The sequence below is a fragment of the Thermaurantiacus sp. genome (assembly GCF_053487655.1).
The window spans coordinates 1-46,136 of sequence record NZ_JBRCLD010000016.1; the positions used below are offsets into that span (position 1 = coordinate 1).

Below are 46,136 nucleotides of genomic sequence, written 5' to 3' on the forward strand. Positions count from 1 at the left end.
GAGGGGAAAGAGGATTTCTGCGTTTGACGCAGAAAGGAAAAGAGGATGAGAGGCGAAGATAGGAACAAGAGAGAGGTTTGGAACCCCGTGTTCCCCGCCCACGCGGGGATGAACCGGCAGGGCTGTGAAGCGCGCTTCCAAGCCGGACGTGTTCCCCGCCCACGCGGGGATGACGAACAGCGTCCACGGCCAGGCGTCTCTCGGTTCGGGTGTTCCCTGCGCCTCCGCGGGGATGACCGTGCAGCTTGGCCCTCCAGGCCACGCCTCAGAGCACGGGGATCGAGATCTCCCAGCGATCCTGGTGCCCGCTTTCATCGTGCATGGTGCGCCATCTGTACTGTCGGCTGCGCAGCCTTGGCGCCAGGGCGAGGCATGGCCGGGGCAGGGTATGGCCGGTGTAAGGTGCAAGCCAGCACGCAGCCCTGGCTTTGACCGGGTCTTGCGCACGCTCGACGTGGTCAGGGCGGCCGCGATTGGCACGGTATCTCACTTTCCAACGCGCGGCGTTCGCACTGATCTCCATCGTTGCTGCGCAGCGATCCGGTACGCGCTCTGCAACCATCTGGTCGCGCACGCAACTCGTGAGCCGTCAGGTCCGGCGGATGCTTTCCCACCGTTCGGCAGTCAGGGGGTAGCCTATACCCTCTGGGATGGTGAGCCAGGCGCCTTCGATCCGCGGCTGGATGAAGGGGGCGGGCGTCGGGTCCGCGAGGAGGTCGGCAATCGTCTCGAACCTGGCCACACGAGCAAGGTTGCAACGTGTTGGAAAGAGGAGTGAAATGGCCCCAGCTTCGGCTTCGGCGAGGAGGGCCGCCGGCGGCGCCCAGCGCGCATGGACCGCCTCGGTGCCATCGGCCGCGTGCGCTTCGCCCTCGGGCATGGCAGCGAGGAAGAAGCGAGTGTCGAACCGCTTGGCAAGCCCCTCCGGCGGCACCCAACGCGCAAAGGGCTTGAGCACGGCGGCATCGAGAACATGGCCGATCCGCTCGAGAAGCTGGGCAAAGGCAAGCGCATGGCTGTTGGACAAGGGGCGAAGCTGCGCCCGTTCAGCAGGCTCGACCATGCGGCCGTGCGAAAGCAGCACGCCGGCCTCCTCGAAGGTTTCCCGCGCAGCAGTCACGCGGGCGGCAGCGTCTGCAGCGGAAAGTCCCTCAAAGCCGCGAAACGCAGCGCCTGCAGGCGCATCAGTCGAGTCGACCTTGCCGCCAGGAAAGGCGATCGCGCCACCTGCAAACCCCATGCCGCGCGCCCGCTCGATCACAAGCACCTCCAGCCCGTCTGGCCCATCCCGCCCGACGATCAGCGTTGCAGCCGGAATGGCGCCCAAGGTGTCGATGTGCTCCATTGGCCTCCCATGCCTTGCCGCGCCCGCACTGTGAAGCTAGCGCGCTACCCATGCCCGCCATTGCCCAGTGGGACGGCCGCTCAGTTCCCGAACTTCTTGCGCTCGAGCCCCTGGATTTGAACCTTTTCACCAATCGTCTCAACCAGCGCAATGCCAATGGCGCTCTCTTCGGCGGCCAGGTGTTGGCCCAGGCCCTGGCTGCCGCCACGCTGACCGCGCCGGAAGACCGCGCCGTCCATTCACTCCATGGCTATTTCCTGCGCGCTGGCCAGAGCGACCGGGCAGTCATCTACAGCGTCGAGCGCACCCGCGACGGTGGCCGTTTTTCAACCCGCCGGGTGACTGCCATTCAGGCCGGCGAGCCCATCTTCCATATGGAACTTGGCTTCCACGCCTGCGAGAATGGGTATGACCACCAACGGGATATGCCAGAGGGTGTGCCAGGGCCGGATGCGCTGCTCGACCTCCCGGGCCTTGCCGCAACGATGGGCGAGCGGCTGCCGGACTATGTCCGGCAGCGCTGGGCTGACCCGACCCGGCCAGTCGAAGTGCGGCCACTTGATCCCGAGGCGTTCCTTGACGGCCGCGGCCGCGAGCCTCGCCGCCGCTTCTGGCTCCGGATGCCAAGCGGCAGCAGTGCGCCCGCTACCGCACAGGCCGCACTTCTTACCTATGTGTCCGATTACTGGCTCGCCGGCACGGCTGTGTTGCCTCATGCGGTGCCGATGCCAGGTCCCTCTGTCTTTCTCGCCAGCCTCGATCATGCCATGTGGTTCCATCGGCCAGCGCGGGTCGATGACTGGCTCTTTGTCGAGACCGTAAGCCCTTCGGCGCAGAACGGTCGCGGCCTCTCGCTCGGCTTCGTCTACGATCGCGGCGGCCAGCTCGTTGCCACCATGGTGCAGGAAGCCCTGATGCGGCCGCGTCGGCCGAGCTAAGATCCGCCCTTGGGGTGCGCGTTCAGGCTGCCCTTGCCTTGCGCCCGCCGCTTGGCTAAGGGCGCGCACTCCGAAGCGGGCCCCGGGCGTGACGAAAGGGGACGTAGCTCAGATGGGAGAGCGCAGCAATCGCACTGCTGAGGTCAGGGGTTCGATCCCCCTCGTCTCCACCACCCACCCGCTGTCGCCATGTTGTTGCGAGAATCTTGAGATTTGGTGACAGTCTGCTAGGCTGCGCGGCAGGTGCCCGAGTGTTCGGGCGTTGCTGGAATGTTGCGACTTGTGGCCGACGTTGATCCCGGGCGGTCGCCGCCTACCATCCTCAATTGCCCTGCTTCCGATCCGGCCTTATCCGTTGTCCCGCCGTGTCGCCGCGAGCGGGTTCGCACTTATGGCGCCATCGACCTTGGGACGAACAACTGCCGCCTCTTGATTGCTCGCCCTGCGCCTGGTGGCTTCCAGGTTATCGATGCCTTCTCGCGCGTGGTCCGTCTCGGCGAGGGGCTGGCCGAATCCGGGCGCCTGGGCGCTGCTGCCATGGATCGGGCAGTCGCAGCGCTTGCCATATGCGCCGAGAAGCTGGCGCGCCGCCATGTCTGTGAGGTGCGCTCGGTTGCAACCGAAGCATGCCGAAGCGCGGCCAACGCTCCCGAGTTCGTCGCCCGAGTCTACCGCGAGACCGGGATCGCGCTGGACGTGATCTCGCCTGGTGAAGAGGCGCGGCTGGCCGTTCTTGGCTGTCAGACCCTTATTGATCACGAGGTTCCGCGCACGCTCGTCTTCGATATCGGCGGCGGCTCGACCGAAGTCGCCTTGCTCGAGCGCTGCAACGCCGCAGAGGCGTGGCGGAGTCTGCAAGAGACGGGTCTTTCCGATACGCTGCAGATGCGCGGATGGGCCAGCGTGCCTTGGGGTGTGGTCAGCCTGGCCGAGACCGAAGCCGAGGAAGCCCAAAGCCCGACCGGGCGGCTGGAAGCCTTCTTCCGCATGAAGGCGCGCGTGAGCCGTCACCTCACGGATCTCCGGCGAGTTGCCGGCCGCGATCTTGCCCTCCTCGGCGCCTCGGGCACGGTGACAACGCTTGCCAGTCTTCTCATGGGCCAGACCAGCTACGATCGCGCCCGGGTGGATGGCAGCTGGGCGCAAGTCGATGGCCTGCGCGCACTTGGGCGGAAGCTTGCGGCACTCCCGGCCGCCGAGCGAAGCGCCATCCCGGGCATTGGCCGCGATCGCGCCGAGCTGGTTGTCGCGGGTGCTGCCATTCTTGAAGCCCTGCTCGACCTTTCCGCCCATGCGCGGATCCGTGTCGCTGACCGGGGCCTGCGTGAAGGCATCCTCCGCTCTATGATTGCAGCCGACGCCCGGCAGGCGCAGGCCTGATGCCGGCCACGCACCGCGGCGGGCGCGATGGCCGCCGGCTGGCGTCCGGACGCGGTCGCAGCGCATCTTCCACCCGCTGGCTTGAGCGGCAGCTCACCGACCCCTATGTCCGCCGCGCCAAGGCTGAAGGCTATCGGGCCCGGGCTGCCTACAAGCTGATCGAGCTCGACCGGCGGTTCGGACTTTTGGACCACGCCACCCGCATCGTCGACTTGGGTGCAGCGCCTGGCAGCTGGTGCCAGGTGGTCCGGGAGCGGCAGCCGGCAGCGCGGCTGGTTGGGATCGATCGCCTCGCCATGGACCCGATCCCAGGTGCGATCCTGCTGCAGGGAGATTTTCTTGATCCCAATGCAACTGGGGCAATCAAGCAGGCGCTTGGCGGACCAGCCTGTCTCGTCCTTTCTGACATGGCGGCCAACAGCGTGGGGCATGCGCCAACCGACCATTTGCGCACGCTCGCGCTGGTCGAGGCGGCAGCCGCCTTCGCATCCGAAATCCTGCGCCCCGGGGGAGCTTTCGTTGCGAAGGTGCTGGCCGGCGGAACCGAGGCCACGCTCCTTTCCGACCTGAAGCGCCAGTTCGCCAGCGTCAAGCATGCCAAGCCGCCAGCGAGCCGGAAGGAGTCGCGCGAGACCTATCTTGTGGCCCAGGGGTTTCGCGGCTCGCGTACCGGTTGAAGTGGATTCGCCCGCAGAGCCCGACTAGAGGAGGCCGCCATGCCGCTTCCTGCCGAATGGGCGCCGCAAAAGGCGATCTGGACCGCCTTTCCATCAGATCCCGCGCTGTGGGAAGCCGACCTCGCCCCCGCACGCGCCGAAGTGGCGGCCCTCGTTACGACCCTGGCTAAGACCGTTCCCGTGCATCTCCTCGCCAGCGGCGCCGAGGCGGCCGCTGCGGCCCGCGCGGCAACCGGGGCTGCAGCCCAGGTCCATGACATGGCGTTCGGCGATATCTGGCTGCGTGACACCGGGCCCATCTTCATGGCCGAGCGGGAAGCGTGTGCATTCCGCTTCAACGGCTGGGGCGGCAAATATGACCTTGCAGGCGATTGCGATCTCGCTGACCGGATTGCAGCCGAAGCGGGGGCGGGGCTGACCCGCTTCGACCTCGTCCTCGAAGGAGGTGCGATCGATACCGACGGCCACGGCCTTCTCCTCACCACCGAGCAGTGCCTCCTCAACCCCAACCGCAATCCCGGGCTCGACCGCCGCGACATCGAGGCGGTCTTGCGTGCAGCGCTTGGCGTGCGGCGCGTGGTCTGGCTTGGCGAGGGGCTCGCGAACGACCATACCGATGGCCATGTTGACAATCTCGCCCGTTTCGTTGCCCCCGGCACGGTCGCCATTCCTCTCGCCGCCGGGCCCGACGACCCGAACGCGGCCGTCTTCGCCGATGCCCGCGCCCGCGCCGCCGACGCCGGGCTCCTCGTCCTCGACATGCCGTCGGTTGGCCGTTTCGAGCTTGCCGCTGACCTCGCGCCAGCAAGCCACATGAACTTCATCATTGCCAACGGCCAGGTCGTCGTGCCGCTCTATGGTGGCCCCTCGGACTACGCGGCGGTCAGGGCCTTGGCGCGCGCCTTTCCGCGCCACAAGGTGACTGGGCTTCCCTCCGTTCACCTGCTCTCGGGCGGTGGCAGTTTCCACTGCATTACCCAGCAGCAGCCGGCCTCAGGTGCGCGCCCATGAGCCGGGAACTGCGAGTCGCTGCCATCCAGATGGCCTTCACTGGTGACCGGGCGACCGATATCGCCCGCACGGCTGAGAAGGTGCGCGAGGCCGCAGCTATGGGCGCTAAGCTCGTCCTCCCTTCCGAGCTGTTTGAGGGCCATTATTTCTGTGTGACTCAGGACGAAGCTCGATTCGCAGCTGCAGCCCCGGTTGAAAGCCACCCCGCCGTCACCACCATGCAGGCGCTGGCAAAAGAGCTCGGTGTCTTCGTTCCCGCGAGCTTCTTCGAGCGCGACGGCCACCATTATTACAACTCCATCGCCTTCATCGGGGCAGGCGGTGAAGTCGAGGGACTCTATCGCAAGTCGCACATCCCCGACGGCCCCGGCTACATGGAGAAATTCTATTTCCGGCCCGGCAATACGGGGTTCCGCGCTTGGAAGACACGGCTTGGCACGATCGGCGTTGGCATCTGCTGGGACCAATGGTATCCGGAGACAGCGCGCGCCCTCACGCTCGAGGGTGCGGAAATCCTGCTGTTCCCGACCGCCATCGGCGCCGAGCCGCATGACCCGTCGCTCGACACAAGGCGCCTGTGGATCCGCGCCATGGTCGGCCACGCCGTCTCCAATGTCGTGCCCGTCGTCGCTGCCAACCGAGTCGGCACCGAAAATGGCCAGAACTTCTATGGCAACAGCTTCATCACCGACGAGCGCGGCGACATGCTTGCCGAAATGGGCACGGTGGAGGAAGGCGTGATCGTCGCGAGCGTCGATCTCGACCGCGCTGCTCGCCACCGTGCTGCCTTCGGCTTCTTTAGGGACCGCCGGCCCGAGCTCTACCGGCGGCTTGCGGAAGACCGGTGAAGCGGCGCACGCTCCTTGCCAGCAGCGCGGCACTGCTTGCCGCACCTGCGCTTGCGCAATGGACGCCGCCAGCCAAGGAGCGGGTTGCCCGCCCGCCTGCGGCTCCGCCCCGGTTCCGCAGCCAGCCCGCACTCCCCAAGCCGGTCCAGGAGATCTACCCGGCCTTGTTCGACGCCCGGATCATCGTCGGTGGCGGCTTCGAAGCCCGCGGACCTGCAGTCAAGAGCTTGGCCGACCTAGCACCCACGGCCGCCGTTCACGCCTTTCGTCCTGGCGCGCGTGCGTGGGAGCGTCTGCCCGATCTGCCGATTGCGCTCCACCACCCTCTCCTTGTCAGTCATGCCGGGCGGCTGTGGTGCATCGGTGGCTTCACTGCGCGGTCCGGTGCGCTCTGGATCATGGAGCGCCGGGTCTGGACACTTGCGCGCGGCGCGGCCCGTTGGGAGGAAGGTCCACCGCTGCCCCGCCCGCAGGCCGAAGCCGTCGGTGGCGTGGTCGGCGGCCGCCTCATCGTTGCCGCCGGCCGGACGCCGATGGAAGCGGCCAACGCCGGCTTTGCCGACCATGGCGATACCCAGGACTGTTGGATGCTTACCTCCGACGGCCAGAAGTGGGAACCGGGGCCCCGGGTGCCGCGCGGGGTCAACAGCGCTGCCTTTGCGGTGCTCGACGGCCGGCTCCACATGGTCGGCGGGCGCTATGTAACTGGCGGGCAGATCCTCAATATTTCCGAGCACCAGGTCTTTGACCCTGCAAGCGGCAGCTGGAGCCAGCGGGCCGCGATGCCGGCACCGCGCGGCGGCCACGCTGCTGCAGTCGCCCTTGGTCGGCTCTATGTGTTTGGCGGGGAGAGCTTCGGCAAGTCTCCCGCAGTCCACGCCGAAGTCTTCGCCTATGACCCCAAGGCCGATCGCTGGCAGGAGGTCGCGCGCATGGGCGAAGGCCGCCACGGGCTTGGCGCTGTGGGCGTGGCCGGCCGGATCCACCTTCTTGGCGGCGCGGCCGAGCCGGGCGGCCGGGCCACGCGCGCCACCCACGAGCAGTTTACCCCCTAGGCCAGTTCGCCCCGCTGGCGGACGACGGCATGCGCAACCGCCCCCACTCATGGCGTATCATGCAGTCCGCGCAAGTGCATCGCTTGCTCGACCACGGCGCGGAACATGTCAGCCGTCAAAACTCCGGTGTTGGTGTTGAGACGCGAGCAATGATAGCTGTCGAGGAGATACACGCCCGAGGGCAAACGGTGGACCGCGCCATGGGCAAAGGGCGCCTTGGGGAGCTTGCCACCGAGTGCTTTCACTGCCGACTGGTGGGCGATGGCGCCGAGCGCCAGCACCACGCGCAGGTTGGGAAGTCCGGCAAGGCTCGCTTCAAGGAACGGCCGGCAGGCCCGCACCTCCGCACCCGTCGGTCGGTTGGCAGGCGGCACGCAGCGCACGGCGTTGGTGATGAAGACATCCTCGAGCACCAAGCCATCGTCGGCATGCTCGGCATAATGGCCGGTTGCAAGGCCAAGGGTCAGCAGCGTGTCATAGAGGAGGAGGCCGGCATGGTCGCCTGTGAAGGGCCGCCCGGTGCGATTGGCCCCCGCAAGCCCAGGCGCGAGGCCGACGATGGCAAGCCGAGCCAGGGGATCACCAAAGCCCGGGACAGGCGAATTGAACCATTCCGGGTGGCGCTTCCGGTTCTCGGCGCGGAAGATGGCAAGCCGCGGGCACAGAAGGCAATCGGGGCTCGGATCACGCATGGCTGACAAGGCTAGCAGCCGCGGCGGGTGGCACAAGGCCGGCCCAGCTGCGATCCTCGCCCAGCGGGGGGTCCGAGTTGCGATCGGGCTCGGTTCCAACCGTTGCCATGGCCGTCACGGCCGGCCTCAAACCGTGCTCCGTGCAGCTGCCGCAGCGCTTGCCAACAATGGGGTGGCCGAGCTCCGGCTTTCCAAAATCCGAGAGACTGCACCGCTCGGGCCCTCCCAGCGCCGGTTCGCCAATGCCGTTGTGATCGGCAGGTGGCAGGGCAACGCGGAGGAGCTTCTGGCCCTACTAAAAGGTATCGAGCGCGCCTTCGGTCGGCGGACCGCTCGCCGCTGGGGCCCACGCGTGCTCGACCTCGACCTGCTGGCCTTCACTGACGCCGTGATTGCGCGCCGCGGCCTGACGGTTCCGCACCCCGGTCTGCCTCAGCGCGCGTTCGTCTTGCAGCCCTTTGCCGACCTTTGGCCTTGCTGGCGACACCCCGCCCTCAACCTGTCGGTCCGCGCGCTTCTGGCACGGCTGGGCAAGTCCCGCGCGATTGACCGGCCAGACCCCTGCCCCTAGGGCGTGCTACTGCGGGCTCGTAGCTCAGTCGGTAGAGCAACGGACTTTTAATCTGTAGGTCCCGGGTTCGAATCCCGGCGAGCCCACCACTGGCCGGACTGGGGAGAGACTCCCTTCAGTTGGAAAGCAGCGCGCAGCACTACGGCGCGCAGCACCAAGGAGTGAGCGAAATCCCGGCGGACCGGGCAAGGCAGGCCATGGTACCCCCGGCCGGACTCGAACCGGCATGCCCGAAGGCTCCCGATTTTGAGTCGGGTGCGTCTACCAATTCCGCCACGGGGGCAGCGCCGCCTTGCTAGGCGGCCTGAAGCGCGAAGAAAAGGCCCGGCAGCCAGTGCGACCGGGCCTGGGCAACTTCTAGTAGCTCAAGCGGACACCGAGGCGCAACGCCCAAGTCGAGATATTGACCTGGTTGGTGACGTTCGGCTCGCGGAAGCTCGAGTAAACATAGCGAGTGCACGGCACGTTGAGTGCGGTCGTGCCCTGGCAGGCCACGTTCACGATCGGCGCCATGTAGGGGAAGGCCACTTGGCGAAGTGCGCCAAGATCGCTGTCGATCAAGTTCAGAAAATTCTCGAAGTCCGCGAAGGCCTCGACTCGTGAGCCACGCAAGAAGGGGATCTGCTGGGCGATCGAGAAATCGAGCTTGTTAAAGCGCGGTGACTGGCCGAGGTTCTTGGGCACAATCCGGCCTTGGAAGTCGGCAAGTTCGGAATTGAGCACATAGTTCTGGAAGGCTGTGAAAGTCGCTACGTTGGCATAGGTAACGCGCGGGTCAGCGTCGATGGCAGACACATTGGGCACATAGAGCAGGTAGCGGCTGTTGAGCCCTGTGGTGCCAAATACCGCCGAGCGGTTCGGTGTTTGGTCCTGCATGGTATGGCTGAAGCGCTGGCCCGCCACCGAATTGAAGAAGAACTCGAAGCGTGTCGCAGCGTTCTTGAAGAACTCGCGCTGGTAGCCGAGGTTTACTCGGAAGGCATTGTCGCGCTGGTAGATTGAAGTGCCGTAAGCGGCAAGGTTCGGGTCAGCCGAGGCGGCATTATTGTAGTTGGAGAGCGCGACCGAGGAGGTGCCGGGGTTTACGTCGTACGCGCGCTGGAAAGTGTAGGCAAACCCGAAGTCGAGGCCGGCATCCCATTGCTTGTCAACACGAGCCACAATGTTCCAGCTGTAACCCTTGTCGGTGTTGGTCAAGAACACATCCTGGTTGTTGCCTGAGGCAGGCGAGAAGGGCTGGTAGCGCGGCCGCCCATCGGGCAGCGTGGGCTGGACCGTGTTGCGCACTGAGCGCAGGTCGGTCCATACCAGCGCGTCCCGCACCCGCGACCATATGATGTCGCCGCCAAGCCGCCAGTCGTCGCCAAGCGGGCCCGCATTCAGCCGATAGTCGATTGTGCCTGAGATCCGCCATTGCGAGGGCAGCTCGAAATTGGGGTCCAGTGCATTGGTGGTGGCAAGAACTGGGCCCTGGGCGCGGAGCAGGGTCAGAAGTTCTGCTGGAATAAACTGGCCACCGCGGACATTGTTGAGCGTGGCAGCGCCAAGCTCGGCCACCTGGGCGGGAGTAAGTCCCGGGATCCCGGGAATGGAGAAGCCGCCGGAGGCCGTCCGGATTACGGGTGTAGAAGCAAGCAGCGGCCCCGGGTTCGAGAAGCTGTTCGAGATCCAGACATTGGGCGAGCCCCCAGCAAACAGGCCGGCCGAGCCGCGCAGTGTCAGCCGGTCATCCACACGCCAGTTGAGACCGAGGCGGGGCTGGAAAATGCCGCGGCCGTTGAGCGTCGCGTTGTTCGCAAAACCATAGCGGTCGACGAAGGCCTGGTTCAAAAGGGGTCGGTCGCCGCTCTGGTAGAGGTCATAACGAAAGCCATAGACGAAGCTGAGATCAGGCCGGATGTCCCAGCTGTCCTGGACTCCGAATGACCACTGGACATTGGTAAAAATGGCGCGCACGGTGTCGATGTCGCCGCGCGTTGGCGTGGCAATGAAGAGATTATTGGCACGCCCAGCCTCGAAGTCGGCAATCGAGTCAAAACGCCAGTTTCCCGAGACATTCTGGGCAAAGAGATTGTTGAAACTCTGGGTGCGGCGCTCGATGATCGCCTTTACGTCATGGTCATTCTGGCGCAAGCGGGCGAGCAACTCGACACCCCAGGTTTTTACGTCGAGCTCGTTTGCCTGCCGAGAAATGTCGGGACCAAACTGGATGCGGCCCACACCGGCAGGGCAGGGCGGTGTCACGGAGCCGACCGTCGGCCCGGGGGCAAGGCAGACCTGGAACTGGCCGAAGTCGCGGCCGTTGTAGGGCACCTGCAGCCGGGTATAGTCGTTGTAGCTGAAGCGAGCCTGGGTGGAGAAGGCGTCGGTCCAGTCGCTGTTGAGCTGGAGAACCCCGTAGTGGTTGATCGAGCCCTGATTGTAGCTGTTGGATTGTAGAGACAGCGTCTCGTTCACAGCACCCACTTGGGCAGCACTAGTCTGGCCGGCGAGCAGATTGCCCTCGTTGAAGATATAGGTCGCGGCCAGTCGATGGTTCTCGGCCACATTCCAGTCGAGCTTGGCGACCAGTTTTTTGTCGGCCTCATCGACATTTGTCGGTACGTCGAGCGGATCATAGTTGTAGCGCGGCCCGCGCGCAATCTGCTGGATGCGCGTGATGTCAGCCCGGGTGACGGTGCGCAAGGTGTTGCCGAAACCCTCACCGGCGGGGCCCACGAGCGCGGGCGTGGAGTTGTCGAGCTGCTCGTAGGTGACAGCGAAGAATAGCCTGTCCTTGACGATGGGGCCAGTCAGCTGGACTCCCCAGATCCGCGAAGTAAAATCGCGGCTGACCTCGATGCCTTTGGTCCGGTTGCCGGCAAGGCCATCATCATTGAAGGACCAGAAGCCCGTAAAGCTTGGCCGATTGGCACCGGACTTGAGCACGGTGTCCACCGCACCGCCCTGGAAATTGCCCTGCTGGATGTCGACGGGGGCGACCTGCACAGTGAATTCCGCGATGGCATCAAGCGGGACCGGCCCCCGAGCCGAAGCGAGGCCCCCCGCCTCAAGGCCAAACGGGTCGCCAAAGGCGATGCCATCGACGGTGATCCGATTGAAGCGGTTATTCTGGCCAGCAACCGAAATCGCCCCCGTCCCGTTGGTGGGGTCGAGCACGACATAGGGGCTGCGTGCCGCAAGCGTGCGGACGTCCCGATTGACAGTTGCGACCTCGCGGATGTCATCGGCTGTGAGAAGCGTGGCTGCTCCGGTCTGAAGCTCGACCGAGCTTTGCCGTGCGCGTTGCGCGGTGACCTCGATGGTCTGCCCCTCGGGCACGAGGAACACCGCAAGACGCTGGGGTTCGCCCGAGACGATGTTGGCGATCGTCGCAGTCGCCGAATCATAGCCAGGCGCCGCAACTGCAATCTCGAACGGGCCACCGATGCGGAGATTGGCAGCGCTGAAGCTGCCAGAAGAATCGGTGGTAACAACGGTGCGCGTGGCGGTTGGCGTGTGCGTGATGGTGACCGTGGCGCCGGCGATGGGCGTGCCAGAATCGTCGGTCACCTGGCCACGGATGGTGCCAGTTACGTCCTGCGCGTGGGCCAAGGGCGCCAGTGCTAAGGGCGCAAGCACGGCGGACAGTGCGACGGTTGCACGAAGAATGCCAAGAAGGACCGGCGCTGGCCTGGCTGCCATGGGGAAACTCTCCCGAGCTGCGCGAGGACGTGCAGCCGCCCCCGCAGGTTGCATGCGCTGCCTTTGGCTGGGGTTCGTGAAAGGAGTGTTACAACTGCATGAAGGCTGGGGGACAAGCGCTGCGCTGTTGTTGCGCTGCAACAGGAGCGCGGGATCAGGCGATGTCGCTCCGGCTTTGGCGCTTCTGGGCCTTTCGCCCAGTGGTCCGCTCGGGCGGGTTGCATGCCTTGAGGCCACGCCCGCACAGGCTGCTGGCTGCGACGGCCGCGTGCGGGCGATCTGCGATGGCTGCAGTCGCCTGCGGTGGTGGGCGGTGACGGGATCGAACCGCCGACCTTCCCGGTGTAAACGGGACGCTCTGCCAGCTGAGCTAACCGCCCCCCAAGATCGGGAGCCGCCATCAACCTTTGCCAAGGCGCGCCTGGCTGCTAGCCCGCCCGGCCGGTGAAGCCAAGAAGGAAGCAGAAATGGCGCACGGGTTCCGGGCTGGCAGGCTCAAGGCCATCGACCGCTATCTTGCCGATCGCTATGTGCTGGCCGAGCGCCTTCCCGGCACGCTGTTGCTGGTGGTCCGCGGCGGCGAATTGGCGCTCTTGTCGGTGCAGGGCCATGCGGATGTGGCGCAAGGGCGCCGGCTTCACGCCGATTCGATCTTCCGCATCTATTCGATGACGAAACCGCTCACTTCGGTTGCGCTTATGATGCTCTATGAGGAAGGGGCCTTCGCACTCGACGATCCGGTTGAGAAATTTATCCCCGAGTGGCGTGGTCTCCAGGTCTTTGCGGCGGGAACGGCCAAGACCGGTTGGATCACGACCCCGCCGGTACGGCCCATGCAGGTCATCGACCTGCTGCGGCACACCTCGGGCCTGACCTACGGCTTCCAGCTGCGCTCGAACGTGGATGCCGCCTACCGCCAGAAGCGGATTGGTGAAATCGAGTCATCGGGCACGCTTGCAGACATGATCGCCGCCCTCGCGGGCATGCCGCTCGAATTCTCCCCAGGTGAGGCGTGGAACTATTCGGTTGCAACCGATGTCTGTGGCTTCCTGGTCGGGAAGCTTTCTGGCATGCCGTTTGAGACCTTTCTCGAAAGCCGCATCCTTCGGCCACTTGGCATGGCGGATACCGGCTTCTTCGTGAAGCCGGGCAGCACATCCCGGCTTGCCACTTGTTACCAGCCCCGCAAGGGCGGCGGTATCGAAGTGCAGGACCAGGCCGAGACCTCCCCCTTTCTTGCGCCACCCAGCTTCATCTCCGGCGGTGGCGGCCTCGTCAGCACGGCAGCGGACTATCTTGCCTTTGTGGAAGCGTTGCGCACCGGTCGCCACGATCTTCTTGGCCGCCGGACTTTCGCCCAGATGACGGCGAACCATCTGCCCGGCGGCGTGGACCTGCCGGCGCTCTCGCGCTCGCTTTTCTCCGAGGCCACCTATTCCGGCGTCGGCTTCGGCCTCGGCTTTGCGACCACGGTTGACTGGGTGAAGACAGGACTTCCGGGGAACAATGGTGACTGGTTCTGGGGTGGTGCCGCCAGCACCTTCTTCTGGTGCGATCCAGCAGAAGAGCTCTCGGTCATATTCATGACCCAGCTCATCCCCTCCTCGACCTGGCCGGTCAGGCGCGAACTTCGCCAGCTCATCTACGCTGCGCTTGCCTGATCCCGCCGATGGCGTCGAGATGGCCGAAAGATGATGGCCCTCGGGCAGTCTCCTGCCTGGCCCAAGCAGCCACCCGTGTCAGGATGCGGAGTTGCGCGCATTGGACAAGAAGGCCTGGAGCGTTGCCGTCACCGGGTCAGGCGCTCTTGTGCCACTTGTAATTTCGGCTGCCATCTCCTTGCCAAGCTCCACCCCCCATTGGTCGAAAGGGTTCAATCCGAGCATGGCCGCAAAGGCGATGGTGCGGGCCTCGAACAGGGCAAGGAGCGCGCCGAGTCGCTCTGGTGTGAGGCGGTCGAGAAGGATAGTCATACTCGGCCGGTTGCCAGGGAAGCGGCGCTGAGGGTCCGGCGCATTGGGTCGGCCGATGGCAAGCGCGGCGCCCTGGGCAAGGCAGTTGGCAAGAAGGGCCTCATGGTGCGCAGCCGCCAGGCCATGGCCGGGTGTTGCAACCGCCACAAATTCGACTGGATCCGCATGCGTTCCCTGGTGGAGCAGCTGGAAGACGGCGTGCTGGGCATCTGTGCCAGTCCCGCCCCAGAGGATGGGCGCCGTGGGCCCCGGGACTTCTCTGCCATCAGCCGTCACCCCCTTGCCGTTCGACTCCATCTCAAGCTGCTGCAACCAGGCCGGGAGCAGGGTAAGCCGGACATCATAGGCAAAGACGGCGCGTGTTGGCCGGCCGAGCAAGTGGGAAAACCAGAGATCGGCAGCAGCCAGCCGGAGTGCAGCGTTGGTCATGAACGGCGCTTCCCGCACATGCCTGTCCATGGTGTGGGCGCCGTCCAGCAGGCGCATGAACGCTGGCCAGCCACACCGCACAGCAAATGGCAGGCCAACAGCGCTCCATAGCGAATAGCGCCCGCCGACGCTCTCGGGGAAGACAAGGACTTGGGCGGGGGAAACGCCGGCGGCAATCGCACGGTCAGGGGCGGCGGTGACCGCTGTCACGCGGGCCATCGGCTGGCGCACTTTCGCGTCCAGAAGCCATTGGCAGGCACTTTCAAGATTTCGGAGCGTCTCGCTTGTGGTGAAGGTTTTGGAGACAGCGATGATCCCGGTCCGGTGGGGGTCAAGGTCTTGTATGGCCCTTGCCAGGGCCTCACCGTCGATATTGGCCACCACCCGGACTTCGGGGCCATCACCGGTGGTCCCGAGGGCATCGAGAAGCAGCGCTGGGCCGAGCGCTGAGCCGCCGATGCCGATGTGGAGAATGTGGCGCAGACCCGAAGTGCGCAGCCGCCGGGTCTCGGCTTCGAGCGCGGCATGTCCACCATGGACAGCCCGGGTTGCTGGATCGCGCAAAGCCATGTGGGTTGCAGCGCGTCCCTCGCTCGGGTTGACCGTGTCGCCGGCGGCCACCCGCTCGAGAAACTGGGCTACGCCGCATTCCGCGGCAAGCTCGGCGAGCACCGCAACAGTTGCAGCCTCGAGCCCAAGACGAGAGAGTTCGATCAGCATGCCGGGGAGTGCAAGCTGGTCCACATGGCCGGCATCGAGCATGGCACGAAGACTTGGTCGCGGCGCGAACTTGTGTGCCCGCGCCCGTTCCCAGGCCGCAGAGGGGGACATGGCAGCAGCCGGAGGCAGAGACATGACATCCCCCTAGAGCGGCCCCGGCGGGGATTGAAGTCGCATCAGCAAGTCATCCCGCCGCTCTTGCCTTGCTCCGGTGCTTGACAGTTGCCCGCCTCAGCGCGAGCGATTTCCGCATGGCATGGAGCGCCGAAGCCTCGAACTTGTCAGCGATCGTCCTCGGCGCGGACGGCCCAGTCCATGCCAGAAGCAAGAGGCTGGCAAGGTGATGGCAGACGCCAGGTCCCGTAAAGCAGGCAACGCAGACTGTGACGCGACCAGTCGCCTCGATGACGCCGGCTGGAGCCGACAAGTGCTGGGTCACGCCTTTGCTGATGAGGGGCTGCTGTTGCGGGCGCTGACCCACCGGAGCATCGGCCCGGACAATTTCGAACGGCTCGAATTCCTCGGCGACCGGGTTCTCGGCCTCGTGATTGCCGAGCATCTGTTCCGTGCCTTTCCAGGCGAGCCCGAGGGCGGCCTGACCAGGCGCTTCCATCATCTCGTCAGCCGCGAGACTTGTGCCGCCGTCGCCCGGTCGCTCGGCGTGCCGGGGCGGGTGCGATTGAACCAGCAGGCGCGAAGCGATGGCGGGGCCGATAGCGACAACATCCTTGGTGACGTGATGGAAGCGCTCATCGGCGCAGTCCACGCCGATGCGGGGCATGCAGCGGCCGAAGCCCTGGTGCTGCGTGCCTGGGCCCCGCGCCTCGGCTGTTGCGTGGAGTCGGTCAAGCATCCCAAGTCGGCGCTGCAGGAATGGGCGCTGGCCCGCAATCTGCGGCCACCTGTCTATGAGACGATCAGGCGATCGGGACCTCATCACGCGCCCCGCTTTGAAGTGCGGCTCACCGTTGGCGATTTGCCCTGCATTGAAGCGAGCGGCGGATCCAAGCAGGAGGCCGAAACGCGCGCGGCCGAGCTTTTCCTCGGGCGCCTCAGTGGCTGATGCGCCAAGGCCAGCGCCTCTGCGCTGCGGCACCATAGCGCTTATCGGCACCCCAAACGCCGGCAAGTCGACACTGGTCAACAGCCTCATCGGCCAGAAGCTTGCGATCGTGAGCCCGAAGGTGCAAACGACCCGCACCCGCCTGCTCGGGATTGCAGTTGCCGGCGCGGCACAGCTGTTGCTGTTCGATACGCCTGGGCTGTTCGCCCCCAAGCGGGCGATCGACCGGGCGATGGTCTCAGACGCGCGCGAAGTCGCGCGCGATGCTGATATCCGTCTGCTCCTGGTTGATGCTGCAAGGCCCGCCATGCCCGACGCGGTGGGAGAGGTGAGCAGCGAGGCAGCGCCAACCTGGCTGGTCTTGAACAAGATCGACCTGGTCGCAAAGGAGAAGCTGCTGCCGCTGGCAGCGCGGCTTGCAAACGAGGCGGCGTTCAAGCAGGTGTTCATGGTCTCGGCGCTGACTGGCGATGGCGTCACGGACTTGCGCGAAGCGTTGGCTGAGGCCGTGCCTGAAGGGCCGTGGCTCTACCCGGAAGACCAGCTGACCGATGCGCCCGCGCGGCTGGTCGCAACCGAGCTGACGCGCGAGCAGCTTTTCCTCCAGCTTGGGCAGGAGCTGCCCTATGCGGCAGCCGTGTTGCCCGAAAGCTTCGAGACAAGGCCGGACGGGTCGCTCCATATCCGCCAGCAGATCCTGGTTGAGCGCGACAGCCAGAAGGCAATCGTCCTCGGCAGGGGTGGGGCGCGCATCCGCGCCATCGGCGAGGCTGCGCGCGCGGCGATCGGCGAGGCGCTGGGAGCGCCAGTGCACCTCTTCTTGCATGTGAAGGTTGCACCTGGCTGGCCGGAGGATGCGCGGATGCTGCGGGCACTCGGACTGGCAGGGCCCCATCGGACCTGAAGCAACTGCTCCGGCCATGGACCGACATGAAGACGCCCTGGTGCTGACGGTGCTGCCCCATGGCGAGCATGCCGCCGTGGTCCGGTTTCTCGCGCGCGAGGCAGGCCTTCTGGCCGCCTATGTGCACGGCGCCCGCAGCCGGCGGCGGCGGGGCGACCTTGCGCCCGGCAACCGGGTTCGGCTGGCGCTCAGGTCGCGTGTTCCCGACCAGTTGCCGACGGCTGCGATCGAGCCACTGGCGAGCCGAGCGCTGCTCGCCTTTGGCCCTGCAACTGCTGCTGCGCTCGACTATCTTGTCCAGCTGCTGGCCGGGGCGCTGGCCGAGGGCGAGGCATGTCCGGATCTCTACCAGCGCTTCGATGCTCTCCTTGACCTGATGGCGGCCGGCGATGATTGGCTTGCGGCGATGATCCGGTTTGAACGTGATCTTCTCTCCGGGCTCGGTTTCGGGCTCGATCTTGCCCAGTGCGCCTTGACTGGCCAGCCGGCTGACCTCGGCTTCGTGTCTCCGCGCTCGGGTCGTGCTGTGTCCCGGACTGCGGTCGCAAACCAGCCTTGGGTGGGCCGGCTGCTCCCGCTCCCCGCCTTTCTCGTCGATGATGGGGCCTATGCGACCCCGACTGACATGAAAGCAGGCCTGGAGCTGACCGGGCATTTCCTTGCCCGCTACCTCTTCACCGATCTGCCGCGCGCTGCCGCCCTTCGCGCCGAGGCTGTGGCGCGGCTAGGGGCGATGCCATGAGCGCACCGACCGACGACCGCGTGCGTGATGCACCTTTTGACGCTGCTCTTGCCGAGCGCTACCTTGTCTATGCGCTCTCCACGATTACGGCGCGCTCGCTTCCCGATGTGCGCGACGGGCTGAAGCCAGTGCAGCGGCGCCTCTTGTGGGCGATGCGGCTGCTCCGGCTCGCCCCCGACCAGGCCTTCAAGAAAAGCGCGCGCGTCGTCGGCGACGTAATCGGCAAATATCACCCCCATGGCGACCAGTCCGTCTATGACGCGCTTGTCCGGCTCGCCCAGGATTTTGCCCTTCGCTACCCCCTCGTCGACGGCCAAGGCAATTTTGGCAACATCGACGGGGATGGCGCTGCTGCCATGCGCTATACCGAGGCGCGCCTCACCCGAGCCGCCACCCTCCTCATGGAGGATGTTGATGATGCGACGGTTCCGTTTCGGCCGACCTACAATGGTGAGGAGCAGGAGCCCGAGATCTTCCCGGCGGCCTTTCCCAACCTGCTCGCAAATGGGGCGCAGGGGATTGCGGTGGGCATGGCGACTGCGATTCCGCCGCACAATGTGGCCGAGATCGCCGATGCCGCAACGCTTCTGCTCGACGACCCCAAGACCGATCTTGCCGATCTTCTCGCAGTCATGCCGGGGCCAGACTTTCCGACTGGCGGCCTCATTGTCGAGCCGCGCGACTCAATTCTCGCAGCCTATGCAAGCGGGCGCGGCGGCTTTCGCCTGCGGGCGCGCTGGCATGTTGAGGAGCTCGGACGTGGGACCTGGGCGGCAGTTGTGACCGAAATCCCTTATGGCGTCGCCAAGGGCAAGCTCATCGAGCAGCTGGCCAGTCTGATTGCCGAGAAAAAGCTCGCAGCGCTCGAGGATGTGCGTGATGAGAGCGATACTGCCATTCGCATCCTGATCGAGCCGAAGTCGCGCAATGTCGCGCCTGATGCGCTCATGGACAGCCTGTTCCGCCTCTCAGACCTCGAAGTACGTGTGCCCTTGAACCTCAATGCGCTGGGCCCGGACCGGGCGCCGCGTGTGCTGGGTCTAAAGGCGGTCCTCCTGGCCTGGCTCAACCATCGCCGCGACGTGATGGTAAAGCGCAGCCGGCATCGGCTGGCTGCCATTGCCGACCGGCTTGAACTGCTGGAGGGTTTTCTCGCCGTCTATCTGAACCTCGACGAGGTGATCCGGATCATCCGCGAGGAGGAGGAACCGAAGCCAGCACTCATGGCCAGGTTCGCGCTGTCCGACCGGCAGGCGGAAGCCGTGCTCAACATGCGGCTGCGGGCCTTGCGCCGGCTGGAGGAGCTCGAAATCGGCCGCGAGCGCGACCGGCTGCTGGCTGAGCGCCGCCGGCTCGAGGGGCTGGTCGGCTCACAGGCACAGCAGACGAAGGCGTTGAAAGTCGAGCTGGCAGCGCTTCGGCGCGAGTTTGCGCCCGACACTGCCCTTGGGCGGAGACGGACCAGCTTTGCCGAGGCCGTTGCCGTCGCCCCCATCCCGAAAGAGGCACTGGTCGCCCGCGAGCCGCTGACGGTCATCCTCTCGGCCAAGGGCTGGATCCGAGCGCAAAAGGGCCATGCCGATCTCGCCGACTCCTCCGGGCTCAAGTTCAAAGAAGGTGACGAGCTTTTGCTCTGGTTTCATGCGGACACGCTGGACCGGATCCTGCTCCTTTGCCCTTCGGGCCGGGTCTTCACGCTCGATGCCCATGCGCTTCCCGGCGGGCGAGGGTTCGGCGAGCCCGTGAGCCTCATGGTCGACTGGCCGGCAGGCGCAGAGGTGGTGGCGGCCGCGCCGCTGCGGGAGGGCGCGCGCTGGCTGCTGGTGGCAAGCGATGGCCGCGGCTTTGTGGCCCCCGTCTCTGCTCTGGCCGCCGAGACGCGCAAGGGTCGGCAGGTGATGACGCCGCGCGCTGGCGCGCGCCTTGCGGTTGCGCGTGAAATCGCTGAGGGCGACGACCATCTGGCAATCATTGGCGCCAACCGGAAGCTGCTGCTCGTGCCGCTTGCCGAAGTCCCCGAACAGGAAAAGGGCCAGGGCGTTACCCTCCAGAAATATCGTGATGGCGGCGTCTCAGATGCAATTACGCTGAAGTTCGCCGACGGCCTGTCCTGGCGGATGGCCGGGGAGACGGGGCGCATCCGCACTGAGAGCAATCTTCTGCCCTGGCTCGGCGCGCGCGCCAGCGCTGGCCGAATGGCGCCGACTGGCTTCCCCCGAGACAACCGCTTCGCACAGTGATCCGGTTTATTGTTGCGCTCCTCCTCGCCACGTCGGCCGCAGCCGAGCCCTGGCCCCTGCCGCGCAGCGAAGTTGTCTCCATTCCTGCACTCGAGCTCGGACGCGGCTACCGCCATATTGTCGTGCTGCCGCCAGGCTATGAGGAAAACCCCACGCGACGCTACCCCGCCCTGTTCTTCACCGATGCGCCGCAGTCCGCCGCGCTCCTTGCCGGCATGATGACCCGGCTTTCGGCCGGCGGGCGCGGGCTCGAGCCGGCGATCCTCGTCGGCCTTGGCTATGCGGAAGGTGAGACTGGGCAATACAGCCGCCGGCGGGACTATACGCCCACCCCCCATGGCGACATTGACGCGACCTCCGACATGCCCGGCCGGCCGGTCCGCTACGGCGAGGCAGAAGCCTATCGCCGGCATCTTGAGACCGTCGTCTTCCCCGAACTCGAGCGCCGGTTCCGGATCGATCCGGCACGGCGCATGTATCTTGGCCATAGCTATGGTGGTCTTTTCGGAGTCCATGTGCTGCTGACGAAGCCGGAGATGTTTTCGCACTACATCCTCATCTCACCGTCGCTGTGGTATGATCGCAAGCTGATGCTGGCGCGGGAGCGTGGCTATGCGACGCGTAACCGCGACCTGCCTGCCAAGGCGCTGTTCCTGATCGGCGGGCTGGAGACGGTCGAAGACCCCGATCCCGAGCCCTTTGGTGACGCCTTGCACGCCATGGTCGAGGACCAGGAGGCGTTTGTCGCTGCGCTGAAGGGGCGGCGCTATCCCTCGCTTGCGGTCGAATCCCGCGTGCTTCCGGGCGAGGATCATGGCTCAGTCTATGTGCCCGCCGTCAGGATGGGGCTTGAATGGGCGCTTCCTGGCACCGGCAGGCCCGAGCGGCTGCCCTGCCCCAAGGACCAGCCGAACTGCCGCTATCCAAAGTGGGCGCCGGCCCAGCCCTGACGAGGTTCACTGGCGCACGAAGACATAGGGGCCGGGGTTGGGCACCCGGAAGGCGAACTGGCCATCGGGGAGCAGGCCCGCCTCGGCGTAACGAAGGGTGTCGCGGCTGAGGCGGATCTGGGCGGCAAGCCGCATGGTCCGGCCGGACTGGGCGGTGATCTCGCAGCCTTCAGGGATCCGGGCCACGAAGCCGTCCCGTGTCCGGCGCACGGGAAGCGCGCAACTGTCGGGGTAGCTGGTGACCTCGCGCAGCGTCAGCGTGCGGAACAGAGCGCTGTCGGGCGCGGCGGAGGCGAAGGGGGCGGGATCGCGGAACGCGTGGAAATGCATGGCGGTGCGGCCGGTGCGCGCATCCGGCCGGAAGACCCAGAGGCGCTGGCGGCTGACGGGGCCGTCCGGGCCGCCGCTGCGCCAGACGAGGTGGACGACGGTCCCACCGGCGCCGGCAAGGGCAGGCGCCTCGACGATGCGGAAACGGGCGTGCTGGCGGTCGAGCCATTCGTAAGGCGTGCCGGCGGTGGGCGGGCGGTGGAGCGCCGGGTCGGCGGCTTCGAACTGGGCGGCGTTGTCGAAGGTGCCGGCAAGGGCAATGGCCGGGTCGGGGAAGGCGTTGAAGCTCTGGCAGGCGGGCAGCAGGGCGAGAAGGGCGCAGGCGAGACCTGGGGGTCGGTCCCGTCGACTGGCCGGTCCGGCCAGGCGTGGGCCGGCCGGGCGGAAGGCGCGGGCGTGGACCAGCGCTTGCGCGCTAGCCACGGCCGCCTTCGCGACGCGCCATGAAGGCGAGGCGCTCGAAGAGCATGACATCGGCCTCGTTCTTGAGGAGTGCGCCGTGCAGGGGCGGGATCAGCTTCCTGGGATCACGCTCGCGCAGCATTTCGACCGGCAGGTCCTCGTGGAGGAGGAGCTTCAGCCAGTCGAGCAGTTCGGAGGTCGAGGGCTTCTTCTTGAGGCCGGGCATTTCGCGAATGTCATAGAAGATGGTGAGCGCTTCCCGCACCAGATCCTTGGCGATGTCGGGGAAATGGACGCGGATGATGGCTTCCATCGTCTCCCGATCAGGGAACTTGATATAGTGGAAGAAGCAGCGGCGCAGGAAGGCGTCGGGCAGCTCCTTCTCATTGTTGGAGGTGATGATGACGATGGGGCGCTGGCTTGCCTTTACGGTCTCTCCGGTCTCATAGACGAAGAACTCCATCCGATCGAGCTCCTGGAGGAGGTCGTTTGGGAACTCGATGTCGGCCTTGTCGATCTCGTCGATGAGAAGGACCGGGACAGTGGGGGCAGTGAACGCCTCCCACAGCTTGCCGCGGCGGATATAGTTCCGGATGTCGGAGACGCGCGGGTCGCCAAGCTGGCTGTCGCGCAGGCGCGAGACAGCGTCATATTCATAAAGGCCCTGCTGCGCCTTGGTGGTCGACTTGATGTGCCATTCGATGAGCGGCGCATTGAAGGCCTGCGCCACCTCATGGGCAAGCACGGTCTTGCCGGTGCCAGGTTCTCCCTTGACGAGGAGCGGCCGTCGCAGCGTGGCAGCGGCGTTGACTGCCACCCGCAAATCATCGGTTGCGACATAGGCGTCCGTTCCAGTGAAGCGCATGGGATCTCCTTCGCCTGCCTTGTGGCCGCAGGGCAACGACCTTGCAATCGAAGATTTGGGAGGGCTTGCCGGGGCGCTCGGCGGCGCGCATGGATGGCGCGCGTGCGACAGAAGGGGCCGCGAGGAGGAAGGGTTGCAGGAAGCAGAGATTATTGCGCTGGCAGCAGTCGTCGTGCTCGGCGCCTTCCTTCTCGGGGGAGTCCATATCGCAAACCGCAAGGGCGGCGAGTTCGCTGGCCACCCCAAGGGCCTTTACATGCTCTTCTTTGCCGAGATGTGGGAGCGCTTCTCCTACTACGGGATGCGGGCGATTCTCATCTTCTATTTGACCCAGCACTGGCTGTTCTCGGATTCCAAATCCGCCCTCATCTACGGCGCCTACACCAGCCTCGTGTACATCACCCCCGTGCTCGGCGGGTGGCTTGCTGACCGTTATCTCGGCCAGAGGAAGGCCGTGCTCTTCGGCGGGGTGCTTCTGGCGGTCGGCCACCTGCTGATGGCTGTCGAAGGCACCGGCGGGCAGGATGATCCCACCATTAACATCTTTTGGGCAGCGCTTGCCTTCATCATCGTTGGCTCGGGGTTCTTGAAGGCCAACATCTCGGTGATGGTCGGCCAGCTCTACCGCCTGACCGACCCCCGGCGGGACTCGGCCTACACCATCTTCTACATGGGCATCAACGTGGGCGCAGCGCTTGGTACCATCCTCGTTGCCTATCTCGGCCAAACGCGCGGCTGGGGCTGGGGCTTCGGACTTGCCGGGATCGGGATGCTTGCTGGGCTCATCGTCTTCGTGCTCGGCCGCCGCGCCCTCAATGGTGCAGGTGAAGCGCCCGCGCCGCTCGCTCGCACCCGCGAGTGGAGCCTCTATGCCATCGGGCTTGCCGCAGTCGCTGTCATCTGGGGGCTGGTCCAGTTCCAGGACGTGATCCAATCGCTGCTTGCAGCCGCGGGCGTGCTGCTGCTGGGCTATGTGCTCTTCCAGGCCTTCCGGCTTGAGAAGGAGCCGCGCGAGCGCATCTTCGCAATCCTGTTCCTGATCTCGCTCAACCCCATCTTCTGGGGGCTGTTCGAGCAGGCCGGGGGCTCGATGAACCTGTATACCGACCGGTTCGTCGACCGGGCCGGGGTTCCGGCCGGAATCTTCCAGTCGATCAACCCCATCTACATCATCCTGTTCGCGCCCATGTTCGCGGCATTGTGGCAATGGCTGGCACGGCGCGGGCTCGAGCCTTCGGCTCCGGCCAAGTTCGGCATCGCACTCCTCCAGATGGGGCTTGCCAATCTGGTGTTGGTGTGGGGAACAGCAGCGTTCGGAGTGGAAGTGATGACACCTGTCATCCTTGTCTTCCTCTACTATCTCCTCGCAACGACTGCCGAGCTCTGCTTGTCGCCTGTGGGCTTGTCTGCCATGAACCGTCTGGCGCCAGCGCATCTCGCCTCGCTCATCATGGGGGCATGGTTCTACATGTCGGCGGTCGGCAATTTCGTCGCCGGCAAGATCGGCGAGGCAACTGGCGGCGAGAGCGGTGAGATGACGAAGCAGGGTCTGCTCGACATCTACGAGCTGTTCGGCTGGATCACAATCGGGGTCGGCGTGGTGGTGCTGCTGCTTGCGCCGCTGGTCCGGCGGTGGATGCACCTTGAGACCCTCAGGGACGATGCCGCGCCATTGCTCGCGCGCAGCGAAACCGAAGCAGCCGAAGGCATGCGGGCATAGGCAGGAGTAACGACGGGATGGCGGGACGAGCGGTGATGCTCATGGCAGCCATGCTAGCGGCAGCATTCGCGCTTGCGGCCTGCACGACAACTGGTGGGCCGCGTGGCGTGGCGGCCGCGAAGCCGGCGCAAGCGACTGCACCGGTCTCGAAGGGCGTACCGGCCGACACTGCCTTCGCGTCCACCTACAAGCCCTTTCCAAGCGTGCCGACTGTCATTGCGGATGTCACCATTTACGATGGCAAGGGCGGCCGGATTGATGGCGGCGCAGTCCGGTTCGAGGCCGGCCGCATCACAGCGATCGGTCAGAAGGTCGCAACGGAAGGTGCAACCGTCATCGATGGGCGCGGCAAGTGGGTGACGCCAGGCATCATCGATGTCCACTCCCACCTTGGCAACTATCCCTCACCAGGCGTTGAGGCCCACAGTGACGGCAACGAGGTAACGGGGCCGGTCCGCTCCGAAGTCTGGGCGCTCCATGGTGTGTGGCCGCAGGACCCTGGCTTCGGGAGGGCGCTTGCCGGTGGCGTGACTGTGCTCCATGTGTTGCCCGGCTCTGCCAACCTGTTCGGCGGCCGGGGCGTCACGCTCAAGAATGTGCCGGGGGTGACTGCGCTTGACATGCTGATGCCGGGTGCGCCCTGGTCCTTGAAGATGGCCTGCGGCGAGAACCCGAAGCGGGTCTATGGCGGCCGCAACCAGATGCCCGGCTCGCGCATGGGCAATGTCGCCCTTATGCGCCAGACTTGGGCCAATGCGGAGAAATACCGCGCCGACCGAGCGAAGCCCGGCCCCAACTTCCGCCGCGATCTGCAGTTGGAAACGCTTGCGGACGTCCTCGACGGGAAGATCCTGGTCCAGAACCATTGCTATCGTGCTGACGAGATGGCGATGGTGATCGCGATGACGAAGGAGTTTGGCTACCGCGTCTCGGCCTTTCACCACGCGGTCGAGGCCTACAAGATCGCCCCCTTGCTCGCAGCCGAGGGCATTTGCGGCGCACTCTGGGCCGACTGGTGGGGCTTCAAGATGGAAAGCTATGATGGCATCCGCGAGAACCTGCCTTTCCTCCACGCTGCCGGTGGCTGTGCGGTTACGCACTCCGATGACCCCCACGGAATCCAGCGTCTCAACCAGGAGACTGCCAAGGCACTCGCCGACGGCCGGCGGATGGGCCTGAAGATTCGTGACGAGGAGGCCTGGACCTGGATTGCAATCAACGCTGCCAAGGCGCTCGGAATTGCCGACAAGGTGGGAAGCCTCGAGCCTGGCAAGCAGGCCGATGTGGTGCTCTGGAATGGCGATCCGCTGTCCGTCTATTCCCGGCCACTGAAGGTCTGGGTCGATGGTGCGCTCCTTTACGATGCGACCAACCCGCGCCTGCGCCCCGTTTCCGATTTCGAGCTTGGCCAGGCCGGTGAGGGGGACGTGAAATGAGGTGGCTCCTTGCAGCGCTTGCTCTGGCGCTGGCCATCCCGGCTTTCGCGCAAGAGCGCCTGGCGATCACTGGCGGCCGGGTCGTCACCAACGCGGGCGCGCCCATAGAGGGCGGGACTGTGCTCCTCTCTGGCGGGCGCGTCCAGGCGGTGCTGCCGGCGGGTGCGGCCGTGCCTGCCGGCTATCGGGTGGTTGAGGCGGGTGGCAAGTGGGTGACGCCCGGCATCATCGCCGGCATTTCCCAGCTTGGCGCAGTCGAGGTGCACGCCGTCGACCAGACCAATGAGACCATCGCCCGCAATGCCCCCACATCAGCGGCGCTCGCCCTCGAAGTGGGGCTGGACCCGGAGGAGACTGCGATCGCCGTCACCAGGATCGAAGGCGTGACGGCGGCCGTCACTGCCCCCTTTCCCGGGCGCACCATCTTCGCTGGCCAAGGTGCCATCATCAGTCTTGGCGAAGGCGTGCGCTCCCCGATCCGGGCGCGCGCATTCCAGCATGTCGCCTATGGGGAGATGGGGAGCCGGATTGCCGGCGGGACTCGGCCGGCGGCCTGGGCAGAGATCCTGAACGCGCTCGAGGAAGCTAGGCGGCTGCAGACCGGGCTCGTCTTGCCGATGCGGGATCAGCACCGGGACTTGCGCGTGACACGCGACGATGCCGAAGCTCTGGTGCCGGTTTTGACCGGAGCCCAGCCGCTGCTGGTTCGGGTCAACAAGGCAGCCGACATTCGCCAGGTCCTCAAGCTGCGCCAGATCTACCCCGGAATTCGCCTGGTGCTGGTGGAGGCTGCCGAAGGCTGGATTGTGGCGGATGAGCTGGCGCAGGCCAATGTCCCGGTCATCACGCTCGGCATGGACAATCTGCCAGGCCGGTTTGAGACCATGGCTGCGACCATGTCGAACGTGGGGCGGATGGTGGCAGCAGGCGTCAAGGTGGCGCTTGGCACGCCCGATCTCGACGCCAGCTTCCAGCCGCGCCTTTTGCCACAATATGCTGGAAACCTGGTGGCGCAGGGCCGGCTTCCGGGGGGAGTCGGGCTCTCCTGGGACCAGGCGTTTGCGGCCATCAGCCGGGTCCCGGCCGAGATCTTCGGGCTTGCGGACATGGGGCGGCTGGCTCCGGGAATGCGCGCTGATATTGTCATCTGGTCGGGCGATCCGCTCGAGCTATCTTCGGCACCCGAGGCGGTCATCATTGGCGGCGTGGCCCAGCCCATGGAGAGCCGGCAGACGAAGCTTGCCCGGCGCTATCTCCCCGGCCAGCCGGAGACCGGGCTGCCGAAGGCCTGGACTCGCTGACGGGACTTCCCCGCTGCCCGGTCCAGTGGCAGGAGGGGGCGGGAGAGGGAGGATCAGGATGGGGCTCTTTATCCTTCTGATGGCAGCGTTCGTCTTGACCCACATCGGCCTTGCCACGCCGCCAGTTCGGGACGGGCTGGTGGTGCGCCTGGGCGAGACCGGGTTTCGGGTCGGTTATTCGCTTCTGTCGCTGGCGCTCCTCATTGGCGCGGTGCAAGTCTACCAGAAGCTTCCCGAGGATGCGCTGTTGTGGACTGCCGGCGTCGGCGCCTATCATGTCGCAAACCTTCTCATGCTGCTCGCCTCGATCCTGTTTGTGGGCTCGCTCACTCCGGCCAACCGGGCGCTCGCCGGGGTGCCGCCGCGGCCCGGGAACGAAGGGCCTTCGGGCGTGTTGCGCTGGACTCGCCACCCGATGATGTGGGCCTTCGGCCTCTGGGCCTTCGTCCATGGGTGGCTGGCAGGGGACGCGCCCACGCTCGTGCTTGCTGGCGGCATCGGCACGCTGGCGCTGGTGGGCGCGGCCTTCCAGGATGGCAAGAAGGCCCGCCAGCTGGGCGCCGACTGGAAGATGTATCAAGCGCGCACCAGCTTCGTGCCATTCGCAGCCATCCTTGCTGGCAAGCAGCCGCTCTCGGCCCTGTGGCCCGGGCTTGTCCCCGTGGTGGGCGGTGTCCTGTTCTGGCTGGTGCTGACTTTCCTTCATCCGAGCCTCATCGCAGCCCCCATGGTTGGCATCTGGCAATTCGTCTGATGGCGGCTGCAGGCGAGGGCTTTGCCGGCCGGCGGGTTTGGGTCACCGGTGCGTCCTCAGGCATCGGTGCCGGGCTTGCGCGCGCCTTCGGCCGCGCGGGTGCCGAGCTCATTCTCTCGGGCCGCAAGGTGGCAGCGCTCGAAGCCGTGGCTGAGGCTGCCGGCGGCAATGCCGAGCTTCTTCCCTTCGAGGCGACCGACATCGAAGCGCTTCCCGACATTGTCGCGCGCGCCGGACGCGTGGATCTGCTCGTCAACAATGCCGGGATCTCGCAGAGGAGTCTGGCTGAGGACACGGATTTCCAAGTCTACCGCACCATCATGGAAGTGGACTTCTTCGCACCCGTCGCGCTCACGAAGCTGGTGCTGCCGCAGATGCTTGCGCGTGGCGAAGGGCATATTGCAGCGGTTGCGAGCGTGGCCGGCAAGGTCGGCTCGCCGCAGCGCACCGGCTATTGTGCGGCCAAGCATGCGCTCATGGGCTTTTTCGATGCGCTTCGCACCGAGGTCGCCCATCGGGGGGTCAAGATCTCGACCATCGTGCCTGGCTATGTCGCAACCCCGATCGCCACGCGGGCGCTCACAGCTGACGGCACGCCACGCGGCGAAGGCGAAGACGAAGTGGACCAGGGGATCAGCGCCGACGCGGCTGCTGCCATCATCCTCGAAGGACTAGCTGCCGGCCAGCGGGAGATTCCGGTCGGTGCCGCGGGGGGCATGGAAATGGCGCTGCTGGACATGAAGCGACAAGACCCGGAAGGGCTGTTCGATCTCATGCAGAAGCTTGGCGCGGCTGTGGTGACGAGGTTTGGCAAGGCGGCGGCATGAGGGGCTGGGTGATGCCGCACCGGACGGTCTCTGGCCGGATCCGCTACACCAGCAACAAGCCCGGACACGAGGGCCAGTGGCGCGGCTGCGAGAACTTCACCTTCACCCACCACGCCGACGGGCGGGTGACCATGCTGGCGCGCTGCGAGATCGCCGAGCCGGATCCGCCGGTGCTGCGCCACATCATCTATTCGCTCGATGCCAACGGCCGACCGTTTGACTGCCTTGTCCGGCTCGATGTCGGTGGTGCCTTCATGGGTTCGGGCCTGTTCACCTTCAACTGGGAGGCGGGCGAAGTCGTGTGCGCAAGCCATGGGCCCGCAATTGGGCGCCTCGAGCAGACCCTTCCGATCGGCGAGGGTCTCGACGGGTTCGGCACCCACCCGATCGTGGGCGACGCCTACCTTACCAAATGCATGGACCTCTCGAAGGGCCCACACCGGCGCCAGATCCGGGTGCTTCTGCCCTCGCCTGATCATCGCGGCGCGACGCCACCGATGCTCGCTGAGGTGCGGATCGGCCTTGAATATGTGGGAGACGCGGAGGCTGAATGCCTGGCCGGTCGCTTCGCCTGCCACCATTTCCGTATCCTCGATGATGAGGGGCCAGGCATGGGCGGCAAGCCCCACCCGCCCTACGACATGTGGGTGACAGCCGACAGCGACCGGCTGTTCGTGAAGGGTGGCGTCGGCGGCGACATGGCGACCTGGTACGAACTTGAAGCGCTGGACCGCTAGGGCGCGGCCACAAAGGGCGCGTCGCCTCCGCTGATGGACAAGCCGGGCGCTGGCTGCTGTCTCAATCCCCAGCCGGGGTGAGGAAGACCGGGGTTCCAGGGCCGATGGGCAGGCCAAGGACCAAAAAGGCGAGGAGCGTGAGAATCCCGGCGAGATAAAAGGCAACAGAATAGGGCAGCATGGTTGCAATCATCGTGCCTATTCCCATGCCAGGCAGGTATCGCGTGGCAGCAACAAGCGCGAGTGGAAAATAGCTCATGAGCGGCGTGATGATGTTGGTGACAGAATCGCCGATCCGGTAGGCGGCCTGGGTCGCCTCGGGCGAAATCCCGACCAGCATGAACATCGGCACGAAGACGGTCGAGAGGATGGCCCATTTTGCACTTGCCGAGCCCATGAAGAGGTTCAGGAAGGCGGTAAGCGTGACCACGCCGACGAGGAGCGGGACTTCGCTAAGGCCCGACTCCCGGAGGGCGCCAGCGCCATGGATTGCCGAGATGGTGCCAAGGTTTGACCAGGCGAAGAAGGCGATGAAGTGGGCCGCCATGAAGGCAAGCAAGATGTAGGAGGCCATGCTCGCTATGGCGTCCTCGGCCATTTTTATGGCATCTGCTGCCGAGCGGATGCGGCCGGTGGCGCGGCCGTAGAGGATCCCCAGCACGGCAAGGCCGATGGCAGTCAAGGCGACGATGGCACTGTAGAGCGGCTCAAGCCCGCCGGTTGCGGGATCCCGCAGAACCGCGCCTTCCCCCCAAGAGAGTGCAGCGATGAAAAGACCGATGGCGAGCGCGCCAAGCCCGGCGCGGGCGAGGCCCCGGCGCTCGTCGGACGAGAGCGCGCCTGTTGCCATCAGCTCAAAGCCCGGCGGGGCCTGCCAGCTGCCAAGCCGCGGCTCCACCACCCGGACCGTGACGAAGGCGCCGACCAGTGCGAAGACGGGAACAAGGGCCATCATCAGGAACCAGTTGGCGGTCGCGAGCACGGTGTAGCCAGGGTCGATCATTTGCGCTGCCGTCTCGGAAATGCCACCGAGGAGCGGATCAAGCGAAGTGACGAGAAGATTGGCGCTGTAGCCGCCGGAGACTCCGGCAAAGGCGGCGGCAAGTCCGGCAAGCGGGTGGCGGCCGGCGGCTGCAAAGATGGCGGCACCAAGCGGCACGAGCACCACATAGCCGGCATCAACGGCAAGGCTCGACATGATGCCAGCAAAGGTAAGAGCAAGCGCGAGCAGCGCGCGCGGGACCGAGCGAACAAAACCGCCCAGTGCGGCGGCGATAAGGCCCGAGCGCTCAGCAATTCCGATCCCGATCATCACGGTCAGCACAGTGCCGAGCGGCGGAAAGCCAGTGAAGGTTTTCGGCATCTCAACGAGCATGCGCCGGAGCGTCTCAGCCGAGAGCAGATTGACTGCAGAAAGAGTCTCGCCGGTTGCGGGATGCACACCAGAGACGCCCAGGGCATGGGCGACGACGGAGGCCGCAACCACGATGAGCGCCAGCAGAAGGAACAGAAGGACAGGGTGGGGGAGCCGGTTTCCCAGCGCCTCGATCGTCTTTAGCATCTGGTGCCTCTAGCGGAGATGCCAGAGCCGGCAAGGGTGGACAGGCGGGCAGCGACGGCCCTAGGCTTCACCAATGCTCGAGAAGGTGCTGCCGGTCGCGGGGGCGCTTGGCGCGGCCCTGCTCGCGCTGGTTGCGGGTCTTGCGCCGGCACTGGTCGCGGGTTTGGCGATTGCGGCTGGGCTGCTTCTTCTGACTGTCACACAGTTTGGCTACCGAAATGCGACATCGCCCCCGATTGATCGCGAGCGAGACGTGACGACCAAAGCCACCGAACGCCCGCCAAGCTTTGACCTCGTGGGCATCGATGCGCTGCCAGACCCTGCGCTCGTGGTCCTTGGCACGTGGCGCGCGGTAGCGGCCAACTCGCAGGCGCGGCTCCTGTTCGGGCCGCGCGTGGCAGGTGCAGATGTGCGGCAGGCGGTGCGACATCCAGTGGTCATTGATGCGCTGCGCGCGGCCATGGCGGGCGACAGCCCTGCGATCCGCGAAGTTGGGGCACTCGGGCATGCCGAAGGCGCGTTCCGAGTGCGGGCGGTATCGCTCGGGGACGAACGATTTCTCGTGACCTTCACAGATATCACCCAGGCCCGCGTGGCCGAGCGCATGCGGGCCGACTTTGTCGCAAACGCCAGTCACGAGCTCCGGACACCGCTTGCCAATATTTCCGGCTTTATCGAGACTCTCCTCGGCCCAGCCGCTGAGGATGAACCGGCTCGGCGCCGCTTTCTTGAGATCATGGCGCGTGAATCTGGGCGGATGAGTCGGCTCATCGACGATCTTTTGTCGCTCTCCAGGATCGAGCTCGACAAATATGTCCGGCCGCAAGCGCCGCTCGACCTCCCCCCTCTCTTGACCGACGTCGGCAAGACCCTTGCCATGCGGCTTGAAGCCGATGGCCGGCGACTCCTCATCGATGTGGGAGAAGGCCTGCCGCAAGTGATCGGTGACCGCGACCAAATCCTCCAGGTGCTGCACAATCTCGTCTCCAATTCCCTCAAATACGGGCACTCTGGAACACCGATCCGGCTTTCGGCAGCGCTTGTTGCCGGCAATGCCAGGATGGAGGAAATGGTGCGGGTCAGCGTGGAGGATGTCGGCGATGGAATTGCGCCAGAGCATCTGCCGCGACTGACCGAGCGCTTCTACCGGGTCGACACCGGCCGTTCGCGGTCTATGGGTGGCACCGGACTTGGTCTTGCCATCGTCAAGCATATCGTCGAGCGTCACCGCGGCCGGCTCGAGATCACCAGCCGGCAGGGCGAGGGCACAACCGTCGCCTTCACACTGCCAGTTGTGCCAAGACGGCTCGATCCGGCTGGCGACGCCGCGAGTCCGGCAGCCATGCCAGCCGCCCCGGAGCCAGCGCCGCTGGAACTGAAGCGGGAGTCATAATTTCGCAACAAAAGTGTCACAGGGCGCCAATAGGTGCGTCCTAGGGCAAGTGATGGCGGCCCGGCATTGATGGAGAATCCAGCGCGTGCAAGGGAAGGTCCAGCGCGTCAGCGGCAGGATGGAGCTGCCGTGGGCCGCATGAAGGGGCAAGGGTTCCGCACGGGTTTTGCGGTTGCCGCCCTGCTGCTGGCCGGCAGTGCGGCTGCGCGCGAGCAGATCCGGATCGTTGGCTCCTCGACCGTCTTTCCCTTCACCACCGCAGTTGCCGAGAATTTCCGCCGCGCCAATCCGCAGTTTCGCACACCCATTGTCGAATCAACTGGGACCGGTGGAGGCATCAAGCTCTTCTGTAGCGGGGTCGGTGCTCGCCACCCCGACATTGCCAACGCTTCGCGACGTATCAAGCCAAGTGAGGTGGAACAGTGCCGGCGCGCTGGCGTCAATCGGATCATCGAAGTCAAGATCGGCATCGATGGTCTGGTGTTGGCGCAGGCCAAGACGGGACCAGCGCTCAAGCTGACCCAGCGCCAAGTCTACCACGCGCTCGCCAAGACACCCTTTGGGGCGACCAGGCGGCCGACCTTCTGGAGCGACATCGACCCCCGCCTGCCGCGTCTTCGAATCGAAGTCATCGGCCCACCGCCTACGAGCGGGACTCGTGACGCCTTCAACGAACTCTATATGCGTGCCGGCTGCGACACCGAGCCAGCGATGCGGGCGCTGGCCAAGACCGACCCCGATCGGCACCGCGAGATTTGCGAGCGGGTGCGCGAGGACGGGCCCTATGTCGAGGCCGGCGAGAATGACAATCTTATTGTCCAGAAGCTGGTCGCCAACCCGAGCGCAATCGGCGTGTTCGGTTTCAGCTATTTCGAGGAGAATACGGACACGCTGCGTGACGTGCCGATCAACGGCGTACTCGCAAGCCCGGAGACGATTGCCAGCGGCGCCTATCCGGGTGCCCGGGCCATCTACATTTATGTGAAGGGGGAGCATGTGGACTCGGTCAGGGGGCTGAAGGAGTTCCTCACCGAGTTCACGCGCGAGGGGACCATGGGGCCGAAGGGCTATCTCGCCCGGCGTGGGCTGGTTGCCCTACCAGCGCAGGAGCGCGAGGTGGTGAGGGCGCGCGCGCGGGGCCTCGTTGCGCTGAAGCCAGGCGAGGTGGGCTAGCGCCATGGCAACGGGCTGGCTGTTCCTTGCAGCAGTACTGCTCGCTGCCATGGCCTGGAGCTATGGGCGGGCGCGTGGGTTTGCGTTCGAGGCTGCCAGAACTCGGTCTGGAGAGGTGCACTCCCGGCCAGCGTACCATGGGGCCTATGTCGCCTTGCTCGGTTTTCTTCCAGCTGCGGCCCTGCTCGCCTTCTGGGGGATTTTTGGCGAGCGCTTTGTTGCGGATGCCGTGCTTTCTTCGCTTCCCGATCGCGGCGGGTTTGACAGCGACTTGGCGCGCACCACCTTCTTGACCGAAGTCGAGGAGCTGGCCGGCGGGAGCCGGACCTCTGTCTTTGACTCGCGTGCGCCTGCGGCTGCTGCGGTCTGGCAGGCGGCCGAGACGCGTTACCGTTGGCTGGTGACCGCAGCTGCGCTCGCGCTTTTCCTCGCTGGCGCGCTGTTCGCAGCCTCCCGGCTGCGGCCCGGCTTCCGGGCCCGCACGGCCGTCGAGCGGATTGTCATTGCCATTCTCGTCCTTGCCTCGCTCATTGCGATCCTGACCACCTTCGGGATCGTGCTTTCGCTCCTGTTCGAAACGCTGCGCTTCTTTGGCAAAGTGAGCCCGGCCGAATTCCTGTTTGGCCTCAACTGGTCGCCGCAGACGGCAATCCGGGCTGACCAGATTGGCTCGACAGGCGCATTCGGTGCCGTGCCCTTGTTCTGGGGCACCATCTTCATCGGCGCCATCATCGCCATGCTGGTCGCCATTCCACTGGGCCTCATGTCGGCCATCTACTTGACGCAATATGCGCCTGCCGGCTTCCGCCGCTGGGCGAAGCCCATTCTCGAGGTGCTCGCTGGCGTGCCGACAGTCGTCTACGGCTTTTTTGCTGCACTGACGGTCGCACCCCTCGTCCGCCAGCTGGGCTTGAGCCTCGGGATTGCCGATGCGTCAGCCGAGAGCGCGCTTGCCGCTGGCCTTGTCATGGGGATCATGATCATCCCCTTCGTCTCCTCCATGGCCGACGATGCGCTGACTGCGGTTCCCAATGCGATGCGCGACGGCAGCCTTGCCATGGGCGCGACCATTTCCGAGACCATTGGCCGGGTACTGATCCCAGCGGCACTTCCGGGAATCGTCGGCGGCATTATGCTCGCCGTCTCGCGCGCGATCGGCGAGACGATGATCGTCGTCATGGCGGCAGGCCTTGCTGCCAACCTGACTGCCAATCCGTTCAAGTCCGTCACGACGGTCACTGCGCAGATCGTCGCACTGCTGACCGGAGACCAGGAGTTCGACAGCGCCAAAACACTTTCGGCCTTCGCCCTTGGGCTGGTGCTATTCTTGGTCACGCTTGCGCTCAACATCTATGCGCTGGCGATCGTCAAGCGCTACCGCGAGGCCTATGAATGACGGGCTCGGGGGACCTTGTGGCCGAGACGGCGATCGCCTTGGAGGGTGCGCCTGCTGTGCGGGTGGGTACCGACTGGGCCAGCGCCGAGATGCGGGCGAGGATTGCCAAACGCTACCGCGCTGAGCGGCTTTTCCGCTTGCTCGGTGTTCTCGCACTTGCCGTTGCCGGCGGCTTTCTCCTTTTCCTTCTTGCAACCATCGTGCGAGATGGCTGGAACAGCTTCCGCCAGACGGAAGTCAAGGTGGAAGTCAGCTTCGATCGGGCACTCCTTGGCCTTGCTGCAGACGAAACGCCGAGCAAAACGGCGTTGCTCGCGGCCGACTGGCCGTCGCTCCTGCTGCCCGCTTACGACCGCGAGCCGGGCCTCGAGCGTGCCATTTCCGAAGGTGCCTGGGTGCGCTTGCGCGATCTCGCCCTCAAGGACCCGGCGATCCTTGGCAGCACCCGTGCGGTCTGGCTGACGGCTGCGTCCAACACCGATCTTCTTGCCAAGGGCGCGTTTGACCTCACGGCCGCCGAAGAGGACCGCCGCGTGTCTGACCGCGAGATCGCCCTCTTCCGCAAGCTTGAAGCCGAAGGGCGCATCCGGATCGGGTTCAACCGGCTGTTCCTGACGCAAGCGGACTCAACGGTGCCAGAGCAGGCGGGGATCTGGGGTGCGCTCAAGGGTTCTGTGCTCACGATCCTGGTCACGCTGGCGCTGGCCTTCCCAGTCGGGGTCTTGTCGGCCATCTATCTTGAAGAGTTCGCGCCCAGGAACCGTCTCACTGATATCGTCGAAGTCTCGATCAACAATCTCGCTGCAGTGCCGAGCATCATCTTTGGCCTGCTCGGCCTTGCAGTGTTCCTGAATGCCTTTGGCATGCCGCGCTCGGCGCCGCTGGTCGGAGGCCTTACCCTTGCGCTCATGACCCTGCCGGTCATCGTCATTGCCGCACGGGCGGCAGTCAAGGCCGTGCCTCCTTCCATCCGCGATGCTGCGCTTGGTGTTGGCGCCTCGAAGGTGCAAGTGGTCTTCCACCATGTGCTGCCGCTGGCGCTGCCGGGGATTCTTACTGGCACCATCATCGGCGTCGCCCGGGCGCTTGGGGAGACGGCACCGCTTCTCATGATCGGCATGCGGGCCTTTCTTATCGATGCTCCAGCGGGCGTGACTGAGCCAGCAACCACTCTGCCGGTCCAGATCTTCATCTGGTCCGACAATGTGGCGCGCGGTTTCATCGAAAAGACAAGCGGCGCCATCGTTGTGCTGCTGCTCTTCCTCTTGACCCTCAACAGCGTCGCCATCTGGCTGCGCAACAGATACGAGGTGCGCTGGTGAACGAGACTGCTGGGCTGGCGCGGCCGCCACGCATGGCAAGCAAGGTGGGCCCGAAGATGTCGGCCCGCGATGTCCATGTGTTCTACGGCCCGAACGAGGCGTTGAAGGGCGTCTCGCTCGACATCACGACCGATGAGGTCATCGCCTTTATCGGCCCGTCCGGTTGCGGCAAGTCCACTTTCCTCAGGTGCTTCAACCGGATGAACGATACTGTTGCCTCGGCGCGAGTGACGGGCAGCATCACGCTTGATGGCGAGGACATCTATTCGCCGGCGATGGATGTGGTGCAGCTGCGCGCCCGGGTGGGCATGGTGTTCCAAAAGCCCAACCCCTTTCCGAAGTCGATCTACGAGAACATCGCCTATGGCCCGCGGATCCATGGGCTCGCCCGTTCCAAGTCCGAGCTCGATGGCATTGTCGAGAATGCGCTCCAGCGCGCGGGCTTGTGGACCGAAGTGCGCGATCGGCTCCAGGAGCCCGGCACGGCCTTGTCCGGCGGCCAGCAGCAGAGGCTGTGCATTGCCCGGGCAATTGCCGTTGATCCGGAAGTCATCTTGATGGACGAGCCCTGCTCGGCGCTCGACCCGATTGCGACTGCCAAGGTCGAGGAGCTGATCGACGAGCTGCGCGGCCGCTATGCCATCGTCATTGTCACCCACAACATGCAGCAGGCTGCCCGCGTGTCGCAGAAGACGGCCTTCTTCCACCTGGGCGACCTGGTCGAGTTTGGCGACACCCGGCAGATCTTCACCAACCCCCGGGAGACTCGCACCAAGGATTATATCACGGGAAGATATGGCTGATGACCGCCGAGCCTACGACGCCGCACACGGTCAAGTCATTCGACGAGGAGATCGACGAGCTGCGAACCCTTGTCTCGCAGATGGGCGGGTTTGCCGAAGCCCAGATTGCAACCGCGATCGATGCTCTCATCCGGCGCGACGGCGACCTCGGGCTCAAGGTCGCCGAGGATGATGCCGAGCTCGACCGGCTGGAAGGCGAGGCGGAAGCAATGGCAGTTTCGATCATCGCCCGCCGGGCACCGATGGCAGATGATCTTCGCGAACTCGTCGCAGCACTCAAGATTTCGGCCATCATCGAGCGCATCGGCGATTATGCCAAGAACATCGGCAAGCGCGCTTCCTCCATGGCGGCATCGGTGCCAGTTCAACCGGTTGCCATCATTCCCGAAATGGGCCGGCTCGCGGCCTCAATGCTGAAGGACGCACTTGACGCCTATGTCGAGCGCGATGCCCGTCTCGCCATCGATGTGATGATGCGGGATACGTCTGTCGATGATCTCTACAACTCGCTGTTCCGGTCGCTCCTTACCTACATGATGGAAAATCCGCACCATATCACGCCTTCGGCGCACCTGCTTTTCATTGCCAAGAATCTCGAGCGGATTGGCGACCATGCGACCAACATCGCGGAGATGGTGCATTTCCAGGTGACCGGCCAGCATCTTGTCGAACGGCCCAAGGCCGACCAGACTCCACTTTACACTGAAACCCTCCCACCCCGATCGTGAGGCCCAACGATGCGCGCCAAGATCCTTCTCGTCGAAGACGACAGCAACCTTGTTGAGCTTGTGCGCTACAATCTCGACAAGGAAGGGTTTGATGTCATCTCCACCCATGATGGCGAAGAGGCGCTGGTCATGGCCGAAGAGGAACGGCCTGATCTTGTCGTGCTTGACTGGATGATCGCCAATCTGTCTGGCATTGAGGTCTGCCGCCGGCTGCGCCGCGAACCGGACACGGCTGGGCTTCCCATCATCATGTTGACCGCCCGGGCCGAGGAAGGCGACCGGGTGCGAGGGCTTGAGACTGGCGCCGATGACTATGTGACGAAGCCGTTTAGCCCACGTGAGCTGGTGGCCCGAGTGCGGGCCTTGCTGCGGCGGCTGCGGCCAGCGCTCTCGGGCGGCAGCCTCGAATATGGCGGCCTCGTTATGGACACGACTGCCCACAAGGTGACTCGCGACGGCGTGCCCGTCCAGCTGGGGCCAACCGAGTTCCGGCTGCTGCGCCACTTCCTCGAACATCCGGGCCGAGTGTTCAGCCGGGAACAGCTGCTCGATGCCGTATGGGGCCGCGATGTCTATGTCGAGCAGCGCACGGTGGACGTGCATATCCGGCGCTTGCGCAAGGCCATCAATGGCGACGATCTCCCCGATCTCATCCGCACCGTGCGCTCGGCAGGCTATGCGCTTGATGCGGATGGTCTGAGCATCGCCACCGCAGGGCTCGCCAGCGCGGCGCGCTAGCCCTTCCGGCCTGCCGCTCGGCGCCCTATGGCGGCGGCCGAGAACAGCCGAAGGGGTGAGATATGATCCGTTTCGACAACCGCGTTGCTATTGTGACTGGCGCTGGTGGGGGGCTTGGCCGGCGCTATGCGCTCGATCTTGCCGCGCGCGGTGCCCGGGTGGTGGTCAATGATCTTGGCGGCAGCCGGGATGGCTCGGGCGCCTCCTCTGCCATGGCAGAGGCCGTCGCAGAAGAGATCCGCGCGCTCGGCGGCGAAGCGATCGCCCATGGCACGAGCGTGACCGATGAGGCGGGAGTGGCCGACATGGTTGGCGAAGCGCTTGGCCGCTGGGGGCAGGTCGACATTCTCATCAACAATGCCGGGATCCTCCGCGACCGCACCTTTGCCAAGATGACCATCGAGGATTTCCGGGCCGTGGTTGACGTGCACCTCATGGGCTCGGTCATCTGCACCAAGGCCGTGTGGGAGAGGATGCGCGAGCAGGCCTATGGCCGCATCCTGATGACGACCTCCTCGACAGGCCTCTACGGCAATTTCGGGCAAGCCAATTACGGCGCGGCGAAGCTGGCGCTGGTCGGCCTTATGAAGACGCTCGCACTCGAGGGACAAAAATATGGTGTAAAGGTCAACACGATCGCGCCGCTGGCGGCAACGCGGATGACCGAGGACTTGCTGCCGCCGGCATTGCTTGAGAAGATGGGGCCGGAGACGGTTTCGCCGGCGGCGCTCTACCTCGTGTCCGAAGGGGCGCCAACGGGTATGGTGCTGAACGCCGGCGGCGGCGGCTTCGAGGCGAGCTATGTCACGTTGACCCGCGGCATCCATGTGGCAGCCGATGCGATGACGCCGGAGACGGTTGCCGCACGCATTGACGAGATCTGCAGCCGGGACGGCGAAATGGTGCCCGAGACGGGGGCAGCCCAGGCCCAGGCTGCGCTCGCGGGCAGAGGCTGAGACAAGCCCAGGCAGCCTTCCGCTTGGCTGCAGGCCCGGAGGGGCGCGAGTTGCAGGCCTCGACATGCCAGCAATCCGGTCCGAGGCTGGCACGAATGCGGCGCAGGCGTCCCAGAGGGCAGCAAGATCATCGGCGAAGACTGGCTGGGCGACGCCTTTGCTCCCATCTCGCGCGGCTTCGCTTCGGTCGCACAACCGGCCCGGAGGCACCCCCGTTTCTCCGGCTGGGCGCGCCCCCGGCGTTAGGGCTTGATCTCGAGCGTGTGGGCCGCAAGGAGCTTGTCATACACCTCCGGCATGACGTTGACGCAGCCGTTGGTAATGTTCCGCCGTGCTTGTGGATCAGGGGATTGCAGACGCTCGAGCCGGCGCTCGGACGGCTTTCCCAGCCAGACTCGGTGGATGGCGAGGATATGGGCGTCAGTTTCATGGAACTGGAGAACATCGCCGCCGAAACCCCTTGCGTTCACAAAACGCCGGTGCAGGGCAAAGGTGCCTGTGGGCGTGTCCTTTCCCACAAGGGCCGGAAAGCACTCAGCTGGAGTGCAGAGGAGAGCAGCGCTCAGGAAGAGGGTAATCGTCATCGCTGGATGGGCTTGGGCTCGACATAGACGGTGCGCGGCGGGGGGACATAGCTTCCGATCTCGCATTCGCGCAGCTGAATGGTGGTGACCATTTGCTGCATCGAGCTGGAAGCGCCACCACCGGCCTGGCCCCAGCCGCCTCCACTGCCGCCACCGCCAAGGGCGATGTTGCGTGCGCCCGCAACTCCAACGATGGTCGTATATTGCGTTACCTGGTGGCCGAACAAGCGGTAGCCAATTCCGTCTTCCATCATAACCTTGCGATATTCGACGCGCATGCCGCGCTCATCGACATAGGGTTCAAGCCGCTCGGTGTGGCCCTGCGGCATCTTCCGGTGGCCGATGAGGCCGAAGAACATCCCGACGATGGGCTCCCTGACCACCCTCTGGAGCGGGCCGCAGTTTCCGGTCTCCTTGATGATGTTGCCCACGGCAAGGGTAGACGGCGGCGTCCCGGGCACGACGGGCGGGATGAAAATGAAGCGCGAATTGTTCTGGGTCGAGGCATCGACTGTGGTGCTGGAATTGCTCGCGCCCGTCGTGTTCGTGTTGTTGCCAGTCGAGGTGTTGCCAACGTTGGCTGTGCTGGCGCCAGTGCTGTTGTTGACCGATCCGGTGTTGGCGCCGGTTGAGGTGTTGCCGATCGTGGCGGTGCTGGCACCGGTCGAAAGGTCGCCCACTGCCGAAGTGCTGGCGCCGGTTGACATGTTGCCAATCGTAGCAGTGCTGGCGCCGGTCGAGAGATCTCCCACTGCTGATGTGCTGGCGCCGGTGCTGTTGGTGTTGGTGAGCGAGCCCGTGTTGGCCCCGGTTGACGTGTTGCCGATCGTGGCGGTGCTAGCGCCGGTGGTTGCAACTGTATCGCCGACAGTCGAGCTTGTGTTGCCGATGGTGGCGCTGCTGGGGCCGGAGGTCGCGCTCATATCGCCAATCGCGTTCGTGTTGGAGCCCGTATTGGCCGCTGTCGTCGCATTGGACTGCGCACCCTCCAGCGTATTGCCACCGCTGTTGGCCATGCTTGCTCCCGTGGTGGCGCTGGAAGAGCTGTCTCCAGTGCTTGTCGTCAGCGAAGCGCTGTTGCCACTGCTGGTGGCTGCGCCGCCAGCGGCCGTGCTCGAGGTGTTCCCACCCGACACATTCCCACCCGTCACATTGCCGCCCGACAAATTGCCGCCGGTGATCGTGCCACTGGTGTTGCCACCCGTCACTGTTCCGGTCGTACTGCCGCCGGAAATGCTTCCTTGCACGCTTCCCGTCGGGCTGTTGGTCGCCTCCAGGATGGGTGTCTGCCGTACCGTCCCCGTCACTGTGGTTTCCGATGCCGAGGAATTGGAGGCCGAGGACACGCCGCTCTGGCTGCTAATCGTCGTCGTGTTCTCCGCATTGGAAGGAACGGAGGTGTCGCCGAGCTGGTTGTTGATGATGGAGCAAGTCGTCGTGCCCTCTGGGCACGTCGGATCCGCAGCAGCCGGCAACCCTTTCAGACCAAAAAGGGCAGTCGCCAGCAGCAGAGCGGCGCGCAGTCGCAGATTGGTGAGCCCCCAGGACAGCCGCTGCCCCTTTCTGCCACACATGGCAAAGGACTGATCCGCGCCACTTTCCATCGCCCGGCCAGTTCGGGCCAGGGCGAAGACGGTGGAGAAAGACGCTGCCACACACCCTCCTGTGCGCTTCATCCAGACTGTGCTCTAGTGCGTTCCAATGCAGACGGTCAAACCGTCAAGGTTGAAAAATCGTGAACGGCCCGGGTGTAGCGTGCTCCTCGGGCGCCCTTCCGGCCCGTTGGCCATCAACTTTTCCGGCCCTCTGGGGGTTGAAGCCAGCCAAGGTCCGACATATCTACGCGATGTTGGCACTCAGGCTCCGTGAGTGCCAGCAGGAGCAACCAGGGCGCGGGTAAGGGCCCAGCGCCCCCTGAGCACATGAGGGACTTATGGCATTCACTCCCCTGCACGATCGCGTGCTCGTGCGCCGCATCGAGGCGGAAGAGAAGACCGCCGGCGGCATCATCATCCCGGACACCGCCAAGGAAAAGCCGCAGGAAGGCGAGATCCTGGCTGTTGGCCTTGGCGCCCGTGACGAGGACGGCGAGCGCATCCCGCTCGATGTCAAGGTCGGCGATCGGGTCCTGTTCGGCAAATGGTCGGGCACCGAGGTCAAGATCGATGGCGAAGACCTCATCATCATGAAGGAAAGCGACATTCTGGGCGTGATCACGCCGGCCGCGGAAGTCCGCAAGGCCGCGTAAGCATCACGCCACAGATGGTGCCCGGCGTGGCACCGTCTGGCTTTCCGTCCGCATGTGGCTCCGAGTTCGGGGCCTTCGATTGTGAGAGGAATGAAGATGGCAGCCAAGGACGTAAAATTCGGGCGTGATGCCCGCGAGCGCATCCTGCAGGGCGTTGATATCCTTGCTGATGCGGTCAAGGTGACGCTGGGGCCCAAGGGCCGCAATGTCGTCATTGAGAAGAGCTTCGGTGCACCGCGCATCACCAAGGATGGGGTGACGGTTGCCAAGGAAATCGAGCTCAAGGACAAGTATCAGAATATCGGCGCGCAGATGGTGCGCGAAGTGGCGTCCAAGACCAACGATGTCGCAGGCGACGGCACCACGACGGCAACCGTGCTCGCCCAGGCGATCGTCCGCGAGGGGCTGAAGTCAGTTGCGGCCGGCATGAACCCGATGGACCTGAAGCGGGGGGTCGATCTTGCTGTTGCCAAGGTGGTCGAGGAGCTGAAGGCTCGCTCCAAGCCGGTGACGGGTTCGGCCGAAATCGCCCAAGTCGGAATCATCTCCGCCAATGGCGACACTGTCGTCGGCGAGAAGATTGCCGAGGCGATGGAAAAGGTCGGCAAGGAAGGTGTGATTACGGTGGAAGAGGCCAAGGGCCTCGAGTTCGAGCTTGATGTCGTCGAGGGCATGCAGTTCGATCGTGGCTATCTTTCGCCCTACTTCATCACCAATGCCGAGAAGATGCAGGTCGAGCTCGACAATCCCTACATCCTCATCCACGAGAAGAAGCTCTCGAACCTGCAGTCGATGCTGCCCATCCTCGAGGCAGTGGTGCAGTCGGGCCGGCCACTCCTCATCATCGCTGAGGATGTGGAGGGCGAGGCGCTGGCGACGCTCGTTGTCAACAAGCTGCGCGGCGGCCTCAAGGTCGCAGCCGTCAAGGCGCCTGGCTTTGGTGACCGGCGCAAGGCGATGCTCGAGGATATCGCGACCCTGACGGGTGGCGAGATGATCTCGGAAGACCTTGGCATCAAGCTTGAGAATGTGACTCTTGCGATGCTCGGCCAGGCCAAGAAGGTTGTGATCGACAAGGACAACACGACCATCGTCGATGGTGCTGGCGCGTCCGATGCGATCAAGGGCCGAGTAGAGCAGATCCGCGCCCAGATCGAGACCACCACTTCCGACTATGACCGGGAGAAGCTGCAGGAGCGCCTTGCCAAGCTCGCCGGCGGCGTTGCCGTCATCAAGGTGGGTGGCGCGACCGAGGTCGAGGTGAAGGAGCGCAAGGACCGGGTGGACGATGCGCTGCACGCCACGCGCGCTGCGGTCGAGGAAGGGATCGTTCCCGGCGGCGGCACCGCGCTGCTCTATGCGACGAAGGCGCTCGAAGGTCTCAAGGGGGCCAATGACGACCAGACGCGCGGCATCGACATCGTCCGCCGCGCGCTGCAGGCGCCGGTGCGGCAGATCGCGGCCAACGCCGGCCACGATGGCGCTGTGGTTGCCGGCAAGCTGCTTGAGGGCAATGACCCGACGCTCGGCTTCAATGCCCAGACCGAGGTCTATGAGAACCTGGTGACCGCCGGCGTCATCGACCCGACCAAGGTGGTGCGCACCGCGCTCCAGGATGCGGCCTCAGTTGCCGGCCTCCTCATCACGACGGAGGCGACCATCGCCGAACTGCCGGAAGACAAGCCGGCAGCTGGCGCCGGAGCTGGCATGGGCGGCATGGGCGGCATGGACTTCTGAGCCTGCCAAGGTTGCCGCCTGGGTGGACGCTCCGGTCGGCAGTGACGCCCAACGCTTGCGCAACGGACGGGCCGGGGAGGCAACTCCCCGGCCCGAACTTCTAACCTCGATGAGGCCGCGTTTCCTTGAACCCTTTGGCCTCTCCCGCTAACCCCTTTCGCAACGGACTGAGGGGCCGGTGCCCGGATACCGGAAGAAATCCATGCGTAATTTTCTTGCCGGGGCCGTCATGCTGGCCAGTGCAACCATCCCCGCTTTTTCCCAGATCCCCGGAGCCGTTATGCCCCCCCTCATCGAGCGCGCGAAACTGTTCGGCAACCCCACCCGGGTGCAGGGGCGGCTTTCCCCCGACGGCCAGTGGCTCTCGTGGCTTGCACCCGCTGATGGGGTGCTGAACGTCTGGGTCGCGCCCTCCCGTGCGCCAGGCAACGCGCGGGTGCTGACAGCAGAGAAGGTCCGGCCCATCCGTGACCATTTCTGGGCGCCGGACAGCTCGATGATCCTTTATGTGAACGATGCCGGCGGCGACGAGGATTTCCGTCTCTATGGCGTCTCGACCGGCGGCGGGGCGCCGCGCGATTTCACGCCCTTCCCGAGAACCCAAGTCAGCATTGTCGGCATGTCCCGCACGGAGCGCAGGAGGATCCTGGTCGGGCTCAATAACCGCGATCCGAGGTGGCATGATGTCCACAGCCTCGATCTTGCTTCTGGCGAGCTGACGCTCGTCATGCAGAATGACGGCTATGCCGGTTTCATCGCCGACGAGGATCTGGTGCTGCGTGTGGCCATCCGGCCCAACCGCGAGGGCGGCCAAGACTATTTCCGGATTGAGGAAGGCAGGGTGGCACCGGCACCTTTCCTCTCCCACGGGCTCGACGACAGCCAGACGACCGCGCCGATCGGCTTCTCGGCCGATGGCAAAACGCTCTACTGGATCGACTCGCGCGGCCGCGACACGGCGGCGCTCTTCGCGATGGACTGGGGAAGCGGCGAGATGCAGCTGCTGCACGAGGACCGCCGCGCCGACGTGGAGGCCGTTTTGACCCACCCGGCCACCGGCCGAGTCGAGGCCGTTTCCACCAACTATCTCAAATCTGAATGGACCGTGCTTGACAAGGCGGTCGCTGACGACATCGCCCTCCTCGAGCGCGCGCTTGGCCAGTGGGCGCTTTCGGCCCGCACCGACGCGGATGACAGGTGGGTGGTTGCGACCGACAATTCGAACGCAGCTTCGGCCACCTTCCTCTATGACCGCAAGGCGAAGCGCCTCACGAAGCTGTTCGACAGCCGGCCCGAGCTTGCCGGTGCGCCGCTGGCGGAGATGCGCCCCGTGGAGATCCGCGCGCGCGACGGGAAGACGCTGGTCTCCTACCTGACCCTACCGGCAGGAACTGAGGAGAAGCCGGTCACGCCACTGCCGATGGTGCTGCTGGTCCATGGCGGGCCATGGGCGCGCGACAGCTATGGCTTCGACCGCGACGTGCAGTTCCTTGCCAACCGCGGCTATGTGGTGCTGCAGGTGAATTTCCGCGGCTCCACTGGCTTCGGCAAGGCCTTCACCAATGCCGGAAACGGCGAGTGGGGCGCCAAGATGCACGACGATCTTGTCGACGCGGTCGACTGGGCGGTGCGGCAGGGCATCGCCGACCCGAAGCGCATCGCGATCATGGGCGGCTCCTATGGGGGTTATGCAACTCTTGCCGGGCTCACCTTTACGCCCGAGATCTTCGCCTGTGGCGTCGATATCGTGGGGCCTTCCAACCTCGTCACACTCCTGTCCACCGTGCCGCCCTACTGGGAGGCGTTTCGCAAGCAGCTGATTGCGCGGATGGGAGACCCAGACACGCCCGAAGGTCAGGCGTGGCTCAAGGAACGTTCGCCGCTCACCCATGTGGACCGGATC

General features: G+C 65.2%; 40 protein-coding genes and 4 tRNA genes. 33 read left to right on the forward strand and 11 right to left on the reverse strand.

Translation table 11 applies throughout. The features are described 5' to 3' along the window. Positions 1-589 precede the first annotated feature (589 nt). Positions 590-1,345 (reverse strand): NUDIX hydrolase, encoded by a 756-nt coding sequence (locus ACWIQA_RS01560; protein ID WP_448581309.1) that lies wholly within the window; start codon positions 1,343-1,345, stop codon positions 590-592. A 50-nt stretch (positions 1,346-1,395) separates the two neighbouring features. Here ACWIQA_RS01560 and ACWIQA_RS01565 point away from each other — a divergent pair, with 50 nt between their 5' ends. The 7 genes from ACWIQA_RS01565 to ACWIQA_RS01595 all read left to right on the forward strand — a co-directional run bounded on the left by ACWIQA_RS01565 (position 1,396) and on the right by ACWIQA_RS01595 (position 7,254). Beyond that, positions 1,396-2,283: an acyl-CoA thioesterase gene (locus ACWIQA_RS01565; RefSeq protein WP_448581310.1), complete on the forward strand. Its 888-nt coding sequence runs from the start codon at positions 1,396-1,398 to the stop codon at positions 2,281-2,283. A gap of 97 nt (positions 2,284-2,380) precedes the next feature. Next, positions 2,381-2,456: transfer RNA gene (locus ACWIQA_RS01570), tRNA-Ala, on the forward strand. Positions 2,457-2,553: 97 nt separating this feature from the next. Then, a complete protein-coding gene (locus ACWIQA_RS01575; RefSeq protein ID WP_448581311.1) occupies positions 2,554-3,663 on the forward strand; it encodes a Ppx/GppA phosphatase family protein in 1,110 nt (369 codons plus the stop codon). After that, on the forward strand, positions 3,663-4,340 hold the full coding sequence (locus tag ACWIQA_RS01580; protein WP_448581312.1) for an RlmE family RNA methyltransferase: 678 nt from the start codon (positions 3,663-3,665) through the stop codon (positions 4,338-4,340). The genes ACWIQA_RS01575 and ACWIQA_RS01580 overlap by 1 nt, the downstream gene beginning before the upstream one ends. Positions 4,341-4,379: 39 nt before the next feature. Continuing rightward, complete coding sequence (locus tag ACWIQA_RS01585) at positions 4,380-5,351, forward strand: agmatine deiminase family protein (RefSeq protein ID WP_448581313.1); 972 nt, start codon at positions 4,380-4,382, stop codon at positions 5,349-5,351. Then, a complete protein-coding gene (gene aguB, locus ACWIQA_RS01590; RefSeq protein WP_448581314.1) occupies positions 5,348-6,199 on the forward strand; it encodes an N-carbamoylputrescine amidase in 852 nt (283 codons plus the stop codon). The genes ACWIQA_RS01585 and aguB overlap by 4 nt, the downstream gene beginning before the upstream one ends. After that, on the forward strand, positions 6,196-7,254 hold the full coding sequence (locus ACWIQA_RS01595; protein ID WP_448581315.1) for a Kelch repeat-containing protein: 1,059 nt from the start codon (positions 6,196-6,198) through the stop codon (positions 7,252-7,254). Before aguB ends, ACWIQA_RS01595 begins: the two co-directional genes overlap by 4 nt. A 47-nt stretch (positions 7,255-7,301) precedes the next feature. Here the strand turns inward: ACWIQA_RS01595 and ACWIQA_RS01600 are convergent, their stop codons facing one another. After that, on the reverse strand, positions 7,302-7,946 hold the full coding sequence (locus ACWIQA_RS01600) for a uracil-DNA glycosylase (RefSeq protein WP_448581316.1): 645 nt from the start codon (positions 7,944-7,946) through the stop codon (positions 7,302-7,304). Here ACWIQA_RS01600 and folK point away from each other — a divergent pair. Beyond that, the gene (gene folK / locus ACWIQA_RS01605) at positions 7,945-8,517 is read left to right on the forward strand and encodes a 2-amino-4-hydroxy-6-hydroxymethyldihydropteridine diphosphokinase (protein WP_448581317.1); all 573 of its coding nucleotides are present in this window, start codon (positions 7,945-7,947) and stop codon (positions 8,515-8,517) included. The two genes, ACWIQA_RS01600 and folK, sit on opposite strands and share 2 nt — an antisense overlap. Positions 8,518-8,530: 13 nt before the next feature. Beyond that, a tRNA-Lys gene (locus tag ACWIQA_RS01610) sits at positions 8,531-8,606 on the forward strand. A gap of 109 nt (positions 8,607-8,715) precedes the next feature. On the opposite strand, the gene ACWIQA_RS01615 is transcribed toward ACWIQA_RS01610, so the two are convergent. From ACWIQA_RS01615 to ACWIQA_RS01625, 3 genes are all read right to left on the reverse strand, one after another. Beyond that, positions 8,716-8,800, reverse strand: a tRNA-Leu gene (locus ACWIQA_RS01615). Between the two features lie 74 nt (positions 8,801-8,874). Beyond that, positions 8,875-12,201 carry a TonB-dependent receptor gene (locus tag ACWIQA_RS01620; RefSeq protein WP_448581318.1) on the reverse strand — a complete coding sequence of 1,109 codons (3,327 nt, stop codon included), beginning with the start codon at positions 12,199-12,201 and terminating at the stop codon, positions 8,875-8,877. Between the two features lie 304 nt (positions 12,202-12,505). Beyond that, a tRNA-Val gene (locus ACWIQA_RS01625) sits at positions 12,506-12,581 on the reverse strand. A gap of 87 nt (positions 12,582-12,668) precedes the next feature. On the opposite strand from ACWIQA_RS01625, the gene ACWIQA_RS01630 reads away from it, so the two are divergent. Next, on the forward strand, positions 12,669-13,862 hold the full coding sequence (locus ACWIQA_RS01630) for a serine hydrolase domain-containing protein (protein WP_448581319.1): 1,194 nt from the start codon (positions 12,669-12,671) through the stop codon (positions 13,860-13,862). Positions 13,863-13,940: 78 nt separating this feature from the next. On the opposite strand, the gene ACWIQA_RS01635 is transcribed toward ACWIQA_RS01630, so the two are convergent. Continuing rightward, on the reverse strand, positions 13,941-15,458 hold the full coding sequence (locus ACWIQA_RS01635) for a glucose-6-phosphate isomerase (RefSeq protein WP_448581320.1): 1,518 nt from the start codon (positions 15,456-15,458) through the stop codon (positions 13,941-13,943). 208 nt (positions 15,459-15,666) lie between these two features. Between ACWIQA_RS01635 and rnc the strand changes: the two genes are divergently transcribed. The 5 genes from rnc to ACWIQA_RS01660 are packed head-to-tail and all read left to right on the forward strand — an operon-like array spanning position 15,667 to position 21,222. Then, entirely contained in the window at positions 15,667-16,386 is a 720-nt protein-coding gene (gene rnc / locus ACWIQA_RS01640) for a ribonuclease III (RefSeq protein ID WP_448581321.1), read from the forward strand. Further along, positions 16,379-17,290 (forward strand): GTPase Era, encoded by a 912-nt coding sequence (era, locus tag ACWIQA_RS01645; RefSeq protein ID WP_448581322.1) that lies wholly within the window; start codon positions 16,379-16,381, stop codon positions 17,288-17,290. The genes rnc and era overlap by 8 nt, the downstream gene beginning before the upstream one ends. A gap of 16 nt (positions 17,291-17,306) precedes the next feature. Next, positions 17,307-18,032, forward strand: coding sequence for a DNA repair protein RecO (recO, locus tag ACWIQA_RS01650; RefSeq protein ID WP_448581323.1), 726 nt, complete (start codon positions 17,307-17,309; stop codon positions 18,030-18,032). Continuing rightward, entirely contained in the window at positions 18,029-20,272 is a 2,244-nt protein-coding gene (parC, locus tag ACWIQA_RS01655; protein WP_448581324.1) for a DNA topoisomerase IV subunit A, read from the forward strand. Before recO ends, parC begins: the two co-directional genes overlap by 4 nt. After that, entirely contained in the window at positions 20,269-21,222 is a 954-nt protein-coding gene (locus ACWIQA_RS01660; protein WP_448581325.1) for an alpha/beta hydrolase, read from the forward strand. Before parC ends, ACWIQA_RS01660 begins: the two co-directional genes overlap by 4 nt. Positions 21,223-21,228: 6 nt before the next feature. Here ACWIQA_RS01660 and ACWIQA_RS01665 read toward each other — a convergent pair whose 3' ends face one another. Both ACWIQA_RS01665 and ACWIQA_RS01670 read right to left on the reverse strand, forming a co-directional pair. Next, on the reverse strand, positions 21,229-21,975 hold the full coding sequence (locus ACWIQA_RS01665; RefSeq protein WP_448581326.1) for a CpcT/CpeT family chromophore lyase: 747 nt from the start codon (positions 21,973-21,975) through the stop codon (positions 21,229-21,231). Further along, complete coding sequence (locus ACWIQA_RS01670; protein WP_448581327.1) at positions 21,968-22,819, reverse strand: AAA family ATPase; 852 nt, start codon at positions 22,817-22,819, stop codon at positions 21,968-21,970. The genes ACWIQA_RS01665 and ACWIQA_RS01670 overlap by 8 nt, the downstream gene beginning before the upstream one ends. A gap of 133 nt (positions 22,820-22,952) precedes the next feature. Here ACWIQA_RS01670 and ACWIQA_RS01675 point away from each other — a divergent pair, with 133 nt between their 5' ends. Genes ACWIQA_RS01675 through ACWIQA_RS01700 form a run of 6 tightly spaced genes read left to right on the forward strand, consistent with a single transcriptional unit; the run spans position 22,953 to position 29,594 of the window. Further along, positions 22,953-24,539 carry a peptide MFS transporter gene (locus tag ACWIQA_RS01675; protein ID WP_448581328.1) on the forward strand — a complete coding sequence of 529 codons (1,587 nt, stop codon included), beginning with the start codon at positions 22,953-22,955 and terminating at the stop codon, positions 24,537-24,539. A 17-nt stretch (positions 24,540-24,556) separates the two neighbouring features. Beyond that, the gene (locus tag ACWIQA_RS01680; RefSeq protein WP_448581329.1) at positions 24,557-25,975 is read left to right on the forward strand and encodes an amidohydrolase; all 1,419 of its coding nucleotides are present in this window, start codon (positions 24,557-24,559) and stop codon (positions 25,973-25,975) included. After that, positions 25,972-27,276, forward strand: coding sequence for an amidohydrolase family protein (locus ACWIQA_RS01685; RefSeq protein ID WP_448581330.1), 1,305 nt, complete (start codon positions 25,972-25,974; stop codon positions 27,274-27,276). The genes ACWIQA_RS01680 and ACWIQA_RS01685 overlap by 4 nt, the downstream gene beginning before the upstream one ends. A gap of 58 nt (positions 27,277-27,334) precedes the next feature. Continuing rightward, a complete protein-coding gene (locus tag ACWIQA_RS01690) occupies positions 27,335-28,030 on the forward strand; it encodes an NnrU family protein (RefSeq protein WP_448581331.1) in 696 nt (231 codons plus the stop codon). Beyond that, positions 28,030-28,857, forward strand: coding sequence for an SDR family NAD(P)-dependent oxidoreductase (locus tag ACWIQA_RS01695; RefSeq protein WP_448581332.1), 828 nt, complete (start codon positions 28,030-28,032; stop codon positions 28,855-28,857). The genes ACWIQA_RS01690 and ACWIQA_RS01695 overlap by 1 nt, the downstream gene beginning before the upstream one ends. After that, on the forward strand, positions 28,854-29,594 hold the full coding sequence (locus ACWIQA_RS01700; RefSeq protein ID WP_448581333.1) for a hypothetical protein: 741 nt from the start codon (positions 28,854-28,856) through the stop codon (positions 29,592-29,594). The genes ACWIQA_RS01695 and ACWIQA_RS01700 overlap by 4 nt, the downstream gene beginning before the upstream one ends. Before the next feature lie 61 nt (positions 29,595-29,655). On the opposite strand, the gene ACWIQA_RS01705 is transcribed toward ACWIQA_RS01700, so the two are convergent. Continuing rightward, on the reverse strand, positions 29,656-31,155 hold the full coding sequence (locus ACWIQA_RS01705) for an AbgT family transporter (RefSeq protein ID WP_448581334.1): 1,500 nt from the start codon (positions 31,153-31,155) through the stop codon (positions 29,656-29,658). Positions 31,156-31,228: 73 nt separating this feature from the next. On the opposite strand from ACWIQA_RS01705, the gene ACWIQA_RS01710 reads away from it, so the two are divergent. From ACWIQA_RS01710 to ACWIQA_RS01745, 8 genes are all read left to right on the forward strand, one after another. After that, the gene (locus ACWIQA_RS01710; protein WP_448581335.1) at positions 31,229-32,548 is read left to right on the forward strand and encodes an ATP-binding protein; all 1,320 of its coding nucleotides are present in this window, start codon (positions 31,229-31,231) and stop codon (positions 32,546-32,548) included. A gap of 138 nt (positions 32,549-32,686) precedes the next feature. After that, complete coding sequence (locus ACWIQA_RS01715; protein ID WP_448581348.1) at positions 32,687-33,721, forward strand: substrate-binding domain-containing protein; 1,035 nt, start codon at positions 32,687-32,689, stop codon at positions 33,719-33,721. A gap of 4 nt (positions 33,722-33,725) precedes the next feature. Next, positions 33,726-35,117, forward strand: a complete 1,392-nt coding sequence (pstC, locus tag ACWIQA_RS01720; RefSeq protein ID WP_448581336.1) for a phosphate ABC transporter permease subunit PstC — start codon at positions 33,726-33,728, stop codon at positions 35,115-35,117. Further along, positions 35,114-36,439, forward strand: coding sequence for a phosphate ABC transporter permease PstA (gene pstA / locus ACWIQA_RS01725; protein WP_448581337.1), 1,326 nt, complete (start codon positions 35,114-35,116; stop codon positions 36,437-36,439). Before pstC ends, pstA begins: the two co-directional genes overlap by 4 nt. A gap of 32 nt (positions 36,440-36,471) precedes the next feature. Continuing rightward, positions 36,472-37,242 (forward strand): phosphate ABC transporter ATP-binding protein PstB, encoded by a 771-nt coding sequence (gene pstB, locus ACWIQA_RS01730; protein ID WP_448581338.1) that lies wholly within the window; start codon positions 36,472-36,474, stop codon positions 37,240-37,242. Next, positions 37,242-37,970, forward strand: coding sequence for a phosphate signaling complex protein PhoU (gene phoU, locus ACWIQA_RS01735; protein ID WP_448581339.1), 729 nt, complete (start codon positions 37,242-37,244; stop codon positions 37,968-37,970). Before pstB ends, phoU begins: the two co-directional genes overlap by 1 nt. Positions 37,971-37,979: 9 nt before the next feature. After that, entirely contained in the window at positions 37,980-38,708 is a 729-nt protein-coding gene (gene phoB / locus ACWIQA_RS01740) for a phosphate regulon transcriptional regulator PhoB (RefSeq protein ID WP_448581340.1), read from the forward strand. Positions 38,709-38,770: 62 nt separating this feature from the next. Beyond that, positions 38,771-39,664: an SDR family NAD(P)-dependent oxidoreductase gene (locus tag ACWIQA_RS01745; protein WP_448581341.1), complete on the forward strand. Its 894-nt coding sequence runs from the start codon at positions 38,771-38,773 to the stop codon at positions 39,662-39,664. 242 nt (positions 39,665-39,906) lie between these two features. Here the strand turns inward: ACWIQA_RS01745 and ACWIQA_RS01750 are convergent, their stop codons facing one another. After that, a complete protein-coding gene (locus ACWIQA_RS01750) occupies positions 39,907-40,248 on the reverse strand; it encodes a hypothetical protein (RefSeq protein WP_448581342.1) in 342 nt (113 codons plus the stop codon). After that, on the reverse strand, positions 40,245-40,679 hold the full coding sequence (locus ACWIQA_RS01755) for a hypothetical protein (RefSeq protein WP_448581343.1): 435 nt from the start codon (positions 40,677-40,679) through the stop codon (positions 40,245-40,247). Before ACWIQA_RS01755 ends, ACWIQA_RS01750 begins: the two co-directional genes overlap by 4 nt. Between ACWIQA_RS01755 and ACWIQA_RS01760 the strand changes: the two genes are divergently transcribed. The 4 genes from ACWIQA_RS01760 to ACWIQA_RS01775 all read left to right on the forward strand — a co-directional run. Continuing rightward, a complete protein-coding gene (locus tag ACWIQA_RS01760) occupies positions 40,663-41,835 on the forward strand; it encodes a hypothetical protein (protein WP_448581344.1) in 1,173 nt (390 codons plus the stop codon). The genes ACWIQA_RS01755 and ACWIQA_RS01760 overlap by 17 nt on opposite strands. A 346-nt stretch (positions 41,836-42,181) precedes the next feature. Then, a complete protein-coding gene (gene groES / locus ACWIQA_RS01765) occupies positions 42,182-42,496 on the forward strand; it encodes a co-chaperone GroES (protein ID WP_448581345.1) in 315 nt (104 codons plus the stop codon). A gap of 96 nt (positions 42,497-42,592) precedes the next feature. Further along, positions 42,593-44,233 carry a chaperonin GroEL gene (gene groL, locus ACWIQA_RS01770; RefSeq protein WP_448581346.1) on the forward strand — a complete coding sequence of 547 codons (1,641 nt, stop codon included), beginning with the start codon at positions 42,593-42,595 and terminating at the stop codon, positions 44,231-44,233. A 202-nt stretch (positions 44,234-44,435) separates the two neighbouring features. Continuing rightward, on the forward strand, positions 44,436-46,136 hold a 1,701-nt coding region (locus ACWIQA_RS01775; protein ID WP_448581347.1), incomplete at its 3' end, for a S9 family peptidase.

Excerpts from the sequence above, each read along its gene's own strand:
- ACWIQA_RS01560 (WP_448581309.1), bottom strand. The coding sequence starts at position 1,345 with ATGGAGCACATCGACACCTTGGGCGCCATTCCGGCTGCAACGCTGATC.
- ACWIQA_RS01565 (WP_448581310.1), top strand. The coding sequence starts at position 1,396 with ATGCCCGCCATTGCCCAGTGGGACGGCCGCTCAGTTCCCGAACTTCTT.
- ACWIQA_RS01575 (WP_448581311.1), top strand. The coding sequence starts at position 2,554 with ATGTTGCGACTTGTGGCCGACGTTGATCCCGGGCGGTCGCCGCCTACC.
- ACWIQA_RS01580 (WP_448581312.1), top strand. The coding sequence starts at position 3,663 with ATGCCGGCCACGCACCGCGGCGGGCGCGATGGCCGCCGGCTGGCGTCC.
- ACWIQA_RS01585 (WP_448581313.1), top strand. The coding sequence starts at position 4,380 with ATGCCGCTTCCTGCCGAATGGGCGCCGCAAAAGGCGATCTGGACCGCC.
- aguB (WP_448581314.1), top strand. The coding sequence starts at position 5,348 with ATGAGCCGGGAACTGCGAGTCGCTGCCATCCAGATGGCCTTCACTGGT.
- folK (WP_448581317.1), top strand. The coding sequence starts at position 7,945 with ATGGCTGACAAGGCTAGCAGCCGCGGCGGGTGGCACAAGGCCGGCCCA.
- ACWIQA_RS01600 (WP_448581316.1), bottom strand. The coding sequence starts at position 7,946 with ATGCGTGATCCGAGCCCCGATTGCCTTCTGTGCCCGCGGCTTGCCATC.
- ACWIQA_RS01620 (WP_448581318.1), bottom strand. The coding sequence starts at position 12,201 with ATGGCAGCCAGGCCAGCGCCGGTCCTTCTTGGCATTCTTCGTGCAACC.
- ACWIQA_RS01630 (WP_448581319.1), top strand. The coding sequence starts at position 12,669 with ATGGCGCACGGGTTCCGGGCTGGCAGGCTCAAGGCCATCGACCGCTAT.
- ACWIQA_RS01635 (WP_448581320.1), bottom strand. The coding sequence starts at position 15,458 with ATGTCTCTGCCTCCGGCTGCTGCCATGTCCCCCTCTGCGGCCTGGGAA.
- rnc (WP_448581321.1), top strand. The coding sequence starts at position 15,667 with ATGGCAGACGCCAGGTCCCGTAAAGCAGGCAACGCAGACTGTGACGCG.
- recO (WP_448581323.1), top strand. The coding sequence starts at position 17,307 with ATGGACCGACATGAAGACGCCCTGGTGCTGACGGTGCTGCCCCATGGC.
- parC (WP_448581324.1), top strand. The coding sequence starts at position 18,029 with ATGAGCGCACCGACCGACGACCGCGTGCGTGATGCACCTTTTGACGCT.
- ACWIQA_RS01670 (WP_448581327.1), bottom strand. The coding sequence starts at position 22,819 with ATGCGCTTCACTGGAACGGACGCCTATGTCGCAACCGATGATTTGCGG.
- ACWIQA_RS01680 (WP_448581329.1), top strand. The coding sequence starts at position 24,557 with ATGGCGGGACGAGCGGTGATGCTCATGGCAGCCATGCTAGCGGCAGCA.
- ACWIQA_RS01685 (WP_448581330.1), top strand. The coding sequence starts at position 25,972 with ATGAGGTGGCTCCTTGCAGCGCTTGCTCTGGCGCTGGCCATCCCGGCT.
- ACWIQA_RS01690 (WP_448581331.1), top strand. The coding sequence starts at position 27,335 with ATGGGGCTCTTTATCCTTCTGATGGCAGCGTTCGTCTTGACCCACATC.
- ACWIQA_RS01695 (WP_448581332.1), top strand. The coding sequence starts at position 28,030 with ATGGCGGCTGCAGGCGAGGGCTTTGCCGGCCGGCGGGTTTGGGTCACC.
- ACWIQA_RS01700 (WP_448581333.1), top strand. The coding sequence starts at position 28,854 with ATGAGGGGCTGGGTGATGCCGCACCGGACGGTCTCTGGCCGGATCCGC.
- ACWIQA_RS01705 (WP_448581334.1), bottom strand. The coding sequence starts at position 31,155 with ATGCTAAAGACGATCGAGGCGCTGGGAAACCGGCTCCCCCACCCTGTC.
- ACWIQA_RS01710 (WP_448581335.1), top strand. The coding sequence starts at position 31,229 with ATGCTCGAGAAGGTGCTGCCGGTCGCGGGGGCGCTTGGCGCGGCCCTG.
- ACWIQA_RS01715 (WP_448581348.1), top strand. The coding sequence starts at position 32,687 with ATGAAGGGGCAAGGGTTCCGCACGGGTTTTGCGGTTGCCGCCCTGCTG.
- pstC (WP_448581336.1), top strand. The coding sequence starts at position 33,726 with ATGGCAACGGGCTGGCTGTTCCTTGCAGCAGTACTGCTCGCTGCCATG.
- pstA (WP_448581337.1), top strand. The coding sequence starts at position 35,114 with ATGACGGGCTCGGGGGACCTTGTGGCCGAGACGGCGATCGCCTTGGAG.
- pstB (WP_448581338.1), top strand. The coding sequence starts at position 36,472 with ATGGCAAGCAAGGTGGGCCCGAAGATGTCGGCCCGCGATGTCCATGTG.
- phoU (WP_448581339.1), top strand. The coding sequence starts at position 37,242 with ATGACCGCCGAGCCTACGACGCCGCACACGGTCAAGTCATTCGACGAG.
- phoB (WP_448581340.1), top strand. The coding sequence starts at position 37,980 with ATGCGCGCCAAGATCCTTCTCGTCGAAGACGACAGCAACCTTGTTGAG.
- ACWIQA_RS01745 (WP_448581341.1), top strand. The coding sequence starts at position 38,771 with ATGATCCGTTTCGACAACCGCGTTGCTATTGTGACTGGCGCTGGTGGG.
- ACWIQA_RS01750 (WP_448581342.1), bottom strand. The coding sequence starts at position 40,248 with ATGACGATTACCCTCTTCCTGAGCGCTGCTCTCCTCTGCACTCCAGCT.
- groES (WP_448581345.1), top strand. The coding sequence starts at position 42,182 with ATGGCATTCACTCCCCTGCACGATCGCGTGCTCGTGCGCCGCATCGAG.
- groL (WP_448581346.1), top strand. The coding sequence starts at position 42,593 with ATGGCAGCCAAGGACGTAAAATTCGGGCGTGATGCCCGCGAGCGCATC.